This is a genomic window from Mucilaginibacter terrae, assembly GCF_031951985.1.
GTDB classification, from domain to species: Bacteria; Bacteroidota; Bacteroidia; order Sphingobacteriales; family Sphingobacteriaceae; genus Mucilaginibacter; species Mucilaginibacter terrae_A.
Genome location: NZ_JAVLVU010000001.1, coordinates 1,498,843 through 1,556,513 on the forward strand (window position 1 = coordinate 1,498,843; position 57,671 = coordinate 1,556,513).

Below are 57,671 nucleotides of genomic sequence, written 5' to 3' on the forward strand. Positions count from 1 at the left end.
TTGTGGCAACGCCCAGCATTACCAAAAATGGCACAACCGTGTCTGAGAATGTGGCAATTACCCCATTCAGTTTATCGGGTAAACCCAATGGGTTGGGTACATGTTCCTTTTCGCCATTTTGTAGCTTAAACTTTTTAAGGCCGTGCACTCTAAAAAGCTCGAGCGCCAGCAGACAGCGGAACAGCAGCATAGCCCAGTTATTTACAGTGCTGCCCAAATCGGAGTGTAGCACCAGAGTTACGATTTCGTTAAAATTCATAGCTATTGATTTTTAAAAGGCAAAACATGAACAACCAAGTGCGCCCCAAAATGCGGTGTAATTGTTAACCGGCACATTGCTCATACGTGCTGTGTTATGATTATGCGCGTGCACATTGCAACTGCCAATACATTGATGAATTTGAGCTGCCATTAATAACTGGTTACGGGCACGTTCACCGGCCGATGAATTTAATTTACGTTGAGCCGAGTCAGCAGGCTGTAGCTGCGAGCCCGGGTAATAGCCATTATAAATTTTAGTTGGTGACCAATCGGGCAAAATTGGTATAGTAGGCGGAGCAAGTGTTGAAAAATCGCCTTTGGCGTACACAATTTTACCGGCAACTATCGTTAATTCGGCTTCGATGTTTTTTACATCTTCGTCGGCAATTTCAAAATAGTCGCTGTTTAAAGCCGTTAAATCGGCCAGCATACCGGCTTTTATTTGTCCTTTTTTGTGCTGTTCATTACTAAACCAGGCACTGCCTTTAGTATACAATTCCAGCGCAGTTTGGCGGCTAAGTTGGGTTTGTGCGTTGTAAATCTGCATCCCCCCTACTGTTTTACCAGCCGTAAGCCAGTACATACTAACCCAGGGATTATAACTGCTCACCCGTGTAGCATCCGAACCAGCACCCACAGGAACACCGCTTTCTAACATACGCTTTACGGGCGGCGTACTTGCAGCGGCTTCGGCACCATAGCGGTCGGCAAAGTACTCGCCCTGGTAAGCCATACGGCTTTGAATGGCTATACCGCCGCCCAATGCCTTTACGCGGTCAATATTTCGCTCGTCAATAGTTTCGGCATGGTCAAATATCCAGGGCAGGCCATCAAACGGAATATCGCGGTTTACCTTCTCAAACACATTCAAAAAACGGGTAATACTTTCGGTTATAGGTTGCATGTAAACGGAACGGCCATCGGTTGGCAACCAGCAGGCGCACCACGCGTTCCAATTCAGCCTCCATGTTTTCGGGCAGGTCGGGACGGGGTTGCAGAAAATCCTCAAAATCGGCAGCCGAGAAAACCAGCATCTCGCCTGCACCGTTGTGGCGGTACATATCATCACCCTGATACAGTTTTACTGATTTTGTCCAGTTGTCAAAATCTTCAAATTCATGTTTAGGCTGCTGGGTAAACAGGTTGTACGCAATACGAACCGTTAGCTGTCCGTTCTCGTTCAGCTCGTTCACCACCTTATAATCATCCGGAAAATTCTGAAAACCACCACCGGCATCAATTACGCTGGTAATACCAAAGCGGTTCAACTCCTTCATAAAATGACGGGTTGAGTTTACCTGGTGCTCGTATGACAGCTTGGGACCTTTGGCCAAAGTTGAATATAGTATCATGGCATTAGGCGTGGCTATAATTAACCCGGTAGGTTCGCCGTTACTGTCCTTTTCAATATGGCCTCCCGGAGGAGCCGGTGTATCTTTGGTATAACCTACAGCACGTAAAGCAGCACCATTCATTAATGCACGATCGTACAGGTGTAATATAAATACGGGGGTATCTGGCGCTATGGCATTAATTTCTTCAAGAGTTGGCATACGGCGTTCGGCAAACTGGAACTCGCTCCATCCACCCACCACACGCACCCATTGAGGCGATGGCGTACGATCTACCTGCTCTTTCAACATACGCAGGGCATCGGCCAGTGAAGGCACACCGTCCCAGCGTAGCTCAAGGTTATAGTTTAATCCGCCACGTATAAGGTGTGTATGCGAATCATTAATGCCAGGCACAACACGCTTCTTTTTCAGATCTATTACCTGTACGCCCTCAGCTTCGTATTGCGAAATGATGGTTGTATCATCACCTACGGCTAAAAACTTACCATCGGCAATGGCTACAGCAGTGGCTTGCGGATTATCAGCGTCAACAGTATGTATTTTACCGTTGAACAAAATCATGTCTGCTTTTTTCATAACGATGTTTAATTTTTAGCACCAAGAAACTGTTTGATGGCATCGCCCGATGGGATGAAAAATGCCGGGCCTGCAAGCAGTGTTAATTTGGTAACCTTAGGTGCCGGAGCCGCATTTTTTGATTTGAGATAAAGTTCTGTCTGGTAAGCTTCCAACGCCCCCTTTACCACATTTTGGGCAACAGGACCGGTTGGCGAATCAATACCGGCATCTTTTAAATCACTGGCATGTGAGTAGCTTTCTACGCCAAGCTTAATGGCTTCGCGCATACCTATGCGGCCAACATCGGTCATCAGGTCGGCGGTGAATTTATTGCGGTCGCCCAGGCCTATTAGTAATAGTTTTTTTGCGGGGATGGTACCTGCCGGCGGAGTAATTAATAAAGTTTCGTAAGCATGGCCTAAAAATTTGCCGTTTTTGCGCAGGTCGGTTATTAAACCATGCAGGGCTTCGTCAACATGCACCATACCGTTCAAATTGCGCGGCAATGCAGGTGGCGAATTAAAAATATCACCCTCGGTATACTCAAACAAACAAACTATTTGCAACGGGGTTGGCTGTGCCGATGGGCTTTGCACTTTGCCCTCAATGGTAATGCCGTTAACCTTACCCAATATAGCAGTTGTGTTAAGAGGCGTTAGTTTTACTGCATCGGTTTGGGCAAAGGTATGGCTGCCCATAAGCATTACAACTATGGCCAGTGCAATAAAATGATTTAATTTTTTCATGGTTGGTATTTTAATAGAGTTAAAATTTGAAAGTAAACTGCAGGTTATAAAACCAGGAATTATCAGACGGCTGCACAATGTCGGCAATGAAAGCCCCACGATTGAAGTATTGTGCGCCTCCGCTCAAGCTAAAAAATTTGCTAAACTGGTACTCCGAACTGAGCAGATAAGTTGTACCTATATATCGTTGCGATGATGTTGAACCCCCAGTATTAAAATTACCGCTGGGGTGATAAATACCATCTTGCAATGAATAGCGCCAGTTGTAAACCAGATCGGCCTGTAGTGCCCAGTTATCGCTCAAATTAATAGTGGCGTACGGATGCAGATCGATAAGGTTAGCCGGGCCAATCAACGGGTTAAAGCCAAAGTAACCACCTTTTGGATACAGCGGATTGAAGGTTTGCAGTTTGCCGTCGCCCTGTTTGCTATCGCCCGATATGTAATCGTTACGCAAGTTAATGGTGGGTTTACCGGCAATATGATCAAAAACATATCCCATTTCAACAGCTGCCGTCCAGGCGTTAATGCGTCCTTTACCAAACGTGCCGAACTGGTAAGCCGCTTCAAGATTATAAATAAATCCTCCCCCGCTTTTCCAATATCGCATAGCAACGGTGTGCCTTAGTTCATCGGCAGTACCTTCTTCAAAACGGGCATTGCGCCGTTGGTAACCCAGGTAATAGAAATCAAAATTGCCTCCACGCTGAATTATGAGCGAAGAATAAGCACCCCAAAGATTGGCTTGCTTAGTTGCCTTATTATCAAACACGCCGGGGTTAACGTTATCGGCCATCATAACAAAACCATCGGCCGTAAACCGGGGCGAATGGTACATGGCTTTTGCACCGGTAAAGTATAGGCGCACGTTTGGCCCTTCTCTTACAGAAATCAATCGTCCGGCACCGTAATTAAGCTCCTGCCTGCCTACCCTAAACGAAAGGCTGCTACTGCCTTTTTGCCAGGGCTTATACTCGGCAAAAAGGTTTTCCACTACCAGCTTATCTTCATCTACGGGTGATGGCCCGTACTTACTGCCATTTTCAAGGGCACTGTTCAATTGACTAAAAATCCTGAACCTATTGCCAATTTGCAGGTTAGCATGTACTGAATAGCGTTGCAAAAAAGAGTTATTATAACCCTGCCCTTGTAACCAATTTTCGTTGTGACGGCCTACGTTCTCGTACCTCATCTCGCCGCCAATGGTAAGGTAAGTGTTACGGCTTTCAGATAGGGGGATAAACTTTAAACCATGATAAAAGCCCTTGCTGCTATCGGCCTTTAAACTGCTGTAATCCTCATCAAACCGCATAAGTTTAAATGACTGGGCCAACAGCAAAGCAGGGAAAGCACTGATCAAGAGAACCGATAGGGCAAAGCGTTTTATCATGGAAAGAAATGGATCGGATTTAAAATTTAAAAACGCAGTACTCAATTAATGACTAAACATTTTGTGTGCATATTGAATGCCTATGCCATATGCCCCGCCATGTTTTTTCATAAGGTCGGTTACGGCCTTGTAGGTATCCTGGCGGGCCCAATCGCGTTGTAACTCTAACAAGTATTGTGTAGAGGTAATTGGTTTTACGCCGCTGTGTACCATACGCTGCACCGCACGCTCATGTGCTTCAACGCTTACGTCGCCGCAGGCATCGGTAATGGCATACACTTCATAACCCTCGCTCAAGGCCGACAATGCCGGACCAACAATACATACGCCTGTCCATAAACGCGGCCAGTACAATTTTCCTTTTACCTGTTGCAGTAATGGCTTTGTAGGCAGCTTCATCTTCCCAGGTGTTCATTGAAGTGCGGTCGATATAGTTTGAAGTAGCTTGCGGATAGTATTCTTCTATCTCAGGAAATACCGGGCCGCTGAATGACTCTTCGGCAACGGTAGTAACGATGGTAGGAACATTGAAGATTTTAGATGCGCCCGAAATTACGGCTACATTGGTACGTAACTCCGAAATTGCAATGCTTTTAGTTGCAAAGCTCATTTGGCCTTCAAAATCAATTAATACTAAAGTGTGGTTGTCGGGGGTAAGTAAGTCTGGTGATGGTTTCATAATATTGAATTTTTGAACATCAACATCCATGAACAGTGCCACTCATGCAATATTCTGATATACAACAACTTACAAAACAAACGAACATTTAAAAGTTATGATATATCGTCAATTAACGATTGACGGAATTTATTTTAGCCACTTACAAAAAAGATATATTTGTATATCAGCTAAAAAGCAAAAGCTATTAGTTTTTAATTCCATAATTTGTTACAATGGGCGGCATTTCAGAAAAACTTAGCAATAAATCACACCGGCAGTTACCGGCTGCTGTATTAACCAGTAATTTGCAGGTAGCCCACCTTATTGATACATTTTTTAAAAGACTACAGCTGCTTTATTCCATTGAATATGCTGTTTTACTCGTTTATGATGAACGGCAAACAATGGCTAACGAATGCTTCACTTCAACCTACGATTTGAATGAGGAAGTTTTTGTGAACGAAATAAATGCTCAACCAGCAACACTAACTAATCAGCAAAAAGTTATTGCAGGTTATTCTTTCCCGGTTTTGAAAACTGCGCAGGAATGGGTAGAGGAAACAGGCAAAAACCATAAACCGTTAAACAGCCATTTATCTTACCCATACCATTGCTATATTCCCCTCGAAACCAACAATCATGTACTGGGCACATTTGAATTGCATAATTCCACAGAGTTTAGTACCGAATGCCTTGCATTTTGTTGTAGCGTAGCTGATTTAATTGCCGACATTATACAACATCAGCAAAATAACTACAATAGCAAAGTTGATCAATTACACCATGTGCAAGCCCCACCTGCTGTTTCAAACATAGAGCGCATTGAATCATTAGAAGACTTATTTGACATCGTTATAAAACTTTTACCAGCAACCAGCAATGCAGTACGCAAACAATTTGACGAGTTAAAAAAGCGCGCTGAGCAATTGGATAATGCCACATTATACCAACCAGAAGAACCTACATTTGAATCAAGCTATCCCAATATTATTGGCACAGCAACAGCCATGAAGCGCGTTTTTGGATTAATTGACCAGATTGCAAATTCTGATTCGACCGTGCTGATACTGGGCGAAACCGGCACCGGAAAGGAGCTGATCGCAAAAGCAGTTCACGAACATTCGGGCCGTAAAAACCATGCTATAATTAGCTTAAACTGTGCCGCTATACCTGCAAATTTGATTGAAAGCGAATTATTTGGCCATGAGAAGGGTGCTTTTACCGGAGCTACCGATAAACGTTTAGGCAAATTTGAACTGGCACAAAACGGCACCCTATTTTTAGATGAAGTAGGCGAAATTCCTCTTGACCTGCAGGTTAAACTATTACGTGCTTTGCAGGAAAAAGAGATTGAACGTGTTGGTGGCACCAGTACCATAAAATGCGATGTAAGAGTAATTGCAGCAACCAACCGTAATCTGCAGCACGAAGTTGAGCAAGGTCGCTTCAGGCGCGATTTATATTTCAGGCTCAATGTAATTCCGGTTGAATTACCTGCCTTGCGTGAAAGAACGGAAGATATACCCTTACTGGCCGAATATTTTATAAATAAATATGCCAACAAAACCAACAAGCAGGTAACCGGCCTTACCAAAGGTGCCATAAGGCAATTGCGTAACTATACCTGGCCCGGTAATGTACGCGAGATGGAACACTTGATCGAGCGGCATGTACTACTCAGTAAAAAGCCCATCATAAGCGCTATTGATTTGCCGGTAGCAGAAACAGTTATGCCCGGTAGCAACGGTCATCTTAAAAAAATAAAAACCATTAATGAGAACGAACGCGACCACATTTTTGAGGTATTGCAGCTTTGTAATGGCCGGGTATCAGGACAGCATGGTGCGGCAAAATTATTAGGTGTTCCGGCAACTACCTTAAATTCAAAAATTAAAAAACTGGGTTTAAATAGAAAGCACTTTTAAAAATCAGAGCTTTTTAAATTATTGTCGCAGTCAATTATTGTTATTATTGATAAAAAGCAACAATTAGGCAATAGATGATTCTATGCGAAATGCGAGCCGCAAGCGCGTTGTGAATATGCGGTAAATTCGAAATTAAGTTGCGCTTAACTAATAAGGGATTTATTAAAAAATCCCTTATTAGTGGTTGGTGATGAATACCGCACCTGTAAGTAGCGTTTTAAATGATTTACTTAGCAAGAGTGGTATTGTACAAAATATCTCCTTTGTAGTTTATCGCCTTAACAACTATCTTTTCATCACTTACCGAAAAATACATAAAACCATTTTCGGATGCCAGGAATTTACTGTACGGTGCATCGGGTGTTACCGGTGTTAACTCCGAGCCTGCTCCTGATATAAATTGGTGGGTTACGCCTGTGGGTTTGAGGTGCTGCAACGAATGGTCGTGCCCGGCCAGGTAAATATCCACTTTATGGTCATCAAACACTTTGGTAAGGGCTTTACGTATGGTCACTGTATCATAATTTTGAATACGCGGCCCGGCGGTGTGATAAGGGTGATGCCCTACCACAATTTTCCATTTTACATCAGTTCCCGCTTCACTAAGGGTTTTATTGATCCAGGCTAATTGCTTTTCAGGGTGCTGGTCTTTGATATCGTAAATAATGGGCTGGGTATCTATCATTACAAACAGCGCTTTGCCTTTATCCGAACCTAACGATACTTCTTTACTGTAATAACGCGAGGGCATGTTCCAGCGGCGGCTTACTTTTGAATAGCGTATCTGCGCATCGGGGTCGGCAGCATAATCATGGTTGCCTAAAACCGGGAACCAGTCAACCTGTAAAGAGTGCGCCGTGTACACATTTTCGAATGAATAATGCCAGGCCGGGTCATGCTCGCTAATTACGCCTTTGGGGTAAATATTATCGCCTACAGATATAATGAAGTTATTAGGATTGGTTTTACCCCAATTACCCATTTGCCTGGCCACTTCAACCTGGTTATACTCGCCGTTACGGCCCCAATCGCCAATGGCCATAAAGTTAAGCGGGTAGCCATTTGTTAAACCAGCCGCTGCCGAGAGGTCTTCACTTTCAATATAAGTAACCGGTGTTTCGGCTAAAGATTCGAGCGGGGCTATCAGCGATGCGCCTAAAGCTGTAAGGGTCGTATTCTTTACGAAATCTCTGCGTTTCATAATTATTTAATAGAATTTATTTCCATATCCACCTCTAACGGGTTGCCGGTTATGCGGCATATGAGGGGCATATCGGGGTTGTTTAATATCCAGTATTCGGTAGTTTCGTTCCGCGCGGCTACGTGCAGCACTTCCACTTTTTTACCGTCAACTAACAGCGTTTCGGGTTTACCATCATTTTTAAGATCGTAAATGGTATTATCATACTCATAACTATGCTTTTGAACCAAATTTTGAAAAGCATTTTTTGAGATAAACAAAAACGTTTGATTAGCCGGCAAAACTACTTTTTTATCGGGCTCAGGCTGCACAAAACTGAGCTTATTGGCGCTTCGCACGGCATCGGGTAATATAACGTATGTGCCGCTTGTGGTATTGCGCATTTTCCAATCTAACACCACACTATCAGTTAAGCGGGTAACGGTTATCGAAAACGCCACCTGCTGCCCGTGCAAACGTAGCGTGTAATTTACAACGCTGCCTTGTTGTATAACTTTTTGTTGCTGCTGAGCCTTTAACGCAAAAACCTGGGTAAATAGTGCCAGCGTAAATAATAGTTTCTTCATGGTACTTAGTTTTTACTTGGTGGCAATACCTTGGTACCCCATGAGGTGGGTTTGCTGGTCATTTCAAAAGTTAATTCGCCACCTTTTACAATATCAGCATGCTCTATCCAGGCCTGGTCAAAATCTTTTCCGTTAAGTTTCACCGATTTAACGTATACATTTTGTGCCGATAGGTTTTTGGCCGTGATCCTGAAATCTTTACCATTTTCCTGGTGTAAAGTTACCTGTTTAAGCATAGGAGAATTAAGCAGGTAGTATGATTGCCCTGCATTTGGATAAAAGCCCATCATTTGGAATGCCAGCCATGACGACATTGCCCCCGAATCATCATTACCAGGTAAGCCGGTTGGCGAAGTATTAAAATTATCGGTAACGATTTGCCTGATGCGCTGGCTGCTCAAATCGGGGCGTCCTATCCAATGGTACAAGCTTGGCGTTAAAAACGAGGGTTCGTTATCAACGTTATAAAAACGTTTTTCAAACAAGGTATCCAGCCGTTGCTTAAAAGCTTCTTTACCACCCGATTTTTCAACCAACTGCGGTACCTGGTGCGGAATGCTTAACGAATATTCCCACGAGGTGGCCTCATAAAAGAAACCGCACCAATGGCAAACATACCACGGGTATTCGCGGCTTAATGGGGTATATTTAAACGTTGGATGCTGGTTTTTAGATGTTCCGTAAGGTATTTCATCCAGCCAGCGGCCTGACGAATCTTTAGGCATGATAAAGCCGGTTGCACCGTGGTCTTTATAGCCATCGCGCCACAGGTTTTTCCAGTTATCGGCCAGCTTAATATATTTTTGATAGATGGCCGTTTTGCCCATGCCTTTAGCAACCATGGCTATGCAGTAATCTTCGTAAGCATAATCGGTAGTGCGGTTACCTGCACGTGGTATATGGTACGGCACATAACCCAACCGATCGTATTTGGGTATTCCGCCCCTGCCCTCTTTTTCTTCTAAACCGCCCGGCGGCACTGTGGCATCTTTAAGCATGGCCTCCAAAGCCACGTTATAGTTTATGCCTTGCAAACCTTTCGCAAAAGCATCGGCTATCAGTACCTCGGCGTTAGAGCCACCTTGTGTGCGCCCGTTGTAATTGCCGCTGCGGGCATCGGGCATGTAACCATCGTGCTTGTAAATATTAAGCAAGGCATTAACAATTTCGGTTTGCCTTGCAGGCGAAATAAGTGTAATAAGTGGATTTGACGATCTAAAGGTATCCCATATGGCATAAAAGTCATCATAGTAAGGTTCGCTCCCGCTCCACAAAGGGTTTTCGTTGGTGCGGTTAACCGGCATGAGCATGGTATGATATAGCGCGGTGTAAAACATTTTTTTCTGCTCTACAGAGGCATCCGCACTTATCTCAATCCGGCTGAGCAGGTTGTTCCACTTTTGCCTAACCTCACCCAAAACTTTATCAAAACTCCAGTGCGGAATTTCTTGCGCTACGTTTTCTTTTGCCTTGCCTTCGCTCACAAATGATATGCCTATTTTTACTTTTAGCGTATCATTTCCGGCATCCTTAAATGAAAGTAAGGCACCTGTTTTTTCAGCACCGTCAAACTGTTGCTTAACGCCCGGAAACAGCTTTTTTCCTTTCCAGGTAGAAAGACTTTTAACCGGCGTATTAAATACGGCATGAAAGTACACCGTATACGCCGCGCCGTTGTTCCATCCTCCGCGTATGCGGCTGTAACCACGTACTTCGGTATCTGATACCACTTCAATTTCCGAGCCCACAAATTGCTGTGCTTCACGGGCATCGGGTACGGGGTTTTCGCCCAAAAAGAAACCGGCATCAATAGCCAAAGCTTTTGATGCCTTAGCCGGGTAAGTAAACTTGTAAAATGATGCCTTATCGGCGGTAGTAATTTCGGTTTTTATATTGTGCTTTTTGAGCTTTACACTGTAATACCCTAAAGTCATTTTTTCATCCTGGCGCATGGATGAGTGGTCTAAACTTATCAACGCACCGGTAAAAGGCATAATTAAAATATTGCCATACTTTGGGCCGCCACCGGTACCACTCACATGTACCTGGCCAAAGCCGGTTACGGGCGCAGGTTCGGGTAACCAGCCGCTATTGGGCCTTACCGTACAGTCAGGACTTGGCTTAACCATACCAAACGGGCACGACGGACCAATAAACACGCGCCCTACCCCTTCAGAGCCTATCCGCGTATCGACATATTGGTGCAGGTTGCTTTGGGCCGATGCTTGCAATGCTGAGATAAGCGCCAAAGAGCCTATTAACAAGCACTGCAAAGATTTATTAAAATACATAGATGTTTAGATTTTGAGAAATATCTTATTCCGGTACAAGATGTAAAGCAGCGTTAACTGCACGGCAATAACCGATAAGGCACCAAATACAGGCTGCCAACTTACAGCGGCAAATTGTATCATACCGCCAAATAAATAATTAGCGGTGTGCCAAAAATCTACCATACCCTCGGCTGCCATGTAAATGAGGATGGAGTTGCTGCCAATAAGTATAAACGGAAACGCCCACTTACGGTAACCGGCAACATCGATAATCAGGTAAAACACAGCCAAAAACAACAGGCTGAAACCGCCTACATACAACACAAAAGAGCTTGTCCACAAGCGTTTGTTGATGGGGAATGTGATGTTCCATAATGAACCCAAAGCCACCAGAATTATACCTGCAGCCAATAAGACCAAGGCTTTTTTCAACATCGTCCAGCGCTCATTGGTGCTTTTTAAAAACTGCCCTGTAAATACACCCAGCAAAGCGGTGCCTATGGCCGGTAAGGTAGATAAAACACCCTCGGGGTCGTGTACGCCATCATGCAATCTGCCCGGAAGCAACAAACGGTCAACATACGATTCCAGGCTACCCGCCATGGTAAGCACACCTGCACCAAAACCGGGCACGGGTATAAGCATCATGGCTGCCCAGTATCCTAAAAGCAAACCGGCAAACCATAGCACTTGTCCTTTTACATTAAAGTTTAAGTAAATAATGCCCGCAAAAAACCATGCTAAACCAATACGACCTAAAACACTGGCAAAACGGGTGTTTTCATAACCGTTAAACTTAAACAAGCCGTTTACTACCACACCTAAAAACACCAGTATTAAGGCGCGTTTAAGCATGCCTAAATAAATGCCTTTTTTTTGAGCCGATGATAATTGGAAGGCATCGGTACACCCTGCATCTGTAATTTTGCGGTGCATTGAGTACGGCATGCTTACCCCTGCTATAAATAAAAACAGCGGGAAGATCATGTCGTAAAACGTGATTCCGTTCCAGTCGGTGTGATGCAACTGTGCCGACATCCATAAGAATGCCGGCCATTTAGTTGCCTTCGCTAAAGCATGGAAAAGACCTTCGCCGCTAATGATCCAAAACATATCAAAACCCCGCAAGGCATCTAACGATACCAGCCTTTGAGTTTTGGTGGCCGGGGCGTTGCTCATAAGTTTGCGGTAATTACGGCGTTATACTTTTTGTACAGTTGCTGCACAACCGGAATGCTTTGCCCGGTTGTTTTGGTAGGGTACGGATTATTTGCTTTAACCCAGTTCCACTCCCATTCGCTTATTTCTTTGTTAAAGAGAGCTAAGTCAAGCGGTTTATCAGCTTTAAGAGATACCTCTGCTGCCGCAAAAAACTTTTGCCATCTTACTTTATAAAAACCGTTAAGCAACCCGCTCCACTGGCGGCATGAGTACTCATGCAGCGGGCTGTTTTTATCGCCCCATAAGGTTATAAGGTCACGGGCATTTTGTTCGTAAAGGTCCTTTTCGGCCGGGGTGGTTCCGCAACTACGTGCATCGGCAAGCCAGGGGCCTAATAAGAAATCTTTACGGGTGGCCAGCAGCATATCCATATCGGTAATCAACTGCAAATATTCTGCGCTGTACTTTTTAAAGTCGGCCATGTTTTTTTGCTGATAGGCCTTAACCCATTTTTGCTGTAACGGACCGGCATAGTTAGCCAATACCTGGCGAGTTACATCAACCAAATCATAACCAAAACCATCGCTCATACTGCTTGCAGGTATGGCAGCAATCATTTCATGCCAGGCCGGCAGCAGGTCTTTACGTTTGTAATTCAACTTGGTTTTGGTCCAAACAGTGGCAGAATCAAAGGTTGGCCTACCGGTTATTATTGACTCGGCACCATCGCGGATGTCTTTGCCGTTATATACCGTACGTTTAAGCACCTGCCAAGCATTGATTGCATGTTTGTCTTTATTGCCATAACGGTTTAATATGTATTGTTCCAGCCATTGGTCAACATTGATCGGGTTGGTTTGCCAGGTGTGCTTGGTCATTAGCTCATATAAAACCGGGTTTTGCTCAATGGCTTCCATGGTAAGGCCAATGCCCTCCATTTTGCCCGATGCAGGGTCTTTCAACGCCGCTGCCGGCCCTTCGGCCACACCCTCTATCCTGCCGAACATGGAGATGTTACCCCCAAAGTTGTGCAGCATATTCCATATCCATGGCTTGCCGTAGTAAGCATCGGTACGTTTCCAAACCGGTTCAATTTCGGTAGCCAGATCAAGCATGATCATGTGGTCGTTCGGAACGGCTTCGAGTAAGGCTTTTATCTGAGGGGTTTTCCAGAATTTACGGTCGCTGTAAAACAACCAACCCTGCATTACCCAAACGGCTTTAGGGTCAACCTTGCTCATGGCCTGGTACACGCGCGCACTTAATGCCGACAAGTATGCCGGGTCATCAGTTGGCGGTTCGTTTTCGTTAAAAGTATCGGCCGAGTACAAATGATCGGTACCGTAAAGGCGGGTTTGCACCTCTAAGAATTTACGGCCAATTTGCTCAAACATCGGGTCTTCGGTATCTAAAATATAAGTATCGTCGAAACCGTTAGTCCAGTTGGTTTGCTTTAATTTAGATGCCGGGAACCTTGTTTTAAATGCAGCCGGCACGTGACCGGTAAACGATTGAAGCACAGGTTTCATGCCTAAAGCACGCTCACGTTTCAAAACCTGTTGCTGCAAATCACGGTGACTGGTCATCCAGCTTACCGGTAGCGGTCCGCCCCAGCCATCTAAATTACCCATCCAAAACCACGAAAAGTAAGCCGGGCCGCAAAAAAATCCGCTCAGGTCTTTATCAGTAAAACCCATGCCTTTGTAAACTTCGTACCAGGTATACTCCTGCCCGGTTAATGCCAACGGCATGTTGATACCGTGCAAGGCCATCCAGTCAATTTCTTTTTCCCAGCGTTTCCAGTCCCACCAGCTCATGCTGTAATTGTAGGTACAGTAGTTGAGGTAATAGCGGTAATCATAAGGTGTATTCTTCACTACCTTTTTAGGCACTACAGGTGCTTTAAGCGGCAGGTTTAAATTGGTGCCGTTCCAGGTGATCTGGCAGTGGCAATACTCAGTAAGATAATGATAAAGAGCCGATGCAATCGAAACTCCATTGTTACCCCTCAACACTACTTTGCCCCTTTTACATTCAATTTCAAAATAGTCTTTACCTGTTTTTGATTCAATTTGCTGAACCACAAACCAACTGGCTTTGGCAGGAACTACACGTTTAATTAAAGCATAGGAGGCCTCTACCGTTTTTTGGGCCTGTACACACAGCGGCAATAACGCCACTATTAAAACCAAACCTATTTTATGTGTATTCATTTACTGCTAAATTTGTTATTGGTATAAATCGCTACTTAATTATTTTCAATTCAATTATTTGCACGCTCTTGCTGGCTTTACCAGCAACTTTAACGCTGCCAACTTTGGCTTCAGGCGAATTGTTAATTACCACAGCCGGGATAGCTTGTGTTTTGTTAATGTTCAGGCTACCAATGTTCAGGTTCTTTACATCGTCGAAAATGGCGGCTTTGCGCAAATCATTTTTTTTATAGCTGAGCTTTACATTTTTAAACACAATACCATTGGCATGCCTGGTGTAAAAGCCCCATGCGGGTAAATCGCCAAACATCGAAAACTCGGGATAATCGCCAATTACTTCAGGAATGTTCTCCAAGTTACTTATGCTGAATTTTGGATAATTTTTAGATACGGTACCCTCGTAAGAGATGTCGATGTTTTCAAGCGTAACGTCCTCTACGTCGTGCCCGGGTATACCCACTATCGACGAAGGGAAAACATTGTGTTTTGTTCTAACGATGGGGCCTTCCATATTGTATCCCTTATCGGGCTTACCAGCGGGCACCTGCACTTTTACATTACCGATATATACCCGGCGCAGTATGCCTGGTTCGGCATTTTTGTTGCGTTTTCCTATGCGTATAAATATGGCGTTACCAGTATTCCGGGCATTAATATTTCTAACATCAATATCTTCAATTAAGCCGCCATCAACCGTTTCAATAGCTATAGCCGAGCGGTAAGTATCATATACCTCGATATCGTGTATCTTAATTTTTTTAAAGCCACCGTGTGATGCCGTACCAAACTTTACAGCACTCGCGCTCGAACGTACCCGGCAGTTATAAATTTCAATGTTTTCGCAGGCACTTTTGGGGTTATGCGATTTTAAGCAAATACCATCATCGGCAACGTTAAAAAAGCTGTTGGATAGTTTTACATTCTGGCAGTCAACCAAATCTATGCCGTCATTATTTAAAAACGTGTTGCTTTCTACTTTTATGCTGTCAATCACCATATCTCGGCAGTCGCGGTAATCCTGTATCCAGCATAAACCATTTTTTATGGTGATATTCTTAACAGTTACGTCCTGGCAATTCTTAAAATCCATCAGGTGCGGGCGGTTATTCTCTTCAGGGCGCTTTTGATTCCAAGGGTTATAAGTTTGCCACTCGGTATCTTTTAATGTTCCGGCACGCAGCATACGATATATATCTTCCAAAAGCGCTTCGCCCCTGCCGTCGATAGTTCCGGAGCCTGTAATGGCAACGTGGTTAACATCAGTAGCTACGATTAGGGCTGATGCCTTGTTAGGGCCGTAATCTGCCCGTTTGGTGGTGGCCAGCAAAGCTGCACCTTTATCAAAATGCAGGTTTACGTTCGACCGTAGGTAAAGTACCCCGGTAACAAAATTACCTTTAGGTACCAATACTATCCCACCACCGTTTTCAGATGCCGTGTTCATTGTTTTTTGAATAGCCTTCGTATTATCGGTTTTGCCGTCGGCAACAGCACCGTAGCTTGTGATGCTGTAAACCTTATCAGGAGCAGTTGCTTTGGCGGCACTTAAATGAAGCAATAAAAACCAAGCACTTGCCAAAGCACTGCACATGTGTTTAATCTTGTTTTTTTTCATTAGGATAGTAAATGAATATAATTTTAAGCAGCATTGCTTACCAGTAAACCGTATACAAAGCGGTAAGAATGCCCATTATAATAACAGCCATAATTAAAAAGGCTGGTGAAACTTTAAAATCGGTGCGTTGCGGCAGTAAAATTGGGGAGGTATATTGCCGTGGTTTAACCAGGCTTATTACCACCATTAAAACTACTACCAAAACAAAAGTTATGCTCATACGATCAAGAAACGGATAGTTTGGAAATGCTCCGTTTGTCCAGTAAGGCAAAAACTTTAGTATGCTTGAGATAGGCACAGTTAGTACCGCAGCTGCCATAGCAGCGCCTGCAGTGGTACGTTTCCAAAACAGGCCCAACATAAAAATTGCCAGTACACCCGGCGAAAAGAAGCCTACATACTCTTGAATGAATTGGTAAACCTGGTCTAAAGAACGCAGTGCCGGTGTTACCAATCCTGCAATAAGCATACATATAATTACAGCCCAGCGGCCTGTTAAAACCAGCTTATGCTCTGATGCTGATTTGTTAAAATATTTTTGATAGATATCTAACGAAAATATAGTAGATATACTATTGGCTTTACCCGCCAATGATGCCACAATTGCTGCTGTTAAAGCTGCAAAAGCTACACCTTTTAAACCTGCAGGCAGGAGGTTCATTAAAGTTGGGTAAGCCTGATCGGGTTTGGGCTTCCCACCTATACCCATCATCTCCTGCTGAAACAAACCTTTGTTGTGCAAAACATACATGATAATACCTGGCAAAACGGCAATTACCGGAACCAGTAATTTTAAAAACGCCGCAAATAAAATACCGGTACGGGCAGTTTTAAGGTTAGCGCCCAATGCGCGTTGTACTATGTATTGGTTACAGCCCCAATAAGCCAGGTTGTTTACCAGCATACCACCAATAATTACCGATGTACCGGGCAACTCCATATAATGGGGGCTCGATTTATCGAATATCATGTGCAGGTGATCGGGGGCTTCTTTTTTAAGTACAGATAACCCTTTGATAATATCGGAACCGAAACCATATTCATGGGCTAATAATGAGAGTGCCAAGTAAGTTGTCACCAAACCGCCGGCTATAAGTACTACAACCTGTATAACATCGGTATAGCCAATAACCTTCATACCACCGAGGGTTACTACAACCGAAAAAATGCAAAGCATCACCACACAAAAACCAAACGACAAGCCTGATATGGCCGAAACCGCGATAGCTCCTAAATAGATGATGGAAGTAAGGTTTACAAACACATAAACCAGCATCCAAAACACGGCCATAATGGTGCTAACCTTATCATTATACCGTTGCGCCAAAAACTGGGGCATGGTAAATATTTTATTTTTAAGATACAGGGGAATAATAAACCAGGCTACTATGATAAGCGTTGCGGCCGACATCCACTCGTAGCTGGCAATGGCCAGGCCCATGGCAAAACCCGAACCCGACATGCCGATAAAGTGCTCGGCAGAAATATTTGATGCAATTAGCGATGCTCCTATGGCCCACCAGGTTAAAGAGCCTTCGGCCAGGAAGAAATCCTGCGGATTATCAGTACTCTCTTTTTTGCGGTATATATAATAGCCGTAAGCCGATACGACAATGAAATAGATAAAAAAAACCAGAATATCGGCTGTTTGTAAATTGTTCTTACTCATAATAGGGTATAGTGTATGCAACTAAAATCTTCACCTTAATGATAGAGATAATTTTAAGGGAATAAAAGTATACACTAATTGTTAATTAGCTGATACCGGCTATAAAAAAACCAGCTCCACTGGTTAGGTGGAGCTGGTTAATATAAATTAATTAGGGTATCCGGGGTTTTGTTGCAACTTAGAATTGGTTTGGAAACCTGATGTTGGTATTGGGAATATACGACGGTAAGTATCGGCATTGTTTTTACCTAAACCGTAGGTATTTTCATATTTACCAAACCTGATCATGTCGTTACGGTGCCATCCTTCATAAGCCATTTCTCTAACACGCTCAGCGTAAAGGCCTTCTAAATCTAAAGTAGTTAAGGCAGGAGATGTTGTACGATTAGCTCTGATTTGGTTAACCAATGATAATGCTGTTGCGCCTAAAGTAGCGTTACCACCACGTAAAATTGCTTCAGCTTTCATTAACAGGATGTCTGAATAACGTAACACTGGAAAATCATTGTTCTGATTACGGTTAATGGTGTTGGTGTAATCGGCCAGGAATTTATTGTTACGGTAACCTGTGTTCCAGGCAATCTCATCACGACCTAAGTCATAATCAGAATTGGTACCTGTACGAGGCCTGAAAGTTAATTGACTTAACACCAACGGATAAACAAATTTTGCAGTGGGATTTGGTCCTGTGTAAAATTGATTGTAGCCAACATTAGTAGTACTTACCATAATCGGGCTACCATCTTGCCAGTACTGCTGACCGGTTAACCATTGCTTGTTACGAATATCGTTAGCATCATTAAAATAAGCATAGTACTCAGCTGTAGTCATTGACGGGCCACTTGGTCTGTTATTAGCTAAGCCATTACCTGTGCTTTCGTTGATTACAGGATTAACATACCCACCGGCAGTTGAACCTGAATAACCATATCGTATACCTAAGTTACGGTTAAGGTTATACCTTGCAAAAATCAAATTTCCTGAAGAGTTTGATGCATCGTAAGGTATAGCAAAAATGAACTCTTTTTGAGTTGTTGCTCCGTTTGTAGGGTAAAACATTTGCAGGTACGAAGCCATAGGCTCTACCGAGTATTTGTTAGCACCGATAACTTGGTCACAAGCTGCAATACAATCGTTATATCGTTGAGTTCCGGTATAAACTGCTGCATTCAGGTACATTTTTGCTAATAATGAGTAAGCAAAATGCCTGGTTACCAAACCGTAAGTTGCAGGAGTAACATCAGTTTTAAGATAAGGAATAGAGGCTTTTAATTCACTTTCAATAAAATTAAAAACCTGTGCGCGGGTAGCCTGAGGCTGCAACTCTTTGGTTCCATATAAGGTATCTAATGGTATATTTCCAAAGCTATCCATGCCCATAAAAAAAGCGAATGCACGAAGGGTTTTTAATTCAGCAACGCTGCTTGATTTTGCCGCACTTGCAGGTGCTGATTTAAAAATCGATAGGGTTTGGTTGGCAACGCCTATCATATTAGTATAATAGTACCAAACGGCATTTACGCCAGAATTATCTTTTGTCCAGGTATGGCGGTGTAACTCCATATATCTGTTGCCGTCAATCCAGTCTGGACCGAAAACAGCCAACAGGTTTTCGTCCGTTGTATGGCTTTGTGAAAAAAAGTATGCGCCTGTGTAATCAGATCTTAAAGCTACATACACAGAGCCTGTTACAGCCTGGAATTGGGCTGGTGTTTGCGGAAATACCTCCGGGGTTAGCTGTGTGTCTACCTTAACATCTGTTTTGTGACAAGAAGATAAAACTACAGCCATGCAAGCAGCAGATGCGATAGTTAAAAATATATTTTTCATCTCTGTTATGATTATAATGATACGTTTACGCCCAATAAAAATGTACGTGTTTTTGGATAAAAGTTGTTGTAATCTATACCTGGCGACTGACCACCTTGGTTTATTTCAGGATCAACACCTTTATAACCAGTAATAACAAATAAGTTGTTGCCGGTTAAGTAAACGCGTATGTTACTGATAGATTTAATTGGTTGTTTAATGTTATACCCTATTGTAGAGTTATCTAATCTTACGTAAGATCCACTTTCAATATACCTGTCTGAATAGAAGTAATTACGTGTATCAGTAATTTTATCATCGGCAGCAGTGCGTAAAATGTTGTTTGCGCTTGCAGAAGATACGTTTGATAAATCTGCGCGGGTTGCGTTAAATATCTTATTGCCAAATGTACCTCTTAAAAAGATATTAAGGTCGAAGTTTTTGTAACGGAACGAGTTATTCCAACCCATTAACACTTTTGGTTGTGGGCTGCCTGCATAAAAATAGTCAACCCCGGTAGCTGGCTGCGTAGTGGTAGAACCATCACGTTTGTAAAACAGTGAGTTACCATTAGCATCTTTGCCTGCATATTTGAAAGTAAAGAACTGACCTAAAGGATAACCTGTTTTTAATATTTGCAAAGTAGAACCTGATTGGCCCGGACCTTCAGGAGAAGTGTAAAGAATCGAATCTCCGTTAGCGTAAGGGCTAACTAAGCTGGTAACTTTATTTTTGTTGTAAGCAGCGTTAATAGTGCTTGACCAATTGAAGTCTTTAGACGATACCGGGTTAGCAGTTAAGCTTACCTCAATACCTTTATTGTTGATACTACCGCCGTTTGCATTGATGTTACCACCAGGTACTAATGAAGCCGAAACACGGTAGTTGAACAACATATTGGTAGTGTTTTTATTATACACATCTACCGTACCGGTAATTTTGTTATTCAGGATTCCAAATTCAACACCGATGTTTGAAGATGCAGTGCGCTCCCATTTCAAATCTGGATTTTGTCCTTGAATAGGCGCGAAGGCAGATTCTAATACGCCATTGTTATAATATTTGTCAACCGCACCGTAAAGTAACTGAGCAGTATAAGCTCCTATACCAAATGAGTTACCGGTTACACCATAACTTCCACGCAATTTCAAACTGGTAAACACCTTTTGATTTTTCATGAAGTCTTCCTTATCGATGTTCCATCCTATAGATGCTGATGGGAAATATCCCCAACGGTTGTTAACACCAAATACCGAGCTACCATCTCTCCTAACCGATCCTTGTAACAGGTACTTACCTTGGTAGTTGTAATTAAACCTGAAGAAATCAGATACTAATAACGTTTTACCGTAAATACGCGAGTCACCAAAACCAATTCTGTAACTACTAACTGCGTAAGGGTTTGAAAGTGCAAGGTTATTGTAGCCAACATTATCAGTAGGGAAATTGATACTTGTTGCGGTAAGACCATCACCCGATACATTCTCTTGATAAGAGTAACCTAATACTGCAGTTAAAGAGTGTTCACCAAACTTCTTGTCCCAGGTAAGGAAAGTTTCAAGCGTTTTAACAGTGTTAGATAATTCACTACGGGCGGCGGTACCATTTTGACCGAGGCTAATTAAAGTATGGGATACTCCAATAGCCGGATCAGGGTTGTTGTAGAAACTATTGCCTCTATAAGCGTTATAATATGAGCCATAGTACTCACCACGAGAAGCAGTTGTTTTTTGATATGACAGATTCACATTGTAAGTAAATCCGAAAGGTAGTTTTGCTTCAGTAAAAAATGAACCTAACAATACGTTATACTTTGTGTCATCTTTAGCATTATTGGCAATAGCTAAAGGATTGAAATAACCTGTGTTACCAAAGTTTTCATAGTAACTTCCATCAGCGTTGTAGATTGGGTTTACAGGTAAATGCTTGGCGGCCTGTAATAACACTACGTTTTGTAATGGTACATTATGAGAATTACTTGAAGAGTTTGACAAGTTTAAGCTAAACTTCAACTTATCATTTAACGCATACTGATCAACCGCTAAACGGCCAATTACGCGCTCTAATGAGCTACCTTGTAATATACCGTCCTTTGTAAAGTAGTTAATACTTGCGCTGTATGTGCCATGCTCTGAGCCGCCGTTTAAAGAAACGTTATGGTTTTGAGCAAATGCTGAAGAGCGCTGGATCGCTTTCATCCAATCAGTATTAGCACCCAAATCATTATTGGCCGAAAAACCTGCATTATTTTTTGTTAAATAAGCACGTATTTCATCTGCGTTCATCAAGTCTAATGAATTGCTTACTTTCTCAATACCTGCATAGCCGCTGTAAGATACATTTGAAGAGTTTTTCTTGCCTCTTTTGGTAGTAACCATAATTACACCGGCAGAAGCACGGTTACCGTAAATAGCGGTAGCAGCGGCATCTTTAAGTACGTCGATAGTAACAATGTCATTAGGTGCAACGGCAGCAATATCTGCGCCCGGAATACCATCGATTACATAAAATGGCGAACCAGGGCTGTTTACAGTAGAAGCACCACGTAAAATTACAGAAGCAGGCTTGTTTGGATCGCCGCTTGCGGTTATGTTTAAGCCCGGTACCTTACCTTGCAGCAACTGGCCCACATCGGCAATTGCACCGCGGTTTAGGTCTTCCTGCTTTACCTGGCTAATAGCACTCGATATAGCTTTACGTGAACTTGTACCGTAACCTACCACAACAACATCTTTCAATGCATTGCTCGATTCATCTAATGTAATGCTGTAGCTGTTTTCGGCAGTAACGGGTACTTCTTTAGTGGTGTAACCTATTGAGGTAAGCACCAATGTTTCGCCTTGTTTGGCAGTAATGCCAAATTTACCATTAACATCGGTTTGAGTTGCTCGGTTGGCACCTTTTACTGCAACTGTAACACTGGGCACCGGGGTACCTTTGGCATCAACTACGGTTCCGTTGATGCGTCTTTCTGTTTGAGAAAATGATTGCTGGAAAGCAAAAATCATGGCAAGAAAGAGCCATAAAGGCAGAAAACTACCTTTTCTAAAGGGTAAATTTATTCTCATATTTGTTTGGTTTGTTTATTATTCAATTTTGCAAAGGTGCTTAAAATTTAAGCTTTGCGGGGAGGTATTTAGCAATAATGTCCTGATAGTAACCTTTAATATTTTCCCAATTTGGAGGAACCGGGCTTTTCGAGTACAGATCGTAAGGGTTGAACAACTTCACCCATTTCAGCATTTCGCGGTCATGATCGTCAAGCAAGTAGCTGTACTCGCCTTCGCGGTGCCATGAGTAAAATGAATGGTAACGCAGCATATATAACGCAGGCTCAGGCAAATAATCCTTCATCATCTGGTAAACATACTCATCATGCCCCCATGACATATGTACATTTCGTAAACCACAACCTTCTTCATACACGCCCAGGCGGGTATTGTAAGCAGGGTTATTGTAATCAGGGTTGTGCACAAAAAATTCAGGGTAAACAATTTTTTGCGAGTAAGCACAGCCTACCGGAAAGGTATCTCCTACTACCGCCCATTGTGGTTCGCCAAAAAGGCAAAGCGTTTTGCCCATGTCATGCATCAAGCCGGTTAAAACCATCCAGTCAGGGTGCCCGTCGTTACGTATGGCTTCGGATGTTTGCAACAAATGTTGAAACTGATCCAGATCGGTGTCAGGGTCCGAGTCATCCACTAATTGATTCAAAAAATCAAAAGCTTCCCAAATCGTCATTTCTTTGCGGTTAAAGGCTAAAAAATCAGCCCTTTTTTGCTGCACAAAGTCATACGTTTGGTAAGTGTGGTTTAAACGGTAAAATTCCTTTACAGTGTCACGTGCGGGATCATCGTACTGGCGGTATTCTTCCGTGCTTCTTGATGTAGCAATTGACTCAGGATCGGGATAACGATTTAGTACATCATCTTCCCAGTCATCCAGACTTGCGAGAGGGTTAACTTCAGAATCGTTCAACTCTTTCATAATTTTTTCAGGAAATATGCAGGTTTAAAAATGAACGCTGCGGTTTATAATCGTTGCTTCTTTTACTAAAAGATGATGCTAATATAGGTTTGGATTTAAGTCGTATTAATGAATTGTCAGGATTTTTTTACGAAACCGTTTTCGAAAACCTTCTCCTGTATCTATATTAGCCAACCAATTTTTAGCCGATGTCCACTACTATTCGAATGATTGCTAACAGATTATCCATATCTGTTGCAACAGTTTCAAAAGCACTCGCAGATAGCCATGAAATTAGCAAAGAAACCAAACTATTGGTTTTAAACGCAGCCAAAGAAATGGGTTATGTACCAAATCCTTACGCAAGTAGTTTGCGTAAAGGCCGGAGCAAAACTATAGCTGTTGTATTACCCGAAATTGCCGACAGTTTTTTTGCAGAAGCTATTAACGGCATTGAAGAAGTAGCACTATCAAAGGGCTATCATGTTTTAATATACCTCAGCCATGAAAGCCTGTTGAGAGAACAAGCTATTTTACAAGACTTTAAAAGTGGAAGGGTTGATGGTATACTATTATCAGTATCAGAAGAAACAAACGATACTGCACACATTAGTGCACTTATTGAAAATCGGATACCCATTGTTCTGTTTGATCGTGTTTGCGAAGAGTTAAATACGACCTGTGTTGTTGCTGATGATTTTGAAAGCAGTTATACTGCTACAAAATATCTTATAAGCAAATCCTGCAAACGCATAGCATTTGCAGGAAATTCAATTAATCTGTCGATAAACCGTAACAGGGTAAACGGTTACATTAGTGCATTAGAGAAAAATAACCCGGGCGGCTATCAAAATATAATTATTAGCGATAAGGATAAAGATATCAGTTACCAAATATTTGCAGACCTTTTACGTGGGCCTAACCGCCCTGATGGTATTATTTTAAGTGTAGAAAAACTTTCGGCAGTAATTTACAAGGTGTGTGCAGATATGATGATTGATATACCTAATCAGCTTAAAGTACTTACGTTTACAAATTTTAATATGGCTCAATTTCTTAGCCCGTCGTTAACAACTGTAAATCAGCCTGCTTTCCAAATTGGCAAAACGGCAGCAACGGCATTATTGCGTAAATTATCATTTACAACTACGTTAACGGAGTCTGAAACTATTGTATTACCCTCACAAATTATTTACCGCGATTCTACTTCCTGAAACATATGATCATATTTTTCATAAACGTGGCCGATTGTTTTGCTGATACTTATTTTTACGATAATATTACTCGATTTTGAATATTTATAAAGTTGCACTTAGTGTTTGTTTTGGTTTATTCTCAGGGTAAATTATGGCAGCAGCTACTCCAAAAATCACATGGGCAACAATTAATTGCTTGTAATAATTTTTCAAATCAACTCCAGGCGGGTTGGGGTGTGCTTTAAAGGTAGTATGCCATATGGCTGCACCTGTAAGCCCGCTTAAAGCACCAAATATTGCGCCATTAATAATAGATGCCTTTGTATTGCTTTTATTAAGATAAACATCGTACATAGTTGCAAACATTGCCCCAACGCCATAATGCCCAATCCAACCTGCAACACGCGATTGCTGCTTGTTTAGCGGACTAACCCTATTAAGCAATTCGCTTAAAATCTCGGCTTCATTATAATTATGCCCTTTTACCCGCGATAATGCTTCGCTAAACAAAGTCATTAATGTTGTGCCGGTTACACCGGCTATTATTACTTGCTTTACTCCCATAATCTTTATTAATATCTGAATGCAAATCCTAAAAAATATTCCTTTTGTGATGCTTTTTGCAAACCATAGTTAAGTCCCGCGTCAACTTTCACATCGGGCGTAATGGTAAATTCCAGAGCTGCATCTACGTAGTTATTAAAGTGATGCTCCTTAAAATTATAGGTGTAAAATGTTTCACCAAAAATTTCCAGCTTATTAAACAAAACATGACTAATTACCAGTGAATGCAGCAATTCAGTATGCCGGGCTTGTTCTTCATCATCTTTTAAGTAGTCACCTTCCAGTTGCATTCCAATTTCCAGTCTTTTGACAATGTCAGTAACATGGGTACCATCAAACCTTCCTCATATTTTTTATTATCTGAAAATTTATTGGTAGGAAGTTTAACATATGGCATAAGCGCCATGCTAAATTTTCCGTTGTAATTACCAAACAGGCATTGCTTAAGCCTGATGGTCAAATCGCCAAAACCTGATGATGTTTGAGTGGTTTTTTCAGATAATTCAACATTTCTCTCCTTAGCAAAACTCTGCACCATGAGGTGTAACGAGGTATTTTTTAACAAGCCAATTTTTAGGTTAGCCTGGTTATACAACCAGCGGCGTTGTTTGCTATCATCGGTACTTTGCCGCTGATGTCTTACAATATCTGTTTCATACTGAAAGTGCCCGGCATCAACGGTGTGCGGCGTTTCGGTAACGTTTGGCCGGTCGGTTTCCATTTCTTCGCGCTCTAAAGATTTGGGCATCGGTTTAAACACACTGTAAGATTTACGGGTAGTATCCTGCCCCCTTGCCCTGATTGAAAAAAGACATATAATGCAGCAAGTAGTTAAAAAGATAGCGTATAATTTATCTTTCATAAGCATTCATATTATTTGCCTGTTTCCATGTGTGGGGCATCAACCGGTTTTGATTCGGGCGAACCTTTTTGACGCAGGTAAATGGATAAAAATACGATGGAAACAATGGATATAAACTCGCTTTGCCAGTTTTGAAATGTTTCGAACCAAAACGTTGGTTGCCAAAGGAATTGACCTAAGCTATCAGTAGGCAGGTGTTTGAGTAATTGCAGATCGTTATGGTCAACCCAACTGCCGTGTAAATGCAGCACCCAACTTACCATAAACAAGATAAAAAAGCATAGCGAAAGTGAATTACTGTAAAGTTTAAGCCATAAGCCGCCTTTGTTAACCGGCGATGGTGCATTTGGGCCCGGCTTTGGCTCTCGGTCTACATCCTCTTCTTCATCCAAACTTTTCGATTCGGCCGATCCAATTTGCCTTAGTCCAACGGTAAGCAAAACATACATACCCATTTGCAAAAATTCGCTCTGGAAGTTCTCAAAAGTGGCAGAAATAAAGTGGCCGCTCTGCAGATATAGCTTAAATTCTAATTCACGGCCGCCCTCCTCTTTAATTTCCTGGTTATGTTGTTTCCAGCCTGTTAGAGCCTGCGCACAGATGGTAATTATAAATAACGCCATAAAAAAAAGCGTTAAACCGTTTCGATAGAAAAAAGAGTGTCGTAAATTGTTTGTGCCCATAGGTATAAGTGTTTCATTACAACTTTTTTACCCAACACATTGTTTCACTCCTAAAAGTTTTATCTTAAATTTTAGATTAAAAAATTTCAAAATATGAAATAAAAATCTTCTGAGTTTGTATTTGTGTATTCAAACCTATTTTATCATTCTACTATTAACTAGCAAAAGTCGATAATTAATGTACTTATAACACCCAAACATGTGAATTGTCTGGTAAAACAAGTAACTTTTCATTCACTGTGCATCAGTTTAAAGCTACCAAAGCAACGAGGCGTATGGCACAATACATTGTTAGCAACGTACATGATCTTGACCAAGTTATATTAAACACACAATCAGATAATACTAAACTTGCACGTGAGGGTTAATAATGGTTTCTGCAAAACGCTCCATTTCTTCCAGCTGCGGGCTGCACTGTAATAAAAAGAAATCCACACCAATTTTTTCAAACTCGGCTATACGGTCTTGCACCTGCCATGGGGTGCCTATTAAACCAGAGCGCAGGCCACGGTTTGATACCGAATAATCGTGCAGTGAAACCTGTTGCTCTAACTGCGTACCCGATAACCATTGCTGATAGTTTTTATAGCCCGATGAACCTTCTTTTACATTGGTAATGCGTTCCAGCTCACGCTTCACTTCGGTATCGCTGTCGCGGATGATGCTGTATGCGGCCACACCAAATTTCATGGGCGGCAGACCTTTCTTTTCGCGGCGTTCGCGCAAATCGTTAATGCGACGGGCAATCAGTTCGGGCGAATCGCCGTGCATCACGTAGCCATCACATGTTGATGAAATAAGATCTTTAGCTGCTTCTGATTCGCCGCCTGCGTAAATGCTGGGGCGTGGCCTGTTATTAACAGGTTTAGGTTGCAGCACATTGTCGTTTACGTTGTAGTACTTGCCATCAAAGCTAAAATGATCTTGCTTCCAAACGCTGTCAACCACGTTCAGCCATTCGGCAGTGCGGGCATAGCGGTTGTCATGCTGTTCAAAGGTAATACCATATTTTTCGGCCTCATCCTTCCACCATGATGATACCACGTTGAGGGATATACGCCCGTTGCTGATATGGTCTATATTGGCGGCTTGCTTGGCTAACAATGCCGGGTTATGAAACGTTGGCCTTACAGCCACCATTAACTCTTGCTTATGGGTAACGGCAGCCAATGCCGCAGCGGTAGACCAAGCATCTAACGATGGCTCTTCCTCGCCCTTAATATCGTTTAAGTAAAGTTCGGCAATTAAGGCCAGGTCAAACCCAATCTCTTCGCTCCGTATGGCCAGTTTTTTAACATAATCCCAGGTTGGGGTCATGTTTTCGTCTTCCACGTTACGCAGCCAACCGCCAAAAACCGGCAGCCAATATCCATATTTCATGATTTGTACTTTTTAGGTTTACAAATTTTTTATACCACCGCTATATTTTCACTCTCGCCAACGGCTTCCTTCTCCAAAAAATCAACCAGGCGCTCATGCGGGTTAAAGCCAATAACATTTACGGCATCGGCCACAAAGTTGGATAAGGCATTTACGTCGTAGTACAGCACTTCACCGTCGCGGTCATCAATAATGTATTCTATGCCGCCCACGTCAATGCCGCTACGCTGTACTATGGTTTCAATGTTTTTAATTACATCGGGCGGTGGTGTATAGGCTTCTACTTTGAGGCCGTTTTTAGGGGCATCTACCGCGCAGGCATTGCGCACCAAATCCTGCCCTGTGGTGGTTTGGCATATATCTGCCGGGCACAGGTTAAAGCTTTCGCCCGAGGTGTAAACCCTGATAGCGTACAAATATTTGCCACCCAGCGTTTCAACACGGGTAATATACCCGCCACGCGCCGGAATGAATTCCTGCACCAATGCCGTATGGTCAATACCCAAATCAATTTTATTATTATTAATGGCCTCGCGTACAGCCTCTATGCTATCAAACTTTTCGATACCTGCACCGCTGCCACCAATATTGGCTTTCATCACTATAGGAAACCGCAATCCTTCGGCAGCAGCCTCTATTTGCGATGGATGGTTAATTACCCTCGATTTTGGATACTTAATACCCAGCTTTTGCAGCAGTTGCAGTTGTAAGGCTTTAGATGTTTCGTAAATAAAAGCCTTATAACCGTTAATTACCCTTATGCCATGCTCCTCAAGGTGCTTGAGGTAATTCAGCGTATAAAAAGTACCCTGCACGCCACCACGTAAGTAAGCCGATGGACTCATGCGGTTAAAAAACAGTGATATGTCAGGCCTATCTTCATCAATAGCATATTGATGCTGTGTTGGATTTACTGTTTCGTATGGTAATCCCCTCCTTTCCAGTTCGGTAAACAGGGGCTTAAACCAATCGGGGTGTTCGTGTGATATGACGATTTTACTCATTTCCTATTTCATCTATCAATTTAGTAGACAATGCAAATATATTGTTTTATACAATTGCTCTCTACTTTCGCAATTATGTATTTGCCTTTTTACAATTGCCCATACGCTGAGGCGTGAGGACGGATTCGAACCGTCGTGAAAGGTTTTGCAGACCCCCGCCTAACCGCTCGGCCACTCCGCCTTGTAAAAGCTGCACCTGTTTTAGGCAGATGCAGCTCAGGAAAAGTTTATTCGCCGGCAAAGCCGCCACCGCCGTTAAGCAGGTTGGCAAAAAATATGGCATTCAGGAATAAACGGTTGGTGCCTAACCAATAGCCACGATACGTAGGGTCATCGGCAAATAAAACCACCTCGCCGTTGCCGCTTGCCGTAGCAATAATGGCCGCCGAATTAGCCACCCGGTTAACGTTTGTTTTTGACGAATAGCCATTGATAAATGGATTGCCGGTATACTGTGCCACCGTAGTATATTTATTGCTGCTGGGAACCAAAATGGTTGGTCCGTTTTTGTTGATGAACAATTTGCGGCTTGTTACGCCAAATGCTATGGGATGCGTAATGTCTAAATCGGCCTGAAATATAGCGCCGTTTATTCTGCGCGAGCCTTCCACATCTTCCTGGCGGGCATAATCTAAGCGGGTTTGTTTTTCTTTTTTGGCAGCATCTGCTCCTCCGGCCTTCTCACCGGCTTTTTCAGAGGCAGGCGGCGGGGTATCGCCACGGCCTCCACGGTTGGCAAAATCGGCCTCCACCAGTTTTTCTTTTACCAAACCATTGTGTACAGCCCATGCTGTTGCGGTTTGGAAAGTAATTAATGTGCCGCCATCGTTAACCCAGCTTTTCAGCTTTTCAACTGTGGCATTATCCCATGCAGCGTAATTACCGGCAGGCAAAACCAACACGTTGTATTTTTTGAGCGATGCGCGTACAAAGCTGCTCAGGTCAATTTTGGTTACCGGTAAATCAAGTTGCTGGTTAAGCAAAAACCACACCTGCCCGGCCTCCGAAGCGGTCACACCCTGACCAAAGGCCAGCGCTACTTCGGGCTTTCGGACGGCTTTAATGTTACTACTACCTAAATCAATACCCTCGGCACTAAAACCACCGTTTACGGCAAGCACATTAATATGCGTATTGGCGGCTACTTCCTGCACGGCTTTGTACAAAGAATCGGGCGATATGGTTTGGCCGGCAACCGGTATTACCAACGAGCCTGAACCAAAAGCGCGTTTACCGTTAGGCGTACTCACCGTAAACGATTTGAACGCCGTTTTAACTAATACGTTTTTGATGAGCAATTTGTATAAAGCCTTGCTCGCGTTATAATCGTTATAGTTAAGCAAATAAGCATAGCTCGAGCGCCCGCCTTCAACATCGCCTTTGGCAAGGCTGAGGCCGCTTACCTCGGCCGCTTTGGCTAAGGGTGCGGCGGCTTTGGCATATTTTAAACCATAGGCATGAATTACGCTCCAACCGGTGTTATCATAATAAATACTGTCTTTAAGAATATTTTCCTCGAATACTGAATGTACCAGCAAGAAATTGGGTTGTGCCGATGGTACCACATAAGCCTTACCCTTTTCAAAGGTTTTACCATCCTGGCTGTAATTATCGTTCAGTTCGTATACTTTAATGCGATGCTGCAGCAATAAGCCCAGGAACTTTTGGGTAAGGTTGATGTCTTTGCTATCGCCAAACACGTATGATTTGGCCGGGTTTTTCTGACCCTGCTCTAAAGCATATTTAAAAAAGTCTTTTTGCACTTTAAATAAGCCTGCCTTTTCGGCCACGGCACCGCGGATGGTTGAAAAGCTGGTGGCTAAGTGATTGCGGATAGTGAAAGCAAAGGTTACCAAGCCGTTGCTCGATTCCTGCTGAACACCGCGCGAACTGGCCTGCTCAAATGTAGCCGCCACCGAACCAAAGAATTTTGGATAGGTAGAGCCGTATATAGGTGACAGGTTATCGTAATTCTCTTTGGTGAAATAAAACGAGCCTATATCATCCAAAGCCTTAGCATGGTACTTGGCCAAAATGGTTTGGTACTCATACAAAAACTGCGGAATTATGGGGCTTTCGTGACGCTTAGGGGTTGGCTCGAAATAATAGGTTGCATTGGTGCCCTGCTCATGAAAATCAATTTGCACGTTAGGATACCATTTGTGAAAAAACTCGATACGGTTACGGCTTTCCACCTGTACCAGGTTCAGCCAGTCGCGGTTTAAATCGGTAAAGTAATGGTTGGTACGCCCGGCAGGCCAGCCTTCTACATGCTCTTTGTCAATAGCATCGCTAACAGGCGGAAACGAGTGGTAGGCATTATGCCAGTTGGCGGCACGGTCGCGGCCATCTGGGTTAAGTGCAGGGTCGATAAAAATAACCGATTCGTTCAGCCATTTCAACGTTTCGGCATCCTGACTGGCGGCAAGGTAGTAACCGGTGAGTAAACTTACTTCAGTGCTCGAAGTTTCGTTACCGTGCACACCGTAGCCTAAATGGATAACTACGGGGGCATTGCTGTTAAGCGCAGGTTTTGCCGGGTCAATTTGATTAAGGTGTTCCTGCCTTATTTGCTCCAGTTTATTGTAGTTTGATGGCGCTGTAATCGTAACGATGATTTGTTCGCGTTGCTCATAGGTTTTACCAATGGTTTGCACATGCACACGGTCGCTCACGCGGGCCAATTCCCTGAAGTAAGCATTCACCTGGTCGATACGTGTAAAGTACGAACCCACCGGGTAGCCCAAAAACTGTTCGGGCGTGGGTATTTTGCTGTCCAGTGTGGTAGCCTTTGGAAAATAGTAGCTGTTTTGCGCATGAGCTTGATGCACAGGTGCGGCCAATGCGGCCAGCAACAGTAGTTTGTAAAAGGTTTTCATGTTTATTGTTCGTTATAAAGTCAGTTAATAGCCTGGGTTTTGTGTTACATCTGGGTCTGATAAAATATCAGAATACGGGATAGGGAACAGCCAGTAATTACGGTTAGTTACGCCTAATACGGCCCCTGCCCTTTCGGTACGTACCAAATCAAACCAGCGGTGTGCCTCAAAGGCAAACTCTACGCCGTTTTCATCTTCAATGGCTTGTAAAAGCGTCGGTTGTGTAGCTGCTGTGGTTATACCCACATCGGCCCTTGCGCGTACGAGGTTTAAATCGGCAGCGGCATCAAGCAATTTGTTTTGCTGGGCGCGGGCTTCGGCACGTATAAGGTACAACTCGGCAATACGAATGAGATATGATGGATCGGTGCCGGTTGCGGTGGTATTATATAGCACACCGTAAACCGAAGCTCCTGTGCCGGCAATTAGTGTACTGCGTGTACCTCCAATTAACGGGTTATTCAGCTTAGCCACCAAAGCATCAGAGGGCTTGAGCGTGTACTGACCACCTGCCGAACTTGGGTACCACAGGTTCCAGTACGTATTGCGGTCGTTAACCGAGTAGGCCAGCTCCAACACCGATTCGGCTGTTTGGAAAGGTGCCGTAAAAAAGCTTTTATAAGGTTTAACCAGCGAGTATTTGGTGTTGCTAATTACCTGTGTGGCGTACGTTTCGGCATCAGCCCATTGTTTACGATACAGGTGTAGCCTTGCACGTAAAGCACGGGCAGCACTTTTTTGTGCACGGTTGCGGGTGCTGGCATCTTCGGGCAGTAATTGTTCTGCTTGTATCAGGTCGGCCAGTACCTGATCATAAGTCTGGTCGAGGGTACTGCGTTTGATGCCTTTTAATACGCTTAAATCGGTTGTGGGTTTTAGTTGCAGCTGTACCCCACCCCAGCCACGGGCCAAATCAAAATAGCTAAGCGCCCTGATGAAATAGGCCTCTCCGAGTATCTTGTTTTTTTCGGCCACTGTAAGTAATGGGTCGGTAACATTAGGCACATAAAACAGTACACTGTTGGCCGAGTTAATGGCGCGGTAAATATTTTGGTAGGCCGATACCGTAATTACGTTATCGGTTGGCACGGCATTTTGGTCTAATTGCAGGTACTCGCTCAGGGTGCCGTTAAACACCACATTATCAGTAGTAATGGTGCCCAATGTGGGGTAGCTGGAGGCGTAGTAGCCTTGCACACGGTCGTAAGCACCAATAATGGCTGCCCGTGCGGTGCCTAAATCAGTAATAGCTGCTTCGGTTGGCAGGGCGTTGTTGGGTATTTCTTCCAGGTACTTTTTGCACGATGCCGTAACCAGCACAGTAGCAATCAGGAATATATTTTTAATGTATGAGGTTTTCATGATTCTGTTTTAATGAGGATTTAGAATGTTACGTTGGCACCAATCTGAAAGGTTTTTGGTTGCGGCACTGTAGCCCAATCATACCCTGCGGTGTTTTGGTTGCTGCTTTGTGAGCTAACCTCAGGGTCGAGGCCGCCATACTTGGTAAAGGTGAGCAGGTTGGTAGCCTGTGCATACAAGCGTATTTTATTCAACTTAACTTTTTGCAAAAATGCCGCAGGCAGGTTGTAACCCAACGTTAAGGTTTTAAGCCTGATGAATGAACCATCCTCTAAATAGCGTGAGCTCAAATTGGCTACGTTACCCCCATAATTATTCGCGTTTCCGCCGTTTTGTGCCGGGTTACGGCTATCAGCCGTTAAGCGTGGAATGTCGGTTTGATCGCCCGGTTTTTGCCAGCGCTCCAGCTGGCGCGGCAGGAAGCCGATATTAGCCTGAAGATTGCCATGCACCATGAAAAAATCGTTCATGTTCATGATCTTATTGCCTTGCTGAAATATGAAGGAAAAGCCAAGGTCGAAATTTTTATAAACCAGGTTGTTATTAAACCCGCCCGAAAACTTAGGTAGTGCATTGCCCACGATCTGGCGGTCGGCCGAGGTAATTTGGCCGTCTTTGTTTACATCCTCATAAACCGCATTACCCGTTTGCGAATCAACATAAAGTTGCTTGTACAGTTGGAACGAGTTAACCGCGTAGCCCTGGCGTAATATGGAAATATTGCGCCCTGATGCTCCTAAAGCTATATCAGATGCCAATTTTTCGATTTTATTGGCATTAAAGGATATATTAAAGTTCGTGGTCCATTTAAAACTGGCTGTTTGCACGTTGGTAGAGTTAATTGCCAGATCGACACCTTTATTGCGCACGGCACCAAAGTTTTGCAGGTAAGAAGCAAAACCCGAGCGATAAGGTACAGGAACATTCAGCAATAAATCGTAGGTGTACTTGTTGTAATAATCAACTACAATGTTCAGCCTGTTTTTCAGGAAACCAAATTCGGCACCAAAATCAATTTGGCGGGTGGTTTCCCAGGTTAAATCGGGGTTGGCCAGTTGCGATGGTGCAGTACCCGGTTGCTCCAGATAGTTAGCACCCGATGACCACAGCCCCTGAGCAGCATAAGAACCTATACCATTTTGGTTACCCGATAAACCTATGCTGGCACGCAGTTTCAACTCGTCAAACACGTTCAGGTTTTTAATAAAACTTTCCTGACCGGCGCGCCATGCAAAACCTCCCGAAGGGAAATAGCCCCACTGCTTGTTTACTCCAAACTTTGATGAGCCATCGGCACGTATGCTACCATCAATGGTGTATTTATTATCATACGTGTAGCTTACCTTACTAAAGAACGAAAGCAGCTTTGACTCGGCCCTTGATGATGAGCCCGACCGGGTAGCTGCAACAGCTACTGATTTTAAGCTGTTGGCAGCAAAGCCCGTCCCGGTTGCAGAGGTGTTTTGTGTAAGTACCGTATTAATGGTGTTACCAATTAAGGCATTGATGTTGTGTTTACCATTTGGCCCAAAGGTTTTAATGTAGTTTAACACCTGCTCGTTGGTAAGTACAATGTTCTTGTTTTCGTACGATGCCGCCGAGCCTAATGATGATATACCCGCGCTGATGAGCGTGTTAGAGTAGTTATTTTCATACTCACTGCCGTTATCAATACTCCAGCTGCTGCGCAGTTTAAGGCCCGGTATAATGGTGTATTCGCCATAAATGTTGCCTATGGTGCGCCATCCCACAGCATCGTTATCTAAATTTTCGATAAGCGCAACGTGGTTATCAAAGCTGCCGTAACGGGCATAAGTGCCATCGGCATTAAAAATAGGCAGGTAAGAGCGGCGGGAATAAGGCCGAGTTAATTACCCCGGTTGGGTTGTTATCGCTTCCGCTTACATTACGGTAAGAACGGGCAAAGTTGATACTGGTACCTACCTTTAATTTGTCGGTAAGGTAATTATCATAGTTAATCCTTGCCGTATAACGGTTATATCCTGATGGTCGTACCACCGATTCCTGATTTAAATAGCCCAAGCCAATATAATAGGTGCTGCGCTCGGTACCGCCTTGGGTTGCCAGCTCATAATTTTGGGTACGTGCCGTGCGGAACAGATCGGCAAAGCGATCATACGTGGGCTGACTTTCGGGGTTGGCTATTAACGTTGGCGCAGGTAAGGCCGGGTTATCTCTCACCGTATTGAGGCGCGACTCGTTAGTTAACAACGCAGTTTCGGGGCCGGTGGCTACCTTAAATTTATTAATAGCGGTTGCCCAACCCTGGTAGGTATTAAAGCTAACGCGGGCCGAGGTATTGCGTTTACCTCGTTTAGTGGTAACAATTACCACGCCGTTTGCCCCCAACGAGCCATAAATCGCCGTGGCGTTGGCATCTTTTAATATCTGGATGTCTTCAATATCATTGGGGTTAATATCGGCCAGCGGGTTTGAGCCTTGCTGGTTGCCCAAACCGGTTTGTATAGGGTCGTTATTGCTCACAAAAACCCCATCGATGATGTACAGCGGATCGACAGAAGCGTTAATGGAGTTATTGCCCCGTATACGAAAAGTAATGCCACCACCGGGTACACCATTACTGGCCGAAACTTGTACACCACTTGCCTTACCTTGCAACAATTGGTTAAAAGCAGCCACAGGCTGGTCTTTTATGGCATCTCCCTTTACGCTTGTTATAGAGCTGGCTACATATTTACGCTCTTGCGTGGTGTAGCCGGTTATTACTACATCGCTTAACTGCCCAATGCTTTCTTTAAGGCGTATTTCAACAGGGCTGCCATCTACCCTGGTTTCCTGCTGAACATAGCCTATAAAGCTTACAATAAGTGTGTACGGAAAGCTTTGACCGGTAACAAAGCTGAATTTGCCGTCGTTATCGGTTGCTACGGCATGTGTGGTGCCTTTAATTTTAACACTGGCACCTGCAACGGGCAGTTTGGTATCGGCATCAACAACAACGCCGGTTAATTTTGATTTAATGGTAGGTTGGCTACCGGTTTGCGCAAAGCTAAGCTGCGCAAAAAAAGCGCAAAGCAGTAGCAGCACACCCCTTAAGTAAAGGTGTTTCATAATAATGAATGTGTTTTGAGTAATTGGGGATAAGCCGTTACGGGTAACAGCAATACCTTATTTGGGAGAAAAATTTAACAGCTATAAGAGCAATAGCGTTAGCAACAACAGTTGTTGCAAATGCACATTAGCATGCAAGAGAAATTTTTGGGAGTGATGAAATTGGTGCTGATATTCGTACCTGAGAATATCAAATTGCTGGCCTTTGAATGCTGGCTTAATGGTTGATTCATGACAAATTCTATAAAGTCTATCGATTTAGTAGACAAATAAAGTGATTAAATATCGTTCCTGCAAAAAATATTGTGATATTTGTTATTTAACTTATAGTATTTCAAATCTAAGATTGAAATACTATAACCTGAAAATACGCTTCAATTGCCCAAACGATAGTTCTTTACAGAATTTATTTACTACACGATCCATTACTATTCAAGAGCTGAAATCTAACTCGACCCAAAAGCCAATGCACCTTGTCATAAGGATTGAACAGACTCATGCGTATATTTTTTGCAGTTAGTTATCTATCTGTTTTACAGAGGTGTCCTGCTCTTTTTGTTTCTTAAATTCGAGCTTGCCAAACCGCCACGATAAGCTTATGCCAAACGACTGGTACGGGATGCGGCGCAGACTATAACTGGTGTATTGTTGCCCGCTGGTTGTGGCAGCTTGGGTAATGGTGGTTACCTGGTTAACATATTTGGCAAATGGGTTAGTGGTAACAAAGCCCACACTTACCTTCTTACTCATAAACTGCTTGCGGATAGCTAAATTGTAAGTTATAAACTTTGGTGTACGCCCCTGTATATTCTTCATGGGCGAATTGTAATTACCAAAAGCCTCGGCCACAAACGTATCTGAAAACTGATAAGTAAGGTTAAGATTAGTGCGTACTACTATCGCATTTACCGTGGGGCCACCATAAACCTTGTTAACAATATATTTATCGGTAACGGTGGTATTGGTACGCAGGTTTACCTTTTTACCAAACGGTATTGACCCCGAAATACTGATACCGGTGTTTTGCTCAGTGCCTATATTTTGCCGGTTAGTTACCGATACGTTATGGTAAACAGAATCGCCCACACGGTACTCACTGTAAAAACTAGTATAGGTTTTTACATCATTACTGTTGTGGCGCGAGAAAAGAGCGATGTATAGGTTACCACCTGCCTGGAATGATTTATTATAACCCAGTTCGAACACGTTACCAATTTCGGGCTTAAGCAGCGGGTTACCTGTGCTTATATTATAAGGATCGCTCAGGTTAACGAAGGGATTTAATTCCCGGTATTCTGCACGCTCGACGCGCTTGGTGTAACTTATTTTAATGGACGAGGCATCACTCAGTTTATGCGATATTACCGCCGTAGGCACCCAGGTATTGTATGACGGGATTACCGTTCCGGGGAAATCAACATGGGTATCGGTATGCTCAAGTCGGCCACCTGCTTTAATATCAAAGAAATTGAACGCTGTAAATCCCAATGAAACGTAACCGGCATATATTTTACGGTCATAATTAAGATGATATGATTGATTAGGGTCGAAAGCATAAACACCCGTTTTAGGATTGTAGGCAGTTACATCGGCAGTACTATTAATGTATTGCAAAACAGTTTTGGCCCCGGTTTCTAATATCACATCCTTGGACAACGGGTGAGTGTAATCTATGGAAACATTAGTCTCTTTATCAGTACCGGGATTATTGCTGGCTGAGGCCGAGAACGGGTTGTTTTGACCATTGTAAACCTGGCTTTGATTGTAAGCCGAGTTGTTATTGCCAAAGCTTGAAGTATACAATACTTCGAGTTCCTGCCCGTCGGTTTTAAAGTTGTGTTTATAATCGAGGCTCCAATCATAAGTGCCGGCGTTGAATTTACTAAACGAGTTGCGCTGGCTCAAAACATTGGCCAAACCTGTTGTTTGTTGCTGCTGCGCAGTAAAGCCCTGGTTACGGTTACTAAAATTATCGTACCCAAAAGAACCACTAACATTATCCCTCTTTGACAATGACCAGTCGAAATTTATGCCCGACTCGTACCCTCCCCTTCTGAAGTTGCTGTAGCCATCCTGTATTAAGCGCGTGCTATTGCCCTGTTCATTAACCGAGGTGTGGTCGTTAAGGTTAAGCGTACGGGTATTTACCTGCGCATTGCCGCTAAAAAAAGCCGATACGCCAAAGTTACCGGTACGTACATTTAAATTGGCCGAGCCATTTTCCATCCTGGTGCCGGCCGATAGATTTACAGCTCCATTTATACCACGAACTTTATTGTCTTTGAGTATAATATTAATTATACCGCCTAAGCCACGGGCATCATACTTAGCCCCCGGACTGGTAATCACCTCAATGCTTTTAATCTGGCTGGCCGGCAATGATGCCAGCACATCGGGCAGGCTACTACCAAATACAGAAGAGGGCTTACTATTAATCAAAAACCTTACACTGGTGTTACCCTGCAATTCTACATTACCATCAATATCTACACTAACCTGCGGAACTTTTTTAAGTACATCCAACGCAACACCACCTTGCGATGTTATGTCATTAGCGGCATTGTAAACCATTTTATCAATGCGGTTTTCAACCATGGGCGTTTTGGCTGTTACTGTTACCGCGCTTAATTCCTTACTTAAAGGTTGCAGAGATATGGTACCGATGTTTACCGTGTTTTGTTTAATATTAAACGGCCCGGCTGTATAGTCCTGGTAACCAATAAAGTTAATAACAACACTATACCTACCGTCGGCCAGTTTATCAACCACAAAACTTCCTTTATCATCGGTAATTGTTCCACCCGAAGGCTTGATGCTACCTTCGGGGTTTATGCTGATGGTTGCATAATCAATAGCCGTTTTGGTATTGGCATCAATTACCTTACCGGTAATCTTTCCAGTATTTTGTGCTAAGGCGGCCGTGCACAACATGGCCATCAGCGGTGTAAGTATCCATTTCATTTGGCACAAAACTCCCGCCCGATTTTGGATAAAATCTGGAGCCGGGAATTTGTAAGGCGGTTGTTACATAAATAGTCTATAATAAGAGCCGATCGTTTACAACATTTCTACAGAATTATAGGGTAACTTTGAAGAAAAACAACCGTGAAATTATTGGTTATAGAAGACGAGGCCGGGTTAAGGGAAAGTATTGAGGCGTATTTTACCGAAGAAGGAAGTGTTTGCGAAACAGCTTCTGATTATAACTCGGCTATTGCCAAAGTTAACCTCTACCGTTACGATTGCATAATACTGGATATTACCCTGCCCAACGGGAGCGGATTAGACATTCTGAAATACCTAAAGGTTGAACAGCACACCGATGGTATACTCATCATATCAGCTAAAAACTCACTCGACGACCGCCTGAATGGCCTTGATTTAGGCGCCGACGATTACCTTACCAAACCATTTCACTTGTCGGAATTACGTGCCCGTGTAGCTGCTATTGTACGACGAAAATCTTTTGGGGGTAACAACCGCCTAAAATTTAATGAAATAGATATTGATCTTAATGCGCGCGAAGTAAACGTAAACCTCTCCCCTATTAAGCTTACCCCAAAAGAATATGCTTTGCTGCTTTACTTTTTAGCTAACAAGGGCAAAGTAGTATCAAAAAATGCCATTGCCGAGCATTTATGGGGCGATAGTATTGATATTGCCGATAACTTCGACTTTATATACTCGCACATTAAAAACCTAAGAAAAAAGATAATTGAAGCTGGCGGAAATGATTATATTCAGGCTGCTTATGGTATGGGCTACAAGTTTATTGGCGCATGAAACTGCTTACCCGTTACAACCGTGCAACCATTGCCATTACCACCATAATCATGCTGGTGGCGGGTATTGCTTACTATTTTACCATCACGACTATTTTATCAAAACAAGTTGATAAGGCTCTTGAGGTTGAAGAACACGAGGTGCACGATTTTGTCTTATTAAACCGCAAATTACCACAGGTTTTTCGCACCAACCACCAGACTATACTTTTTGCACCGGCCAACAGCCCCGGCAAGCGCAAATTTGTTGATACTGTTTATCGTGATATTAAAGACGATGAACTGGAACCCGCACGCGCACTGTACACTTTTGTTAAAGTTGAGGATAAATATTACCGGGTAATTGTAGTACAATCAAAGGTAGAAAATGAGGATTTGATAAAAGTTATCTTCATGATTACGCTCGGGTTGATTGCAGGTTTGTTGGTTGCGCTGTTCTTTCTTAACCGGGTTATTCTCTCCAGCTTATGGAAACCCTTTTATAAGGTGCTTGGGCAATTAAAAAGCTTCAACCTTGCCGAAAACAGTTCCATTCAAAACGTTCATTCAAATATTGATGAATTCAGGGAATTGGATACTGCCGTTAACCTGATGGCAGACAGGGTTAAAGACGATTACTTTGCGCTTAAATCTTTTACCGAAAATGCATCGCACGAGCTGATGACGCCCATATCGGTTATCAACTCCAAACTGGACACGTTTGTGCAAACCGGCGAATTTTCTGACCAGCAAAGTAAGTTGCTGAATGATATTTACTCGTCGGTAAGCAAGCTCACCCGCCTCAATAAGTCGCTGCTGCTGCTGGCCAAAATTGAAAATCGTTTAATTGCAGATAAACAGGATCTTAACCTTAAAATACTTATTGAAGAATTGCTCAACCAGCTTGATGACCTTGTTGCCGGGCGACAATTGGTGGTTGAAGCCCGGTTATATGATAAACCCATAAAGGCCAGCCTGCTCCTCATGGAAGTGCTGATTAGCAACTTAATAAGCAATGCCATACGCCATAATAAGCCCGGCGGATTTATCAGCATTGAACTTAATCATCTCAAACTGAAGGTAAGCAACAGCGGTGTGGCCGGTAAGCTCAATATGCAAGATATGTTCAGGCGGTTTCAAAAATCGGCCTCATCAGATGGCATTGGCCTGGGCCTCACTATCAGCAAGCAAATATGCGACACCTACGGTTTTAATTTCGAATATGTGTTCCTGAACGAGGTGCATCACTTTATCGTAACTTTTGCCCCTTAATAAACAGGTTGTATGCCGACCTATTTAAACACATCTATTTAAAAGCTGGCTACAAAACTTAATCCTACCGATCCATTTTGGTAAGAAGGCATTAATAACGATGAGCTGCTTCGTTCTTTATGTCGGAGTTCAGCGGGTTTATGTTCATCTTCGTTTTTAGCTTTAAAAAGGGCATTCCGTAAGTAAGGATACAACAGGTAAGCTGCTTTGGTTGATAGAATACCAAAACCGGCACCGGCAATTACATCGCTTAGCCAATGGTCTTGGTGGTAAATACGAAAAACACCGGTTGTTGTAGCAAAAGCATAACCCACTATACCATAGTAAACCGATTTTCCGCTGTATTCCTGTGCCATAAACTCGGCATCGGCAAACGCATTTCCGGTATGTCCCGATGGGAATGATAGCCGGTTAGCCTCATTAGGGCGTAAACGCTGGGTAGAGTGTTTAAGCGTATTTAAAGTTAGCTGTAGCATACCCTGCGACATGATAAGAATTATAGTACGATCTATAAATGTATTTTTGCCATGTATACCGGCCAGGTTTAAACCGTACACTAAAACTACCGGAGCGTGCTGAAAATAATCTTCGAGTGTGGCCCGTGTTGATATATCGTGCTCCTTTGCCTCTTTATAAACATAATGGTCGAGTCTGCGCAGCGGTTTTACGTAAAATGAAGCTACACCATAACCCACTAAGGCTGCAGGCGGTATAAGCGCACCTAATTTACTATGCAAGTGCTGCACCGTATCAGGAGCGGTTAATAAATCTTTTTTTAGAGTATCAATAATCTTTTTGCGCGTTGTATCTTTCTCTGAAGATTGTGCTGCAAGACCAAGACTGTTTAAAATAAATAAAACTGATATAATATATTTTATAAGCGGCATAGCCGCTATTTACCACAACAAACTGTAGAAATTCTGTAGATAAATTTATTGAGCCATTGTTACATTACACCAATGCACTTACATCTTCAATCCAAACTCTTCATTAAATGTTTTGAGAGCTGATCATGTCTATACGTTTTACAGAGGCTATTTTTGTCACTTAAGGCAATAAAAGGTCATTTCGCGACAATTTACGCTTATTTTACGACTCCTTTTTGATAATATACCTTTATGGCATTACGCAAGTAACCACCATCATCGTCGGCGGTTTCATCTTTTCCAGTTACGCCATCCGCTTTGCTATCCATAAAGTTTGTGCAATTTTCGGCACCCCTACCAAACAAAAATGCAATTACGCCGGCTTTACCATAAGCGGCCAAATTGTCTTTGTTAGCCTTTTCAACAACAGGTTGCAAAAAGTATTCGGCCCTATTATCCTTATAATGTGCGGGTGTGTTATTGCAGGTATTGGTAAGCGAATTGCCAATTGGAATTTGCCACAAAATAATTTTTTTGCCGAGGTGGAGGTTGATTGTTTTTAAAAAGCGTTGAAAACGGTCAAAGTCACTCAAGTTGGTGTTGGTTTCATTACCTATTACAGACCATGTAGTATTGAGCTTGTTATTAACCACAAGGTCGTACCCCGAATCCCTGTCAGAAAACTCTGAAAACAAAATATCAAAGTTGGCATTCATTGATTTATAATAATCGGCTGTTTCGGCACCCAGTTGTTCGGGATTGTGTTTGCCTTTTATTACGTCGTGGCCGGTTGCCCACTGAGATATATGCCAACCCAAAACTACATTGGGCGCATATTTATTACGCATGGCAACGATGGCCTGGGCAAGCCCCTTAGCATCATTGGTATAATCCTTAACATCGGCATGGTTACTAAGCGCTACTTTTATAGTGTTTTTAGATGGATCATTCTTGTACATCTGCATGTAACCAAACAAATCGGGCTCGTAATGAATAATTACTTTTTTTCCGTAGCCCTTACAAATCTGCAGTAAAAACTTCCAATCGTCAAAGTACTTATTCATTACTTCGGCATCATTCAGATTGGTAATGGCCGGGTCTTCAAATCGGTTTTTAGCCGGAACTATGTTATAGTAGGTAAACACCGGAACTTTGCCCATTCCTCCTATTTTATTAAGATAGTTACGGGCAAACTGACCAGACGGTGAATGCCATGTAGTCCACCCGTTTGAAAAAATATCGCCGGCAAGGTATTGGTACTGGTACTCACAATCTGCTATAAACTGGTTGCTTTTGTCCATATCTCCATCGGTACCAAATGCAATATGGTTTGGAAGCCCCACTGGGGTTACCGAAACATCAGTAGTGGTTAAATCAGCGCCGGTTTTGTTATAACTACTGTTTGCTTCATTTTTAATATCTGTTTTTTTGCATCCGGCAATTGAACATAACAATGCGAGTACACCAAATAATCCAGCACGAACCATACAATAGCATTAGGGGTTAAAAAACTTTTTTTACGATTAAGTAAAACAATTTGTTAGCCCTAAAATAATGAAAGTTTATAAACCAAAAGGAAATAGAATATTAAATTTTTGAAACGTACGATAAAATTATTTACTTATCAGAATTATTCATAACAAAACACATCAATAAAATAAATATTTTATTCAAAAATAAGCTTATGATTTTAGGCAAAACTTAAACGTTTTGACTGTACAGAGCATTTATTGTTTTTCAGAATAACAAGATATTTTTTATCATTGTTAATTATTACAAAAACTTTTTAAAACTTTTAAAATTGGCACAACCTATTTGGCCTTGCTTACGTACAACGAAACATGACGTTGTCAGCAATAAAAAGTAGAGTACACCGAAATTTAAGTCTAATTTTTATCAATCGAAAAGTGATTAAGGCAAAGAAAAACAATGACAGGAAAATGCTTGATATAGCAGATCACCTCAAAGCTGAGCTTCCGGGCCATGGTTTTGCATTGCTTGCCTTTCACATTGAAAACGGAGAAACAAAGTCTGACTATGTTTCAAACGTTGATGATGCTTATATGATAAAAGCGTTAGAAATGCAGTTATCCATTTTAAAAAGTCGCCAAACAGGCCCGTCTCCTGCTATATTAAAATCGGGCGCATAGCGTACTTCCTATCTTCTCTGTATTTAATACCATCTCATCAAATATTTGAAATGCCATTTTTTGGCATGGCTTATTTTTTTCTGTTTTACTCCCATAAAACATACAACCGTCCTGTTTATAATTCAAATTGAGTAAAAAAAAGTACATTAAATGTCTATTTTTTGAAACTTTGTTTTTAATTTAACGTAAGAATGTGAAATACAATTAATAACAAGGAGGCATTTAAACTCAGTTTGTAGTATTAAACTACTTTTCGAGCTTTTTTATCTGTTCTTCTCAAATTTCAGGATATGAAAGCAGAACTTAAACATGTAGTGCCCCTGTTCTTTTTATTATTATTTTGTTCTAAGTCTTTTTCTTCAACATATTACTTTTCAAGCAACGGTAGTGATGATTATACCAGCTTGCAAGCCAAAAGCCCTGCTACTCCGTGGAAGTCTTTGGAAAAGTTAAATTCATTCTTTAAAAACCTCCATCCCGGCGATTCTATATTATTTAAACGCGGAGATATATTTCACGGATCAATTAAGGTTACTGCTTCGGGGGCTGTATTTGCACCTATACATTTTGGAGCATACGGAACTGGTAACCGTCCTGAAATTACCGGACTGAGCCAACTAACATCTTGGAAGGCGGTTGGGAATGGCATTTATGAAGCGCCTTGTACTACAGGAGGATCTATGCTGCTTTTAAATGGCACACAACAAGCTTTGGGCCGCTATCCTAATAAAGGTTACCTTTCTTTTCAAGCGCACAGTGGCAATACTTCTATTACCGACAGCAAGTTAAATACATTGCCCCAATTTGGTACAGGCGAAATTGTAATCAGAAAAAACCGTTGGATTATTGACCGTCATAGTATAACTGCGCAATCGGGGAACACTATAACTTATAGTGCCGGCAATACAACTTACTCTCCAAACAATAATTACGGGTATTTTATACAAAATAACATAAAAACCTTAGATGCCTTTGGTGAATGGTTTATGAACTACGATACGCATGTAATGAGTGTGTATTTTGGAAACAAAAATCCGAATAAATTCAGCGTTACAACTACCAGTGTTGATGTGTTAGTTAACATTCAAAAACATCAGTATTTGAACTTCGATGGCATTTTATTTACCGGGGCGGGTAAAAACTCATTTAACTTAGTTCAGGCCAAAAAAGTAGCCATAAAGAACTGCATAATTGATTACACCGGTTCCGAAGCCATATTAGCTTCTTATTCCCCATTTGTGTCCATTACCAACTGCGGTATCAATCACTCATTAAGTGGCGGCATTAATTTAGATGCCGGTTGTACCAATGCTACCATCACTAACAATACCATCACCAACACTGGCTTAATTGCTGGCATGGGCAAAAGCAATTCAGGCACCTACGAAGCCATTACTTCATTTGGCGATAACGCTAACATAGAAAGAAACCGGATTGACAGTGTTGGGTACAATGGCATCTATTTCGGCGGTAATACATCAACTGTAAAAAACAACCACATCACTTACTTTTGTTTAACCAAAGATGATGGTGCCGGTATTTATATAGGCGATTGGTCGAAAACGGTGAGTAAAAAAGTTATTGGCAATATGGTTTTTAACGGCATTGGCAATAGCGAGGGCACCCCCTACACCAAATCTTTGCAGGCTGAGGGCATATACATTGATGATAACAGCGAAAGCGTAGTAATAACAGGTAACACGGTATCAAAATGTGCAAACAACGGCATTAAGGTACACAACGCCAAAAACATCGATATATTTAATAACACCGTATTTGACAATGGCGTGCAACTGCGGATGGAGCAAGACCATTATATACCCACAAGCAGCTTTATAAGAGGAAATAACGTGCGTAATAACATCTTCTTCTCAAAATCGGGTTTACAACCAGTTGCCAAATTTTCGACGCATTTAGACGATATCAATAGCTTCGGAAGCATTGACAGTAATTTTTACAACTGCAAAAGCAATGTAAATAACTTTAAAGCCATGCAGGTAAAAAATGGCAAAAATGTTAGTGCCAATTATACCTTATCTGATTGGAAAATAAGATCAGGCAAAGACGCATCTTCAGTTGAAACCCCTGTAAATGAGGTAATGTTTGAATACAACGCCGGTAATACTGCAAAAACAGTAACATTACGCCAACCTTATGTTGATGTACACAACAATGTGTACAAGAGCGAAGTGACTATTAATCCTTATTCGTCAATTATCTTAGTAGCAAGTAATAAACCACCAGCTATTGCTAAAAACCAATTAACAGCCCTGGTCAAGTAAATTTTATATAGCGTGGCTGCTAACCACGCTGTTTAAAAAAAGCTTTTTGAAGCCTTCTTTTCCTATCAGCCATACAAATATAGGCCCGTAGAATAAATACCGTTTCCAAAGGCGCTTGGGTTCAGTAATTAATCGACCAAACCATTCCAAACCTAAATTTCTAAAAAAGCTGCTTGGTCTTTTTACAGTGCCTGCATAAAAATCAAATACCGCTCCAACAGTACAAATTAATTTTGATTTTATCTTATCTCTGTTAGCATGAGCCCATTTTTCCTGTTTAGGGGCTGTCATTCCAATAAACAGCACATCAGGTTCAAACTCATTAATACTTTTTATAATAGCGTCGTTTTCTTCTTCGGTAAAAGTTTTGGTAAATGGAGGCGAGTAAATACCAACTTCAACATTAGGATAATCAATAGCCATGCGCTTTTTGATTTTCAACAAAGTTGTCTCACTGGCCCCAAGGTAAAAGCAACGTCCACCCTTAACATTTAAACCTTTAAGTAAGTGAGCATGAAGATCGGCTCCGGATATTTTCTTTATTTTTTTTCCGGTTAAAACATATTCTGCTGCTACCACGGCAATACCATCAGGGAGCAGTACGTCCGACATTTGCAGTGATTCTTTAAATCCAATATCTTCATTAGCCATGCAAAAAGAATATTGGTTAATGGTATTTACTAACAAGGAAGATTTTAGCGGAAGATCCTCCAGTGATTTGGTGAAAAGTGGATAATCAACGAATTTCTCAGTTTCTTCAGTTTCTCTCATCATAAGTAACATGCATCTTAATTAATCTAAAAATCAAATGATTAACTAAAAATCTGCATTATATTTCCCAAAGATAAAATTAATTAACCCAATAGGTGTAATTTTAACTTTAGCAAGCTTACTCCCTGTTGGTTTAGTTATTGGTATACAACTATATAAGGTAAATTATAAACTAATAAATTTATCAACTGCCTTATAGTTTGTAACTATCGCGTAACCCAATAAACCAATGGAATAAATACAGCATTTATAGTTAATATTTCTTTCCATGATCACCCAAAAAATACTTTCAGGTATCCGTGGCAGTTTAGGCAATTTTGCTGCCATAATGCTAAATTTTGCTATTAATCGGCATTTTTAACCTTTCAAGAAAACTAAACTATCGTTTAGCGAAATCATTAGCACTTATTGGAGTAAAACTCCATGTGCCGGGATAGTTCTTCATCACTATTGAATCTGTTTTTGACCTTTTTTGCAGGCACTCCAGCGTATATTGAATATGCCTCTACATCTTTAGTTACAACCGATCCTGCCGCAATTATACTTCCTTCATTAATGGTGACACCGCTCAGTATGGTGGTATTATAGCCTATCCAAACGTCATCCTTAATAGTGGTTAAGCTGTTTAATCCAAGCCAGTTGTAATCAGCATCGCGTATTTGTGAAGCCAAACGAATGGGAACGCCCACCTGCTGGTAATGATGATCATACCTGCCCACAATGGCTGTTCGGTTAGCCATAATTACATTATTACCAATAATGGCGTCTGTTTCTATAAACGAATCGCGGCCGATGTAAAAATTTTCGCCTATGGTAATATTATTCTTTGCCCACAGCCTTACCCTTACTCCGCTGTAAAAGCCTTTACCAATATTATATCTCCGGTAAATTACTTTCCGCAAAAATTCATTCCTTAACTTTTTGAGTGCAGCAACTAAACCCATTTTATTTATGTTATAGCTTGTAAAGTTTGCGATAGTTCAATAGATACCTGCTTCTTGCTAAATTCGTTGCCTTTTAATAAGTTTTTATGTTTAATTGCCGTGCATAATTCTTTTGAATTGAGCAACCTGCTTAACGCCGCTGCAACGTTTTCATGATCTTGCGGTTTAACCCATAAACAATTATCGGGTTCGGTAAGATAATCAGTGGCAGCACGTGTTGGAGTGGTGATTATAGCCATACCTGCCGCAACCGAATTGAATAAAGCCATTGGAAAACCCTCCGGAAAATAAGTTGGAAAAACCAGGATATCGCAGTTGGCATAATATCTCACAACCTCCTGCTCGGGTATAAAACCGGTAAATATAACGCGGTTTGCTACCTCTGATGATTTGGCCATGTTTACCAAAGCCTCTTGATCGGGCCCCCAGCCTACCATAATTAGTGTAGTATTTTCATGGTCGCCGGCAACTTTTTCAAATGCTTTAAAAACTTCGTATATGCCTTTTTCTTTGATCATGCGGCCCACAAACAACAATGTGGTGTGTGTATAGGGGATATTCAAATCTTGTTTAAACCGATGTTTGATTTTAAACTGATCGGTACGTACAATATTCTTTGTTACATGAATGCTGCCTGATTTAAAGTACTCTTTTTCAATCACCTTTTTTTGTTCTTCGGTTGAGAGGAAAAGCCAGGCCGACACATTTTTTTTTAAAAAGGGCAACACACGCTCATAAAAAAAGCTCCCATCATCATTTAAAACGTCGATATCTGAACCATGCGATTTAATAACAAACTTTACCTGTTTTCGGTATAACGTTTTGCAAATGGCTATGGTAATAAAATCACGTAGCCCGGCCAGTTTTTCTAACCGCGAATTAAAGTAAATGATATCGGGTTTAAATTGGCGTGCTGTTTTAACCAGGTTAAGCGCATTATTTACAATTACGCTAAGCCGCCCAATTTTCGATTCAACGCCCTCTTTAGCAGCATAGGCAAACTGGCCACAAGTATAACCAAGCTCCTGCATGCCCTCCAGTTCATCTAAAGCAATCTCAACATGATGCCTTGTGGGTACACTAAAGAGTATTCGTGGTTTGTTCATTTTTTGATATAAGTTCCTGCCAATCTTTTCTTCTGCGCTCCACTCCGGGGTTACCGGTAACTACACTATAAGCCGATACGCTTTTTACAACCACTGCCCCGCTGCCAATGTTTACGTAATCATTAATTATCACATTGCCTATGATGCATACATTACTACCAACATCAACATAATTACCAATTATGGGTGAGGCACTAAAGCCATCGGCAGTTTGACGGTTGCCTATGGTAGTACTTTGCCTCAGGGTACAATTGTGACCAATAACCACCTGGTTTGTCATGACCAATGCTTGGCCATGATATAACCTCAAATTACTGCCAATTTTGGTATTCCACGGAATTTCGATGCTAAAAAACCACTCTACCAGTATGCGATAAAACAAAAGATATATAAAGCCGATGTAGTAATAGATTCTTCTCCGGGCGCAAAAGTTTGCTGCCCTGAATAACAACAGTATAATACGGCCCTTAATATTCCCTTTGTTGGCCTTCCAGTCCTGAAAAATAAATTCAAAGAAATTCATCTTATCCTGAGATGTATTTTCCATAAGGTAACTTATTAATGATGTAAACCAATGCACTGCTGCAAGCCAGGCAAATAAAAGTAGTTAATAAAATACCTGCAACAGGCGTAACAAGTGAGTAGTTGATATTGAAATGAGCCAGCAAACTAATTACCAATAAGTGCGACAAATATATACCATAACCGTACCTGCTGATAAATTCCCGGAATGGTGCCAACGCCGGATAGTTACCCGAAAGCAGTTTTTTAATGAGAACAAATACGCCAACAGACGTAAACAGAACATTAACGGTTAAATACTCATAATATCGATGTACGAATACACCCTTGCTATGCGTACCGGTATAAGTGCCCGCTATGGTAATCATGCATCCGCTCAACAATAAAAACACTGCTGCATAAAGTGTAGGCAGGGTGATGTTAACCCGGTGAGCTAAAAAATAACCCAATATAAGGTAGCCCAGGTATCCTGTAAAATACCTCAGGTCAAAAGCTGTTGTTACTTGCAGTTGATTGATTAGTAAGGCTAAAAGCCAAATTACCAGGTAAAACACAATAGTTTTATTAGTCGCGTTGCTGATAAAAGGCTGTACAATTGGAATAAAAAGATATAAACCTACGATCATATAAACATACCACAAATGCGGCGCAGCACCGTTCATTAGTTGATTTATAATCCAGGGCAATATATTAGCTAATGTCGAAGCACTGCCTTCGTTTCTTATTTTTAAACCTAAGTTGAAAAGGATATAAACTATTGTCCAAAACAAAAATGGCAGTAAAATACGGTTCAACCTTTTCTTTAAAAACTCGCCTAACGTGAGTTGATAGGGTAACAACAAAGCCCCGGTAAGCATCACAAATACAGGCACGCAAAATCTAAAAACAGAGCCGTATACATTACCAACCCACCAAACGATATTGTTTGCATTGGTTTGTGGCTTGAATTGGGTAAACACAGCAGGTGTAGCCACATGCACTATAATAACTGCTATAGTAGCAATCATCCGCATGTTATCTGCCCAAACCGATCTGTTATTTACTTCTTTCAAACTGTTAAACGTTTATTTACTAAGATGAATAAGCCTTAAGTACCGGCGCTAAACTTTGCTCCCATGATTGCTGCGCATTAAGTGCGGTAAGGTTATGTTCCAGTTCCTGGTAATGATTCTTGTTCAGTGCTGATGCTATTTCTTTTGCAAGTTCAGCATGGTTTGCCGGAGGGGTTAATAAACCGGTTATGTTATGGAATATATACTCCGGAAACGAACCCACATTACTTGCAATTACCGGTACGTTTGATGCATAAGCCGTCATTAATACGCCGCTTTGGGTAGCATCCAGGTAAGGGCAAATAATAAATTTGGCACCAGCTATCAGCTCAATCAGTTCGTCGTTGGTAATGTACCTGTTAATTACCTCAATGTTGTTTGCAAGTTGGCTGATCTGATCTTCAGGCAATTTATAGCCGTTTGTGCTTTTGCCGGCTATAACCAATTTTTCATTAGGGAATTGCTGAATTACATTCTGCATGGCCTGTAACAACACATCAACTCCTTTATAGGGAGATAATCGCCCGAAAAACAAGAGGTGTTTGGTTACGGCTTCATCTGTAACTTTAGCTTTTTTGTAATAGCTGTACGGCCGCATTTTAACTATCACCTTTTGGGCTTTAACCTTATTGTAATTAGTGGCGAACAGTTTTGCCGCAAATTCTGAATACAAGATGATGTACTTTTTAACCGACAGGTTAAAAAATAGAAAATTGGGCAGGCTTATCTTCCAGCTTCCCTCGCCTGTATGCGGCACCGGGTCGTGCACGGTTAAAAACACTTTTTTAACCGACAACAAAAATGGCAACAAACCAACTGTACGCAAGGTATAGCCCTCAAAATGCACTATTTGTGGCTCAAAAGGTTTTATAAAATTCCATACTTGTTTTGAAGCTTGTAAAGTTGACCACGAAAACCCGGTTTGGTGGCGATGGATCACAAAATGAACGCTAACCGTACCTTCAAAATATGGAGCCAGTTCAGCATAGCTTTTTTCAGTTAACAGTTCGGCAGGTGAGGCTAATATTTTGCCTTCCGGGAAGCTTTCAATATCTGCTACTGTACTTTTTTTTGATGCTGAAGTTACTTCAATAAAAACATGCAGTTGAACCTGGCGCTTTAATACGTTAATAATATCGAGCGAAAGGTCTAAAAAGTGGGTAGATGTATAATATACCACTGTCATGCCTTTGCGCTGTTTAAGTTATTCAACAATCCACTTTTTTTATAGCCGAACAGTAGCAAGGCAACGCACATTACCGTAAACAAAAAGAACACGGCAAAAGCTAAATAACTATTTAAATTCTGAATCAATAGTCGGCAGGCAAGCACCGTGAATATTAAAGCTACGTAAAAAACGATGCTATGACTTACCGTCATTAACTTTCTTTTTATCAAAGAAACATCCTGTAACAGGTGGAAAATCAGAAAAGAAACCAAGACCGAATAGTTGATGACTGCCAAATTTTTATAATAGTAAAGGCCAATAAAACACGCAGCAACATTTATAACCAAGCTGGCTACATTAAACCACATATCCAGTTTTTCGGCTCCAATTGCTACCAGTAAGTTAGCTTGCAGAAGCACAGTGGGTAACAATAAAAACGTAAGGAACATTTGCTGCATACACACTATTGCTCCCGGATAACCTTGCCCAAATGCCAAGGGTATAATTAACCCCGAAAACGAATATATAAATGCATAGGTTAAAACCGCAAATACCGTATAGGCTATAAATATGTAATTAAATAGTTGTTTTAACTTATGGATATTACCCTCATTATAGTGTTTAATAAACTGCGGGTAAATAGTAGTGGATGCAATAACAGGTATAATTTGCAATACCGAAAATATACGGAATGCTACCTCATAATCGGCCACGTGGGCAAGCGTGAGCATTTTTGATATGATGAGGTTTCCTATCTTCCAATAGATGATGGAAATACTGCCAATAACAATAAACTGCCAGTTTTTGACAATAAGTTGTTTAACATCATGATATGAAACCGCTGCGCTCCAAATAGTTGCTAAACTAATGCTGTTTGATGAACCCATTTTAATAAACAGGCTCAAGGTGAGCAGGCGTGCTACGATCATTAAACCGGCCAGCAGTATAATCGAAAAAGGCGATATAAAAAGTGCACAAGCAATCAACAGCTTTAAAAAGCCGTCGATAACCAGTATACCGGCTGTTTTACGCTGTTCGTTTTGTACAACGTTGAGCGTTTTAATAGCGTTTATAAAATTATCGAAAATAATGTTGGTGCCCATAATAAGGCAAAGCATCCGTAACTGGTAATTATTATACAGCGTGTAGGCCAGTATAATATTTAGCAGATAGAATAGCACACCAAACCCTAACTGCGTTTTAAAAAACTTAGCGGTAAAGCCAGTTTGATCGGTCTCAACAACATATTGCCTTATAAACCACTGCCCTAACCCCATTGACGAAAAAGCGGCTACCAATTGGTATACGGTAGTTGATATGAGGAACCGGGCAAATTCGTCGGCAGCGTACAAACGGGCTACTATTGCAAAAAACAAAAAGACAAATAAGATCTGCAGTATATTGGCAATAATACCCCAGGCACTGTTTTTTACCAATGCCGATTGCAAATACCCAAACCTCTTATTCTGCAGCAACCTCAACATCATTTTCTTCAATTGGGTAAGCAATAATAAACACAATCATGCTCACTACCATAATTAATATGCGGTAGTCATAAATGGAGTATACGGTGTTAAACGCAATAAGCCAGCTGACTAAACCGGCCATAATAAATGCCACCTTTTTATCGTACAGTCCTTTCAGATAAAAAACCAATCCTTTCATCAACGGCACGATCAAAAACAGGGTAAAAATAAAGAATCCGATAAAGCCTGTTTCCGACATGATTTTCAAATAACCGTTTTCGGGCTGATCAAAATATACCAGTTGCCCATCGGCCACTTCAAGGTACTGGCCCTGTGCATGCCTTATCACATAATTTTGATAGTTGCCTGTGCCAATTCCCAGCCAAGGGTGCCTCTTCGAAATCTCAAAAGCCTCTTTCCAAATACTTTGCCTGAAAATAAAGTCTTCTGATAAGTTTTTAGCCCTATCAAACACGCCATTTTGTACAGATACAAAAGCAAATATCAGATAAGCGGCAATACCCGCTACAATACCGTAAGCCCGGTATTGTTTTGCAGCCATAAAAAATACAATAACAACTCCCACTGCAAAACCGCCCAATGCCGCCCTGCTTCCGGCTAGGCTTATGCCTATAATGGCCAGCACAAATACCATATAATTGAGTAGGTACTGTTTACGTGTTGCTCCTTCTTCAATATACAAAAACAAGAAACTTCCCAACGCCAGGTATTGCCCACTGGCTTGTGAGTCATAAAACACGCCGGGGTATCTAACAATATGAAAAACAGGATCGATTGTATTGGGGCTAAGCTCGGGATAAAACGTAAATTTTAAACCCACTATCACCTGTATAAATAAAACGCTTAGAGCAATTATGTACGAAATCTTTAACGCCCTAATTGCCTTGTAAAAAAACGACGGGTCTTTATAGCATTCTGATAAAAAGAAGCGGGCAAATACAAAAATGGGCATGATCTTAAAAAAATTAAGATATGCCTTGGATGGAAACTCGGATGCTAAGCCACCCAACAACACAATTACGGCAAACAGTACAAATAGCAGAAAATAGAAGTTGTTCCGGTTATACAGGTTAATGGTTATAAAATCCTTCAATAAAAATATAAAGCTGTATACACAAATAGCATCAAATATCTTAAAGCCGCCCCAGGCTTCATTAGTGATCTTTAAATCCATAAGGGGCAAAAAAGATAGTATAAACAGCAGGCAAGATTGCACACTATTGCCCTTAAAGTAAACGTTAAGGGCAAAAAGCAGCAATGCTATACCGGGTAAAATATAGATGAGCTTACTAAGCATTTATAGCGTATTTGGTTAGGGTTTACTACCCTTTTAAAAGCGGCTCAACATCTGTTTCCACATCCCTTTTAGCGATGGTTTACGGGGTTTGGCGCTGTAATAACTATTGTCGTAACGATAACCGTAGCCGTACTTATCTTTTTTAATACCGTTAAATACAATGTTAAGATCAGGCAGGTAATCAGCGTCATTAACTTCCTTTAAGAAAGTCAGTTCTTCTCTGCCCGAGTATCCTTGTCTTACAATGTATAAACAAACGTCGGCTTGTTTCGCAATAATCATGGCATCAGTTACCAGGTGCAGCGGTGCTGTATCAATTACCACATGATCGTAACGCTCACGCAATTCTCTTATAAGTTTTGTCAGTGTTTCCTTTTCAAGCAATTCCGACGGGTCTTCGGGTATATGACCGCAGCCTATTACATGAAGGTCTGGGTTAACATCAGTTTGCTGAATAATATCATTAACTGAAAGCTGGTGTTTATCAGACAAATACTCGCTTAAACCCGGATGATTTGAAGGAAGATTAAAAACTTTGGTAATCTTCGGTTTGCGAAGATCCATCTCCAGGATCACCGTTTTTTTACCCGACATGGCAAGCGTAGTAGCCAGGTTGCTACTTACAAAGCTTTTGCCCTCTTTTGATACACTCGAGGTTAACAAGGTTACCCTGCCACTGCCCTCAGCTGCGTAAGAATGAGTAATACCTTTTTGTGAAACTATGTAAGCTTCCTCAGGCTGTAGCTGCGTAGATTTGCTTTGTATAGTTTGATGCAGGTAGTTTAAGTTGGTACGCAGCGAGCGGAATTGCTCGCCAATAAGATGCTGCTTGTTGGTTACCACAATTACTTCGTCGTCCAGTTCTTCATAAGAAAGTTCGGCCAAAATAGGAATATCAACATTGGTTTCAATATCCCTGCGGCTGGTAATCTTATTGTTAAAGGAGTTGCGGAAATAAATGATCATGAAAGGCACGCCAATACCTAACAGCAATGCAATAGCTGAAATTAAAGGTATTTTAGGCCATTTTTTATCGCCTACGTTAGCCTTATCAACAATACGGGCATCAACAAAAGTAGATGCATAGCTTAAAGCAAGCTCTTCGCGTTTTTGAAGCAGGTATACATACAGGTTTTCCTTAATAGACTGTTGCCTTTTCATCCCTACAAACTGGCGCTCCTGAATAGGAATGTCTTTTATAGACGATTCGGTTTTATTATTTACCGACTGCAACTCGCGTTTCGAATTTAATAAAGAGGCCTTAACACCGCTAACTGTTTCACGTATAGCATTCTTTGTTAAGCTTATCTGCTTGTTAATAGGCTCAAATAAAGGATTAGTTTCTGGCGTAGTAGCCAATAATGCACTACGTTTAAGTTGCAGGTCGGCAAGCTTTTCAATCTGACTATTTAAAGCCGGATCGCTGATGCCTATTGTAGCCGGCGCGTTTGCATTGTTTGATGACGAGTTTACGTATTGCTCAATACCCGCAATAACATTCAACTGAACGTTTACCTCGTTAAGCTTGCTGTCGTTAGCTTGTACGTTTTCAAGGTAAACCTTAGCTTGCGAATTAATATCAGTTAGGCCCTGACTACTGCGGTAGCCTTCCACTTGCTTTTCAGCTGTGTTTAGTTCGCCGGTTAAAGAGGCAAGGCGACTGTCAATAAAATCAATCGTGGCTTTTGTTGTGCGCTTTTGCTCATCAGAGGCTGCTCCGTTGTATGCTGTTATTAACGAATTAAGAAAGTCTTTTCCGCGTTGCGGAACTTCGTCTGTTATAAACAGACCGATGGTAGGTGCAAGCTTATCTAACAAGTGCGCATCCAAAGCTTTGAGGTAGCTATTGCTAACCATCTCCGGCTCCTTTAGTGTAACTATAATAGTTGAGCCAATAAACTGCGTAAGTTCACTGGTTGGCTTTAATAACCAGGTGCCGGCATCATTTTTAAATGATGCATTAAATGCTACTGTTTGCTTTTGACCATTCAGGTTTTCAACTTCAAAGCTTTTTGCATCCTTTATCAGCACTTCCATTTTATTGCCACTAAAAACTCCTTTTTGCAGCAGTATCAATTTAAATGGTTCGGCACCGTACAGGTCTTTTGTTTTAAAACCTTGCTTGGTTTGGTAGGTAGTCCATAACTGCAAGTCATTAACTACCTTACTCACCAAATTTTTCGATCTCAGTATCTCAATTTCAGCTTCGGCATTTTTAGGAGAGCTGGATTGCTCCAGCTCTGGTAAAACGGCTTTTTCCTGGGGCGATTTTTTTTCATCCTTTACCAATATGGTTGCGCTTACCTCATAAGAGGTATTAGCGTTTTGCACGTACACATATGCACCCGCAAAAGCTATGATAACACCTAAAACAAATAACGGCCAATGATAAATATACTTTGACAGTATGGTACGCAAATCCACAAATTGGTGTTTATCGGCCTTGTAAGAAGTTGAAGCTGACCTATTGATCATGATTAGTTAGTAAATAATGAAACCGCAATAGCAATTAACGACAAGGCTGAAATAATTAAGCTTGCATTACGATAGCCCGTATCAACCGTAGCTAACTTAAGTTTGCCTGGTTGTACAAACAGTAAG

46 protein-coding genes and 1 tRNA gene (2 of these 47 only partly in view) are annotated in these 57,671 nt (G+C 41.9%); 6 read left to right on the forward strand and 41 right to left on the reverse strand.

The features are described from left to right. The 7 genes in view from QE417_RS06030 to QE417_RS06060 are tightly spaced (at most 45 nt apart) and all read right to left on the reverse strand, a layout consistent with a single transcriptional unit that may run on beyond the window. Positions 1 to 259, reverse strand: the 5' portion of a protein-coding gene (locus QE417_RS06030) for a DoxX family protein (protein ID WP_311948334.1). 185 nt of this gene lie to the left of the window's left edge; 259 of the gene's 444 nt are visible here — the first part of the coding sequence; it begins with the start codon at positions 257 to 259; the stop codon falls past the left edge of the window. Between the two features lie 12 nt (positions 260 to 271). After that, positions 272 to 1,165, reverse strand: coding sequence for an amidohydrolase family protein (locus QE417_RS06035; protein ID WP_311948336.1), 894 nt, complete (start codon positions 1,163 to 1,165; stop codon positions 272 to 274). After that, positions 1,119 to 2,192 (reverse strand): amidohydrolase, encoded by a 1,074-nt coding sequence (locus QE417_RS06040; RefSeq protein WP_311948337.1) that lies wholly within the window; start codon positions 2,190 to 2,192, stop codon positions 1,119 to 1,121. The genes QE417_RS06035 and QE417_RS06040 overlap by 47 nt, the downstream gene beginning before the upstream one ends. Before the next feature lie 8 nt (positions 2,193 to 2,200). Further along, on the reverse strand, positions 2,201 to 2,920 hold the full coding sequence (locus tag QE417_RS06045; RefSeq protein WP_311948339.1) for a M17 family peptidase N-terminal domain-containing protein: 720 nt from the start codon (positions 2,918 to 2,920) through the stop codon (positions 2,201 to 2,203). A gap of 19 nt (positions 2,921 to 2,939) precedes the next feature. Beyond that, on the reverse strand, positions 2,940 to 4,310 hold the full coding sequence (locus QE417_RS06050; RefSeq protein ID WP_311948341.1) for an alginate export family protein: 1,371 nt from the start codon (positions 4,308 to 4,310) through the stop codon (positions 2,940 to 2,942). Positions 4,311 to 4,355: 45 nt separating this feature from the next. Then, positions 4,356 to 4,607 (reverse strand): isochorismatase family protein, encoded by a 252-nt coding sequence (locus QE417_RS06055; protein ID WP_311948343.1) that lies wholly within the window; start codon positions 4,605 to 4,607, stop codon positions 4,356 to 4,358. Beyond that, the gene (locus QE417_RS06060) at positions 4,591 to 4,989 is read right to left on the reverse strand and encodes a hypothetical protein (RefSeq protein WP_311948345.1); all 399 of its coding nucleotides are present in this window, start codon (positions 4,987 to 4,989) and stop codon (positions 4,591 to 4,593) included. The genes QE417_RS06055 and QE417_RS06060 overlap by 17 nt, the downstream gene beginning before the upstream one ends. A 215-nt stretch (positions 4,990 to 5,204) precedes the next feature. Between QE417_RS06060 and QE417_RS06065 the strand changes: the two genes are divergently transcribed. Further along, positions 5,205 to 6,896 (forward strand): sigma-54 interaction domain-containing protein, encoded by a 1,692-nt coding sequence (locus QE417_RS06065; RefSeq protein ID WP_311948348.1) that lies wholly within the window; start codon positions 5,205 to 5,207, stop codon positions 6,894 to 6,896. A 226-nt stretch (positions 6,897 to 7,122) separates the two neighbouring features. On the opposite strand, the gene QE417_RS06070 is transcribed toward QE417_RS06065, so the two are convergent. The 10 genes from QE417_RS06070 to QE417_RS06115 form a co-directional block, all read right to left on the reverse strand. Continuing rightward, the gene (locus QE417_RS06070) at positions 7,123 to 8,097 is read right to left on the reverse strand and encodes a purple acid phosphatase family protein (protein WP_311948351.1); all 975 of its coding nucleotides are present in this window, start codon (positions 8,095 to 8,097) and stop codon (positions 7,123 to 7,125) included. Between the two features lie 2 nt (positions 8,098 to 8,099). Beyond that, positions 8,100 to 8,663 carry a hypothetical protein gene (locus tag QE417_RS06075; protein ID WP_311948353.1) on the reverse strand — a complete coding sequence of 188 codons (564 nt, stop codon included), beginning with the start codon at positions 8,661 to 8,663 and terminating at the stop codon, positions 8,100 to 8,102. A 5-nt stretch (positions 8,664 to 8,668) separates the two neighbouring features. Next, on the reverse strand, positions 8,669 to 10,954 hold the full coding sequence (locus tag QE417_RS06080; protein ID WP_311948355.1) for a GH92 family glycosyl hydrolase: 2,286 nt from the start codon (positions 10,952 to 10,954) through the stop codon (positions 8,669 to 8,671). 6 nt (positions 10,955 to 10,960) lie between these two features. After that, entirely contained in the window at positions 10,961 to 12,115 is a 1,155-nt protein-coding gene (locus QE417_RS06085) for an acyltransferase family protein (protein ID WP_311948357.1), read from the reverse strand. After that, positions 12,112 to 14,310, reverse strand: a complete 2,199-nt coding sequence (locus QE417_RS06090; protein WP_311948359.1) for an alpha-N-acetylglucosaminidase — start codon at positions 14,308 to 14,310, stop codon at positions 12,112 to 12,114. Before QE417_RS06090 ends, QE417_RS06085 begins: the two co-directional genes overlap by 4 nt. Positions 14,311 to 14,341: 31 nt before the next feature. Continuing rightward, positions 14,342 to 15,925, reverse strand: a complete 1,584-nt coding sequence (locus QE417_RS06095) for a glycoside hydrolase family 28 protein (protein WP_311948361.1) — start codon at positions 15,923 to 15,925, stop codon at positions 14,342 to 14,344. A gap of 37 nt (positions 15,926 to 15,962) precedes the next feature. Further along, complete coding sequence (locus QE417_RS06100) at positions 15,963 to 17,594, reverse strand: sodium:solute symporter family transporter (RefSeq protein ID WP_311948364.1); 1,632 nt, start codon at positions 17,592 to 17,594, stop codon at positions 15,963 to 15,965. Between the two features lie 147 nt (positions 17,595 to 17,741). Continuing rightward, complete coding sequence (locus QE417_RS06105) at positions 17,742 to 19,424, reverse strand: RagB/SusD family nutrient uptake outer membrane protein (RefSeq protein WP_311948366.1); 1,683 nt, start codon at positions 19,422 to 19,424, stop codon at positions 17,742 to 17,744. Positions 19,425 to 19,435: 11 nt separating this feature from the next. Beyond that, on the reverse strand, positions 19,436 to 22,471 hold the full coding sequence (locus QE417_RS06110; protein ID WP_311948369.1) for a SusC/RagA family TonB-linked outer membrane protein: 3,036 nt from the start codon (positions 22,469 to 22,471) through the stop codon (positions 19,436 to 19,438). 40 nt (positions 22,472 to 22,511) lie between these two features. Next, the gene (locus tag QE417_RS06115; RefSeq protein WP_311948371.1) at positions 22,512 to 23,390 is read right to left on the reverse strand and encodes an inositol oxygenase family protein; all 879 of its coding nucleotides are present in this window, start codon (positions 23,388 to 23,390) and stop codon (positions 22,512 to 22,514) included. A 188-nt stretch (positions 23,391 to 23,578) separates the two neighbouring features. On the opposite strand from QE417_RS06115, the gene QE417_RS06120 reads away from it, so the two are divergent. Further along, positions 23,579 to 24,583, forward strand: coding sequence for a LacI family DNA-binding transcriptional regulator (locus QE417_RS06120; RefSeq protein WP_311948374.1), 1,005 nt, complete (start codon positions 23,579 to 23,581; stop codon positions 24,581 to 24,583). Between the two features lie 84 nt (positions 24,584 to 24,667). On the opposite strand, the gene QE417_RS06125 is transcribed toward QE417_RS06120, so the two are convergent. The 12 genes from QE417_RS06125 to QE417_RS06180 all read right to left on the reverse strand — a co-directional run bounded on the left by QE417_RS06125 (position 24,668) and on the right by QE417_RS06180 (position 39,353). Next, complete coding sequence (locus QE417_RS06125) at positions 24,668 to 25,129, reverse strand: hypothetical protein (protein WP_311948375.1); 462 nt, start codon at positions 25,127 to 25,129, stop codon at positions 24,668 to 24,670. An 8-nt stretch (positions 25,130 to 25,137) separates the two neighbouring features. Beyond that, on the reverse strand, positions 25,138 to 25,419 hold the full coding sequence (locus QE417_RS06130; RefSeq protein ID WP_311948376.1) for a hypothetical protein: 282 nt from the start codon (positions 25,417 to 25,419) through the stop codon (positions 25,138 to 25,140). Then, entirely contained in the window at positions 25,395 to 25,991 is a 597-nt protein-coding gene (locus QE417_RS06135) for a transporter (RefSeq protein ID WP_311948378.1), read from the reverse strand. Before QE417_RS06135 ends, QE417_RS06130 begins: the two co-directional genes overlap by 25 nt. An 11-nt stretch (positions 25,992 to 26,002) precedes the next feature. Next, complete coding sequence (locus QE417_RS06140; protein ID WP_311948381.1) at positions 26,003 to 26,674, reverse strand: DUF6766 family protein; 672 nt, start codon at positions 26,672 to 26,674, stop codon at positions 26,003 to 26,005. A 345-nt stretch (positions 26,675 to 27,019) separates the two neighbouring features. Then, the gene (locus QE417_RS06145; RefSeq protein WP_311948383.1) at positions 27,020 to 28,054 is read right to left on the reverse strand and encodes an LLM class flavin-dependent oxidoreductase; all 1,035 of its coding nucleotides are present in this window, start codon (positions 28,052 to 28,054) and stop codon (positions 27,020 to 27,022) included. Positions 28,055 to 28,083: 29 nt separating this feature from the next. Next, positions 28,084 to 29,058, reverse strand: a complete 975-nt coding sequence (locus QE417_RS06150; RefSeq protein ID WP_311948385.1) for an ATP-grasp domain-containing protein — start codon at positions 29,056 to 29,058, stop codon at positions 28,084 to 28,086. A gap of 109 nt (positions 29,059 to 29,167) precedes the next feature. Next, positions 29,168 to 29,239 (reverse strand) — tRNA-Cys (locus QE417_RS06155). Between the two features lie 46 nt (positions 29,240 to 29,285). After that, positions 29,286 to 31,937: a M14 family zinc carboxypeptidase gene (locus QE417_RS06160; protein WP_311948387.1), complete on the reverse strand. Its 2,652-nt coding sequence runs from the start codon at positions 31,935 to 31,937 to the stop codon at positions 29,286 to 29,288. A gap of 24 nt (positions 31,938 to 31,961) precedes the next feature. Then, entirely contained in the window at positions 31,962 to 33,299 is a 1,338-nt protein-coding gene (locus QE417_RS06165) for a RagB/SusD family nutrient uptake outer membrane protein (RefSeq protein ID WP_311948389.1), read from the reverse strand. A gap of 20 nt (positions 33,300 to 33,319) precedes the next feature. Further along, positions 33,320 to 35,140 (reverse strand): SusC/RagA family TonB-linked outer membrane protein, encoded by a 1,821-nt coding sequence (locus tag QE417_RS06170; RefSeq protein ID WP_311954601.1) that lies wholly within the window; start codon positions 35,138 to 35,140, stop codon positions 33,320 to 33,322. Beyond that, positions 35,127 to 36,392 carry a TonB-dependent receptor plug domain-containing protein gene (locus QE417_RS06175; RefSeq protein ID WP_311948392.1) on the reverse strand — a complete coding sequence of 422 codons (1,266 nt, stop codon included), beginning with the start codon at positions 36,390 to 36,392 and terminating at the stop codon, positions 35,127 to 35,129. Before QE417_RS06175 ends, QE417_RS06170 begins: the two co-directional genes overlap by 14 nt. Positions 36,393 to 36,908: 516 nt before the next feature. Beyond that, entirely contained in the window at positions 36,909 to 39,353 is a 2,445-nt protein-coding gene (locus tag QE417_RS06180) for a TonB-dependent receptor domain-containing protein (RefSeq protein WP_311948395.1), read from the reverse strand. 144 nt (positions 39,354 to 39,497) lie between these two features. Here QE417_RS06180 and QE417_RS06185 point away from each other — a divergent pair, with 144 nt between their 5' ends. Then, positions 39,498 to 40,175: a response regulator transcription factor gene (locus tag QE417_RS06185; RefSeq protein WP_311948396.1), complete on the forward strand. Its 678-nt coding sequence runs from the start codon at positions 39,498 to 39,500 to the stop codon at positions 40,173 to 40,175. Next, positions 40,172 to 41,425, forward strand: a complete 1,254-nt coding sequence (locus QE417_RS06190; RefSeq protein ID WP_311948398.1) for a sensor histidine kinase — start codon at positions 40,172 to 40,174, stop codon at positions 41,423 to 41,425. The genes QE417_RS06185 and QE417_RS06190 overlap by 4 nt, the downstream gene beginning before the upstream one ends. Before the next feature lie 38 nt (positions 41,426 to 41,463). Here the strand turns inward: QE417_RS06190 and QE417_RS06195 are convergent, their stop codons facing one another. Next, positions 41,464 to 42,312: a phosphatase PAP2 family protein gene (locus QE417_RS06195; RefSeq protein WP_311948400.1), complete on the reverse strand. Its 849-nt coding sequence runs from the start codon at positions 42,310 to 42,312 to the stop codon at positions 41,464 to 41,466. A 197-nt stretch (positions 42,313 to 42,509) separates the two neighbouring features. Next, positions 42,510 to 43,778, reverse strand: coding sequence for a hypothetical protein (locus QE417_RS06200; RefSeq protein WP_311948402.1), 1,269 nt, complete (start codon positions 43,776 to 43,778; stop codon positions 42,510 to 42,512). 360 nt (positions 43,779 to 44,138) lie between these two features. Between QE417_RS06200 and QE417_RS06205 the strand changes: the two genes are divergently transcribed. Continuing rightward, the gene (locus QE417_RS06205) at positions 44,139 to 44,441 is read left to right on the forward strand and encodes a hypothetical protein (protein ID WP_311948403.1); all 303 of its coding nucleotides are present in this window, start codon (positions 44,139 to 44,141) and stop codon (positions 44,439 to 44,441) included. A gap of 290 nt (positions 44,442 to 44,731) precedes the next feature. After that, positions 44,732 to 46,723 carry a right-handed parallel beta-helix repeat-containing protein gene (locus QE417_RS06210; RefSeq protein WP_311948405.1) on the forward strand — a complete coding sequence of 664 codons (1,992 nt, stop codon included), beginning with the start codon at positions 44,732 to 44,734 and terminating at the stop codon, positions 46,721 to 46,723. Positions 46,724 to 46,726: 3 nt separating this feature from the next. Here the strand turns inward: QE417_RS06210 and QE417_RS06215 are convergent, their stop codons facing one another. The 10 genes from QE417_RS06215 to QE417_RS06260 all read right to left on the reverse strand — a co-directional run. Further along, positions 46,727 to 47,497 carry a WecB/TagA/CpsF family glycosyltransferase gene (locus QE417_RS06215; protein ID WP_311948407.1) on the reverse strand — a complete coding sequence of 257 codons (771 nt, stop codon included), beginning with the start codon at positions 47,495 to 47,497 and terminating at the stop codon, positions 46,727 to 46,729. Between the two features lie 395 nt (positions 47,498 to 47,892). Then, on the reverse strand, positions 47,893 to 48,438 hold the full coding sequence (locus QE417_RS06220) for an acyltransferase (protein WP_311948408.1): 546 nt from the start codon (positions 48,436 to 48,438) through the stop codon (positions 47,893 to 47,895). Between the two features lie 5 nt (positions 48,439 to 48,443). After that, the gene (locus QE417_RS06225; protein WP_311948410.1) at positions 48,444 to 49,544 is read right to left on the reverse strand and encodes a glycosyltransferase family 4 protein; all 1,101 of its coding nucleotides are present in this window, start codon (positions 49,542 to 49,544) and stop codon (positions 48,444 to 48,446) included. Continuing rightward, on the reverse strand, positions 49,519 to 50,091 hold the full coding sequence (locus QE417_RS06230; protein WP_311948412.1) for a serine acetyltransferase: 573 nt from the start codon (positions 50,089 to 50,091) through the stop codon (positions 49,519 to 49,521). Before QE417_RS06230 ends, QE417_RS06225 begins: the two co-directional genes overlap by 26 nt. Then, positions 50,069 to 51,118, reverse strand: a complete 1,050-nt coding sequence (locus tag QE417_RS06235; RefSeq protein ID WP_311948415.1) for an acyltransferase — start codon at positions 51,116 to 51,118, stop codon at positions 50,069 to 50,071. The genes QE417_RS06230 and QE417_RS06235 overlap by 23 nt, the downstream gene beginning before the upstream one ends. Positions 51,119 to 51,137: 19 nt before the next feature. Next, entirely contained in the window at positions 51,138 to 52,304 is a 1,167-nt protein-coding gene (locus tag QE417_RS06240; protein ID WP_311948418.1) for a glycosyltransferase family 4 protein, read from the reverse strand. Further along, positions 52,301 to 53,773 (reverse strand): oligosaccharide flippase family protein, encoded by a 1,473-nt coding sequence (locus QE417_RS06245; RefSeq protein WP_311948420.1) that lies wholly within the window; start codon positions 53,771 to 53,773, stop codon positions 52,301 to 52,303. Before QE417_RS06245 ends, QE417_RS06240 begins: the two co-directional genes overlap by 4 nt. Then, positions 53,748 to 55,070, reverse strand: a complete 1,323-nt coding sequence (locus QE417_RS06250) for an O-antigen ligase family protein (RefSeq protein ID WP_311948423.1) — start codon at positions 55,068 to 55,070, stop codon at positions 53,748 to 53,750. The genes QE417_RS06245 and QE417_RS06250 overlap by 26 nt, the downstream gene beginning before the upstream one ends. Positions 55,071 to 55,103: 33 nt before the next feature. Further along, complete coding sequence (locus QE417_RS06255) at positions 55,104 to 57,545, reverse strand: GumC family protein (protein WP_311948425.1); 2,442 nt, start codon at positions 57,543 to 57,545, stop codon at positions 55,104 to 55,106. 2 nt (positions 57,546 to 57,547) lie between these two features. Beyond that, a protein-coding gene (locus QE417_RS06260; protein ID WP_311948428.1) for a polysaccharide biosynthesis/export family protein crosses the window boundary here: on the reverse strand, positions 57,548 to 57,671 show its 3' end. It continues 671 nt past the right edge of the window; only the last 124 of its 795 coding nucleotides appear in the window; its start codon lies beyond the right edge, outside the window; its stop codon occupies positions 57,548 to 57,550.

Bases quoted from the DNA above. Each gene is read 5' to 3' on its own strand.
- QE417_RS06035 (WP_311948336.1), bottom strand. From the start codon at position 1,165: ATGCAACCTATAACCGAAAGTATTACCCGTTTTTTGAATGTGTTTGAG.
- QE417_RS06040 (WP_311948337.1), bottom strand. From the start codon at position 2,192: ATGAAAAAAGCAGACATGATTTTGTTCAACGGTAAAATACATACTGTT.
- QE417_RS06045 (WP_311948339.1), bottom strand. From the start codon at position 2,920: ATGAAAAAATTAAATCATTTTATTGCACTGGCCATAGTTGTAATGCTT.
- QE417_RS06050 (WP_311948341.1), bottom strand. From the start codon at position 4,310: ATGATAAAACGCTTTGCCCTATCGGTTCTCTTGATCAGTGCTTTCCCT.
- QE417_RS06060 (WP_311948345.1), bottom strand. From the start codon at position 4,989: ATGAAACCATCACCAGACTTACTTACCCCCGACAACCACACTTTAGTA.
- QE417_RS06065 (WP_311948348.1), top strand. From the start codon at position 5,205: ATGGGCGGCATTTCAGAAAAACTTAGCAATAAATCACACCGGCAGTTA.
- QE417_RS06070 (WP_311948351.1), bottom strand. From the start codon at position 8,097: ATGAAACGCAGAGATTTCGTAAAGAATACGACCCTTACAGCTTTAGGC.
- QE417_RS06075 (WP_311948353.1), bottom strand. From the start codon at position 8,663: ATGAAGAAACTATTATTTACGCTGGCACTATTTACCCAGGTTTTTGCG.
- QE417_RS06080 (WP_311948355.1), bottom strand. From the start codon at position 10,954: ATGTATTTTAATAAATCTTTGCAGTGCTTGTTAATAGGCTCTTTGGCG.
- QE417_RS06085 (WP_311948357.1), bottom strand. From the start codon at position 12,115: ATGAGCAACGCCCCGGCCACCAAAACTCAAAGGCTGGTATCGTTAGAT.
- QE417_RS06090 (WP_311948359.1), bottom strand. From the start codon at position 14,310: ATGAATACACATAAAATAGGTTTGGTTTTAATAGTGGCGTTATTGCCG.
- QE417_RS06095 (WP_311948361.1), bottom strand. From the start codon at position 15,925: ATGAAAAAAAACAAGATTAAACACATGTGCAGTGCTTTGGCAAGTGCT.
- QE417_RS06100 (WP_311948364.1), bottom strand. From the start codon at position 17,594: ATGAGTAAGAACAATTTACAAACAGCCGATATTCTGGTTTTTTTTATC.
- QE417_RS06105 (WP_311948366.1), bottom strand. From the start codon at position 19,424: ATGAAAAATATATTTTTAACTATCGCATCTGCTGCTTGCATGGCTGTA.
- QE417_RS06110 (WP_311948369.1), bottom strand. From the start codon at position 22,471: ATGAGAATAAATTTACCCTTTAGAAAAGGTAGTTTTCTGCCTTTATGG.
- QE417_RS06115 (WP_311948371.1), bottom strand. From the start codon at position 23,390: ATGAAAGAGTTGAACGATTCTGAAGTTAACCCTCTCGCAAGTCTGGAT.
- QE417_RS06120 (WP_311948374.1), top strand. From the start codon at position 23,579: ATGTCCACTACTATTCGAATGATTGCTAACAGATTATCCATATCTGTT.
- QE417_RS06125 (WP_311948375.1), bottom strand. From the start codon at position 25,129: ATGGGAGTAAAGCAAGTAATAATAGCCGGTGTAACCGGCACAACATTA.
- QE417_RS06130 (WP_311948376.1), bottom strand. From the start codon at position 25,419: ATGCAACTGGAAGGTGACTACTTAAAAGATGATGAAGAACAAGCCCGG.
- QE417_RS06135 (WP_311948378.1), bottom strand. From the start codon at position 25,991: ATGAAAGATAAATTATACGCTATCTTTTTAACTACTTGCTGCATTATA.
- QE417_RS06140 (WP_311948381.1), bottom strand. From the start codon at position 26,674: ATGGGCACAAACAATTTACGACACTCTTTTTTCTATCGAAACGGTTTA.
- QE417_RS06145 (WP_311948383.1), bottom strand. From the start codon at position 28,054: ATGAAATATGGATATTGGCTGCCGGTTTTTGGCGGTTGGCTGCGTAAC.
- QE417_RS06150 (WP_311948385.1), bottom strand. From the start codon at position 29,058: ATGAGTAAAATCGTCATATCACACGAACACCCCGATTGGTTTAAGCCC.
- QE417_RS06160 (WP_311948387.1), bottom strand. From the start codon at position 31,937: ATGAAAACCTTTTACAAACTACTGTTGCTGGCCGCATTGGCCGCACCT.
- QE417_RS06165 (WP_311948389.1), bottom strand. From the start codon at position 33,299: ATGAAAACCTCATACATTAAAAATATATTCCTGATTGCTACTGTGCTG.
- QE417_RS06175 (WP_311948392.1), bottom strand. From the start codon at position 36,392: ATGAAACACCTTTACTTAAGGGGTGTGCTGCTACTGCTTTGCGCTTTT.
- QE417_RS06180 (WP_311948395.1), bottom strand. From the start codon at position 39,353: ATGAAATGGATACTTACACCGCTGATGGCCATGTTGTGCACGGCCGCC.
- QE417_RS06190 (WP_311948398.1), top strand. From the start codon at position 40,172: ATGAAACTGCTTACCCGTTACAACCGTGCAACCATTGCCATTACCACC.
- QE417_RS06195 (WP_311948400.1), bottom strand. From the start codon at position 42,312: ATGCCGCTTATAAAATATATTATATCAGTTTTATTTATTTTAAACAGT.
- QE417_RS06200 (WP_311948402.1), bottom strand. From the start codon at position 43,778: ATGGTTCGTGCTGGATTATTTGGTGTACTCGCATTGTTATGTTCAATT.
- QE417_RS06210 (WP_311948405.1), top strand. From the start codon at position 44,732: ATGAAAGCAGAACTTAAACATGTAGTGCCCCTGTTCTTTTTATTATTA.
- QE417_RS06215 (WP_311948407.1), bottom strand. From the start codon at position 47,497: ATGATGAGAGAAACTGAAGAAACTGAGAAATTCGTTGATTATCCACTT.
- QE417_RS06220 (WP_311948408.1), bottom strand. From the start codon at position 48,438: ATGGGTTTAGTTGCTGCACTCAAAAAGTTAAGGAATGAATTTTTGCGG.
- QE417_RS06225 (WP_311948410.1), bottom strand. From the start codon at position 49,544: ATGAACAAACCACGAATACTCTTTAGTGTACCCACAAGGCATCATGTT.
- QE417_RS06230 (WP_311948412.1), bottom strand. From the start codon at position 50,091: ATGGAAAATACATCTCAGGATAAGATGAATTTCTTTGAATTTATTTTT.
- QE417_RS06240 (WP_311948418.1), bottom strand. From the start codon at position 52,304: ATGACAGTGGTATATTATACATCTACCCACTTTTTAGACCTTTCGCTC.
- QE417_RS06245 (WP_311948420.1), bottom strand. From the start codon at position 53,773: ATGATGTTGAGGTTGCTGCAGAATAAGAGGTTTGGGTATTTGCAATCG.
- QE417_RS06250 (WP_311948423.1), bottom strand. From the start codon at position 55,070: ATGCTTAGTAAGCTCATCTATATTTTACCCGGTATAGCATTGCTGCTT.
- QE417_RS06255 (WP_311948425.1), bottom strand. From the start codon at position 57,545: ATGATCAATAGGTCAGCTTCAACTTCTTACAAGGCCGATAAACACCAA.